The sequence below is a fragment of the Brachymonas denitrificans genome, assembly GCF_907163135.1.
Classification (GTDB): Bacteria; Pseudomonadota; Gammaproteobacteria; order Burkholderiales; family Burkholderiaceae_C; genus Brachymonas; species Brachymonas denitrificans_A.
In genome coordinates, this window is the sequence record NZ_CAJQUA010000001.1 from 298400 (window position 1) to 354677 (window position 56278).

Here is a 56278-nt window from a genome sequence, read left to right on the forward strand (position 1 = left end):
CTTCCACAAGCTGCTGGTGGGCGGCGTGCCGGTGCAATACCAGCGCGATGGCGAAACCGTGGGCGATTTTGTGCGCCTGATGGACTGGACCGATCCCTCCCGCAACGAGTTCTGGGCCGTCAACCAGTTTTCGCTGCGCGGGCCGCACCATGTGCGCCGGCCCGATATCGTGCTGTTCATCAACGGCCTGCCGCTGGTGCTGCTGGAGTTGAAGAATCCCGCCGACGAGGTCGCCGATATCTGGCGTGCCTGGCAGCAGTTGCAGACCTACAAGGAGCAGATTCCGGACATCTTCCAGTACAACGAGGTGCTGGTGATTTCCGATGGCAGCGATGCACGGCTGGGGTCACTTTCGGCCGATACCGAGCGTTTCATGCAGTGGCGCACCATTGACGGCAGTTGTATGGACCCGCTGGGAGCATTCAACGAACTGGAAACGCTGGTGCGCGGGGTGCTGGCGCCGGAGTATCTTCTGGATTACCTGCGCTTCTTTGTGCTATTTGAGGATGACGGCCAGCTGGTCAAGAAGATTGCCGGCTACCACCAGTTTCATGCCGTGCGTGCGGCGGTGGAACAGGTCGTGGCGGCGTCGCGGCCGGACAGCGCTGCGGGCGTGCGCGGCAAGGGTGGCGTGGTGTGGCATACGCAGGGCAGCGGCAAGAGCATCACCATGACTTGCTTTGCCGCCCGCGTGATGCAGGAGCCGGCCATGGCCAACCCCACGCTGGTGGTGATTACCGACCGCAATGATCTGGACGGGCAATTGTTCGGCGTATTCAGCCTGGCGCAAGACCTGCTGCGCGAAACCCCCGTACAAGCCCATACGCGGCAGCAATTGCGGCAATTGCTGGGCAACCGGCCTTCCGGCGGCATCATTTTTGCCACCATCCAGAAATTCATGCCTGGAGAAGATGAGGACGTGTTTCCGCTGCTGTCCGACCGGCGCAATATCGTGGTGGTGGCGGACGAGGCGCACCGCACGCAGTATGGTTTCGAGGCTAGGCTCAAGGCACCGAAGGCGAGTACCGCCAGCTACGGTGCGATCACGACCGGTGATGGGGAGAGCAGGTTAGAGGCAGGCACGACCGAGTTTGCGCCCCCGCCTTACGGCGCCAGCAGCTACCAGGTGGGCTACGCGCAGCACTTGCGTGATGCCTTGCCCAATGCCACGTTCGTGGCCTTTACCGGCACGCCAGTCAGCAGCACCGACCGCGACACCCGGGCCGTATTCGGAGATTACATCCACATCTACGACATGCAGCAGGCCAAGGAAGATGGCGCTACGGTGGCCATTTATTACGAGTCGCGTCTGGCCAAGCTGCGTTTGAGGGAGGAAGACCTGTCGCAGATTGACGATGAAGTCGATGAACTGGCCGAGGGCGAGGAAGAGGGGACCCAGGCCCGCCTCAAGAGCCGCTGGGCTGCGCTGGAAAAAATCGTGGGTGCCCAGCCGCGCGTGGCCAGAGTGGCTGCCGATCTGGTGGCGCACTTCGAGGAGCGCAACAAGGCACAGCAAGGCAAGGCCATGGTGGTGACCATGAGCCGCGACATCTGCGTGCACCTCTACGACGAAATCATCAAGCTGCGTCCCGAGTGGCACAGCGCTGATCCCGAGCAGGGAGCCATCAAGATCGTGATGACGGGCAGTGCGAGTGACAAGGAATTGCTGCGCCCGCACATCTACAGCAGCCAGGTGAAGAAACGGCTGGAAAAGCGTTTCAAGGATCCGGCTGACCCCTTGCGCATGGTGATTGTGCGCGACATGTGGCTGACCGGGTTTGATGCGCCTTGCGTGCACACCATGTATGTGGACAAGCCCATGAAGGGCCACAACCTGATGCAGGCCATTGCGCGCGTGAACCGGGTGTTCCGCGACAAGCAGGGCGGATTGGTGGTGGATTACATCGGCATTGGCAACGAATTGAAGGCTGCCATGCGCGAGTACACCGCCAGCCAGGGCCGTGGCCGGCCGACGGTGGACGCCCATGAAGCCCTTTCCGTGCTGCTGGAAAAGCTGGATGTGCTGCGTGCCATGCTGCACGGCTTTGACTACAGTGCATTCCGCACAGGTGGTCATCGCCTGCTGGCCGGTGCTGCCAACCATGTGCTGGGGCTCAAGCCCGAGCAGGGTGATGGCAAGCGCGATGGCAAGAAGCGCTTTGCCGACGCGGCGCTGGCCATGAGCAAGGCCTTCAGTCTGTGCTGTACGCTGGACGAGGCCAAGGCGGTCCGCGATGAGGTCGCCTTTTTGCAGGCCGTGAAGGTGATCCTCACCAAACGCGACACCAGCCAGCAACGAAGAACCGATGAGCAGCGTGAACTGGCTGTTCGGCAGATCATCAACCAGGCGGTGGTGAGCGAAGATGTTGTGGACATTTTCAACGCCGTGGGGCTGGAAAAGCCCAACATCGGCCTGCTGGATGAAGATTTCCTCGCGCAGGTGCGCAACCTGCCTGAAAAGAATCTCGCGGTGGAGTTGCTGGAGCGCCTGCTGGAAGGCGAGATCAGGAGCAAATTCGCCACCAATGTGGTGCAACAGAAGAAGTTTTCCGATTTGCTCGGCAACGTGATTACCCGCTACCAGAACCGCAGCATCGAAACCGCGCAGGTGATGGAGGAACTGGTGGAGATGGCCCGCCGCTTCCGCGAGGCGGCGCGACGCGGGGAGGAACTGGGCCTGAGTGAAGACGAAGTGAAGTTCTACGATGCGCTGGTCAACAACGAATCAGCCGTGCGCGAGTTGAGTGACGAAACACTGAAGAAGATCGCTCACGAGCTGACTGAGAACCTGCGCAAGAACATTACGGTGGATTGGGCCAGGCGTGAGAGCGTGCGCGCCACACTGCGGCTGATGGTCAAGCGCATCCTGCGCAAGTACAAGTACCCTCCGGATCAGGCAGAAGAAGCGGTGGAACTGGTGCTGCAGCAGGTGGAGACGCTGGGGGAAAGCTGGGCGTGACGTGCGGGGTCGTCCCTCCATTTGGGCCGCTTGGCAAAAGGGGTTTGCCAAACAGATTTACCATCGCGAAAGTCCCCCCCGTCTTCGCTGAAAGAGAGTCCATCGCATGACTTCGTCTACTACATTCCTGGCGCGCCTAGGCATCCGGTATCCCATCATCCAGGCTCCCATGACGGGTACCTCCACGCCCAGGCTCGCGGCGGCTGTTTCGAATGCAGGCGGGCTGGGCTCGCTCGGCATCGGCGCCAACACCCTCGAACAGGCACGGCAGATGATCGCGGAAACGCGCGCTCTGACGGACAAGCCTTTCAATGTCAACGTCTTTTGCCACGCGCCAGCGCAGCGTGATGCCGCGCGCGAGGCCGCGTGGGTGCAGCATCTGGCACCGCTGTTTGCCGAGGTGGGCGCGACCCCGCCGGATGCACTCAACGAGATCTACCGTACCTTTGTGAACGACGATGCCGCCTTGCAGATGTTGCTTGAGCTGCGCCCGACGGTGGTGAGTTTCCATTTCGGATTGCCGTCGCCACAGGCCCTGACCGCGCTGCGCGAGGCGGGCATCCTGACGATGGCGACGGCCACCAGTTTGCAGGAGGCACGCTGGATCGAGCAAGCGGGTATCGATGCCATCGTGGCTCAGGGCATCGAGGCAGGCGGCCATCGCGGCATGTTCGATCCGCAGGCGCCGGACGAGTGCTGGAGCACGGCGGTGCTGGTGCGCATGCTGGTGCAACAGACCAGGCTGCCGATCGTGGGTGCCGGCGGCATCATGGATGGTGCCGGCATCCGTGCCATGCTGGATCTGGGGGCGGCGGCTGCACAGCTGGGCACCGCGTTCGTGCTGTGTCCCGAATCGGCTGCCAACGTCGCCTATCGCCAGAATCTCAAGAGCGAGCGCGCAGCCCGTACGCGCCTGACCGAAGTGATTTCCGGACGTCCGGCGCGCGGCATGGTGAACCGGTTGATCACGTTTGGCGAAGCCGCAGGCAGTCCGCCGACCGCGGGTTATCCCATGACCTACGACGTGGCCAAACAGCTGAACGCAGTCGCCAGCCAGCAGGGCAATCATGAATTTGCCGCGCAGTGGGCCGGGCAGGGCGCGCCATTGGCTCGGGAAATGTCGGCGGCCGAGCTGATGCAGGTACTGGTCAGGGAGTGGAAGGGCGACTGAGTCCTGCAACAGGGGGGCCACGGACCCGAATCACTTTCCATGCGGCAGGCGCGGGCATGCATGGTTGCCGCCAAGCGCCACAAACAAGAAAGCCGGCTGCACCGGAAAAGGCACAGCCGGCTTTGGAGCCTGCAGCTTCGGATCAGCCTTGCGGCGGCTCGGTTCCCTGAGGCTTGCTGGCCGCATCCGGCAGCACCAGCGTGCTGTCCTTCTTGCAGGCGCCCTTGAGGCAGCAATCCACCCACTGGTTCGCCAGGCGTGCCGCGGCTTCACGGCCACCCAGGCCAAACGCGAGCGCCACGGCCACGGCCACGGCACCCAGCGTCAGCCCGAAGGCCAGATAGACGATCTCGTTGGCCACGCCCATGGCGCGCAGGCCCATGGCAATCACCAGACCCAGGATGGCAAAACGCGCGATGTTGGCGATCAGGCCGGAGGAGTGTTCGGCACGGCTCAGCGCCTGATAGGCCAGGTTGGCCAGCCAGAAGCCGATGATCATGATCACGCTGCCCAGCAGGATGTCGCCACCAAAGGCAGTGAAGGTGGTCAGCAGATCGCTCACCTGGGTGAAACCGAGCTGGTTGGCGGCTTCCACCACGGCAAACAGCATGGCGAAGAACATCAGCAGGCTGCCGGCCAGGTTGGAGGGCAGCAGGCTGCCGCTGAACATGCGCTGCATGCCGAGCTTGGCGGGCAGGGCGTCGGCGCCCACATTCTGCAACAGCGAGCGCAGCAGCATGGCGGCAAAGCGCGCCACGTACCAGGTCAGCAGCACGATGACGACGGCGGCGATGATATGCGGCACGGCCGTCAGGAACTGCTGCAGCATGTCGGTGGCGGGGCGGCTGATGGCCTCGATCTTCAGGGCATCGAGTGCGGCGATCAGTGCGGGCACCAGCACCATGATGTAGACGATGGTGCCGCCCAGGCTGGACAGGCGCAGGCCGTTGGCGGGCGCTTCGGTGGCGGCTACCTGGGCCGCGGTGTGGCCCAGCTTGTTGCCCAGATTGTCGGCACCGACTGCCGCCAGCAGATTGGTCACCAGGCCGCGCAGGATGCGTGCCACGATCCAGCCGACCACGCCGATCATCAGCGCCGCCAGAATGTTCGGCGCCATGGCCAGCGTCTTGTCGAGCATGGCCTGCATGGGCTGCAGCAGGCCGGTCATTTCCAGCGCGCCCAGGATGGCGGGCAGGAACAGCAGGATTACCAGCCAGAAGGCCACGTTGCCTGCATTGGTGCTGACCGGAGCCATGCCGGCTTCGGCGCTCAGGCGTTCATCGAGGCGCGTGGCGTTCAGGGCCTTGCCCACGCCGATCTTGATCAGCGTGGCCACGACCCAGGCCACCAGACCGATCACGCCCGCAGCAAAAATGCGCGGCAGGTAGCGCAGCACGTCCGTCAGCATCACGGCCAGCGGCGCGGACACCGTCGACAGGTTCAGTGCACTGAGCGCAGCCACGACGGCAGCCAGCAGGATCAGCCAGAACACCGCAATAGCGATTGGCGATTCGGCATCGACCTGGCGGCCGGTGCTGGTGTTGATGCGCTGGTTGAGCTTGCTCATGCCCAGCAGGCGGCGCACGCCGGCGCGTGCAAGGATGGCGATGATCCAGCCGACGGCAAAAATCGCCAGTGCGCCCAGGATCTGGGGCAACTGCGAGCCGACCGTATTCTGCATGGCCGTGGTGAAGGCGGTGGTATCCATGAATGACTCCCTCCTCTGTGGCTTGACGGAGCGCGCAAGTGCGCAGCGAAGTTGAAACCACCGCGGGATGGGTCAGCGTCCGTCCCGGGCAGCTTCGCGTTCACCATAGCACAGCAATATGACGTATTGCCCCTGATTTCCCCGCGCAAAATCCTGCGGCAGCGGCTGCACGCCGCTTGACGGGGGGGAAAACCTCGCGGAAAAGGGCGTCAATGGCAGGCCGTTTGGGGCCCGGCAGTGCCGCTTCTCAGCCCAGCACTTCCAGCAGGCGATCGAGCCCGCCTTCATTGATGGCCACCATGGCCTGATTGCGCACGGCAGGCTTGGCGTGGTAGGCCACCGACAGGCCGGCCACGCCCATCATTTTCAGGTCGTTGGCACCGTCGCCCATGGCAATCGTCTGCTCGGGCGGGATGCCCATCAGCGTGGCCACTTCCAGCAGCGTGCGGGCCTTTTCGGCACCATCGCAGATGTCGCCCCAGGCCTGGTCGACCATGCGGCCGGTGAGCTTGCCATCGGTGATCTCCAGCAGGTTGGCGCGCGTGAAGTCGATCCCCAGACGCTGGCGGATGCGTTCGGTGAAGAAGGTGAAACCGCCAGAAACCAGCAGGATCTTCAGGCCGGCCTGCTTGCAGGCCTGGATCAGCGTTTCCACGCCGGGATTGAGGCGCAGGCGCTCGTCGTAGATCTGCTGCAGCGCGCTCTCCGGCACGCCTTCGAGCAGGGCCACGCGCTGGCGCAGACTTTCCTTGTAGTCGGCGATCAGACCCTGCATTGCGGCCTCGGTAATGGCAGCCACTTCCTCCTTCTTGCCCACTGCGGCGGCAATCTCGTCCACGCATTCGATATTGATCAGCGTCGAATCCATGTCGAACGCGATCAGCTTGTAATCGGAGAGTCGGGGAAGGGCGGGTTGCTCGCGGATGACCAGGGAATCTTGGCGCATGGTGGACACAGGACAGATGGGAATGCCCTCCATTGTAGAAGCCTGCGGGGGAAACCCGGGAAGGCGCAGGAAAACGCATTCGGATGCCGATGCGCACGCGTAAGGGGCGTGGCGCAACGGCACGGCATGCTCCGTGCGTGCCTGCAGGCCGACGCGGCCCGACTTAGCTGAAACGGGCCGGCGAAAGCAGCGCTGCCGAGAGTTGCTCGTCCTGCAAGGCCTGCGGCAAGGATTGCCCCTGCACCAGGGCCGCCGCCGCCATGCCCATGGCCGCGCTGGTCTGGATGCCGTAGCCGCCCTGACCGGCGAGCCAGAAGAAGCCCGGAACTGCCGGGTCAAAACCGTTGATCAGTTCGCCGTCCGGCGCAAAGGTGCGCAGCCCGGCCCAGGTGTGGCTGGGGCGGCGGATTTCCAGCGTGGTCATGCGCTGGATCTGGTCGATACCGATGGCTACGTCCAGTTCCTCGGCCTGCACGTCGTGCGGCTCGACCGGGTCGGCGTTGGCAGGCGAGCCCAGGAGCTGTCCGGCGTCGGGCTTGAGATACCAGTCTTCCTCGGCGCCGATCGCCATTGGCCAGGCATGGATATCGACGCCGGCCGGCGGCGCAAAGGTAAAGGCGGAGCGGCGGCGCGGCTGCAGTCCGAGCGGCGCCACGCCGGCCCGTTGCGCCACCACGTCCGCCCAGGCTCCGGCTGCATTGACCACGATCGGTGCCTCGCAGGCACCGGCGCTGGTTTGCAGGCGCCACACATCGCCCTGGCGCGCCAGGGCCGTTACGTCGGCTGTGTTCAGCAGCGTGCCGCCCGCTTGCCGCAGCGTGCGCAGATAGCCCTGATGCAGGGTGTGCACATCGATATCGGCGGGGTCCGGATCGTGGAGGGCGCCAGCGATCTGCTCCGGGCGCAGAACCGGCAACAGCTGCAGCGCTTCAGCCGGCGTTATGCGTCGCAGACGCGGGCACTGGGCATGCAGGGTGTCCCATTCGGCCTGCAGCGCGGTCTCCTGGCCAGGTGCTGCCACGGTCAGCGTGCCGCGTGGTGTCAGCAGCGGGTGGGCCGCAAAGCCGGGCGGAGGACTCTCGAAAAAGGCGCGGCTGGCGCGCGTGAGGGCGCGCACCTGCGGCGGGCCATAGCTTTCCATGAACAGCGCGGCCGAGCGGCCCGTGGCGTGGTAACCCGGCTGCGATTCGCGTTCCAGCATCAGAATGCGGGCGTGCGGAGCCAGCCAGTGGGCGGCAGCAGCGCCGGCAATGCCGGCGCCGATGATGATGATGTCGGCCGTTTGCGTCATGGTGAACACCTCCTGATGCACGTGCACCATAGCACTGGTCAGCGGCGTCTGCCAGCTTGCGGCATGAGGGCCTGCACGGTGCAGGGGAACGGCGGTAGCACTGGCGGATTGATCGTGGACAAGAAAGCGTTTTCAGGCGCGGTAATCGCTATGACACTTTCAATACTTGTGTTTAGAATGCTTTCGTGGTGCAAGGTTTCCGGTATTCCCCTCTCTGCCGAAAGAACAAGGCCCATCGTCTGGCTCTCTGGATGATGGCCTTGGCCATGTTCGTGCAAGTGATGTCGAGCGTGTTCAGCGCCGGCTTCATGGCACGGCAGGCGGGGGTGGCCCTGAATCCCGCCGACATCGTCATCTGTACCGTCGAGGGCATGTATTCCGTGCCCTTCAACGCACAGAATTCCCCGGACGACGACGGCGCGCCAGCATCCGGCATGATGGGCTCCTGCCCCTATTGCGTGCTGGCCAGCGCTCCTCCACTGCCAGGTGAGCCAGTCTCCCAGGGTATGCTCCTGCCCCGGGTTGCGGTCAGCCAGAGCTGGATTGCGCAGGATACGCCACCCATAGGCACTTCCGCCTACCGCAAGCATGCGCCAACACGAGCGCCCCCCGCACAGGCCCTGCTGGCCTGATCTGCGCTTGACTCCCCTCTTTCTACTGTGACGCCCGGTTTGGGCTAGCAGACCTGCCGCGCATATCAGGCCCCCTCATTGACGGGGCCTTGGGCCATCGTCGCCTGTCTTTCTCCTTTTTTGCCCTCTGCGCAGAGCTGTGCTCGGCTGCGGGTTGTTTGGGGGTGCGATGTTTGCGCGTACCGATTTTTCCCGTCGCAGTTTTTTGCTCGCCGTGCCCGGTTTGACGGCACTGGCCGCCGGCTGCGGCGAAGGGCAGACCGATGCGGCCGAGAGTGGCAAGCTGCTCTGGCAGGCCGATCCCGCTGCCAAACTGTATGGCAGCCAGGGCGAATTGCCCCTTGACACGCTGAAGGGCAAGCCGCTGCTGGTGTTCTTTGGCTACGTGCGCTGCCCCGATATCTGCCCCACGACCCTGTCCGTGGTGGCGCAGGTCCTGACTGGCCTGTCTCCCGAAGAGCGCGCGAAAATGCGCGCCGTGTTCGTCACGCTTGATCCCAACCGCGATCAGCCCGAAGTGCTGCGCAACTACGTCAAGCTGTTTCACCCCGATGTGCTGGCGTTGCGCAGCACCGAACCCAAACTCAAGGAAATTGCCAAGGCCTTCCGCGTGTACTACGTGCTGCAGAAGCCGGCTGATGGTGCCGCCAGCGACGTGTATGCGGTCGATCACACGGCGCATACGGGCCTGGTCAACGCGCAAGGCAAGCTGGTCAAGCTGATTCCCTATGGCACCCAGGCCGAGCCCATGCGCAAGGCGCTGCGCGAGGTGCTGTGATGGCGCGCCCGTCCACTTGGGCGCTGGGCGCACTCGCGGTGGGCCTGCTGGGGCTGGCCGGCAGTCTGCTGGAAGCCGTTCTGGCGGACCAGAATCGCGCCCTCGGCCTGCTGCAGACGCAAACCCTGACGCGCCAGCTCGGCCTGACCGACCCCGCCCTGATGACCGAGGCGCGCTACGGCCGCCACCTCTCGCAGGCCGACCGCCACACCCCGTTCCAGGACCACCCCCTGGCCTTTGACCATTTCCCCACCGGCTCCATGCTGCCGCCACCCCGCCCATGACTGCCTGGCTCGCCCGACAACGCTATCTGATCGACTATGTGCTCGCCGCCATGGCGCGCCAGAAGGGACGCGCCATCGGCCTGTGGGTGGTGTACACGCTGCTCGTGTTCGTGCTGGCTTCGGTGATGCTGTTCACCCACGCGCTGCGCCAGGAAAGCGCGCGCGTGCTGCAGCATGCGCCTGAAGTGGTGGTGCAGAAGCTCGTAGCCGGCCGCACCGACCTGATTCCGCCGGACTATCTGGAAAAGATGGGCCGCATCCGCGGCGTGCGCGAGAAGCAGCTGCGCCTGTGGGGCTACTACTACGACAACGTGGTCAAGGCCAACTACACCTTCATGGTGCCGCCGGTGGCCGCTCCCGAGCCGGGCACCATCATCGTCGGCCCGGCCATGGCACGTACGCGCGGCATCAAGGCCGGCGATCCGATCGCCTTCCGCAACTACGCCGGCACCATCATCAGCTACCAGGTGGCGCAGGTGCTGCCGCAGCCGACCGAGCTGATGAGTGCCGATCTGGTGCTGCTGTCCGAGCAGGATTTCCGCAGCCTGTTCAACTTTCCGGAAGGGCATTACACCGATATTGCCCTGACCGTGGCCAACCCCAGGGAAGTGCGCAACGTCGCCACCAAGGTGACCGAGGCGCTGCCGGATGCTCGCCCGATCCTGCGTGAGGAGATCCTGCGCACCTACGCCTCGGTGTTCGACTGGCGCGAGGGCATGGTGCTGGCGGTGCTGTCGGGTGCGCTGCTGGCGTTTGCCATTCTGGCCTGGGACAAGGCCTCCGGCCTGTCCGCGCAGGAGCGGCGCGAGATCGGCATCCTGAAAGCCGTCGGCTGGGAAACCGGCGACGTGCTGCGCATGAAGCTGTGGGAAGGGCTGCTGGTGTCCTTCACCGCCTTCCTGGCCGGCTATCTGCTGGCTTACTGGCATGTGTTCCACGCAGGCGGGGCGCTGTTCCGGCCTGTGCTGCAGGGCTGGGCGGTGCTCTATCCGGAGTTTGCGCTGCGCCCCGAGGTGGATGGTCTGCAGCTGTTCACGCTGCTGTTCTTTACCGTGGTGCCGTTCACTGCGGCGGTGCTGGTGCCCAGTTGGCGTGCCGCCATCACCGACCCCGACGCCGTGATGCGGGCCTGAGGACATTGCCATGCTTGAACTCGTCGACATCACCAAGTCCTTCCACGAAGGCCAGCCCAATGCCTACACGGCGCTGAAGAATGTGTCGCTCACGCTGGAGCGCGGCAAGGTGATCGCGCTGCACGGACCGAGCGGCTCCGGCAAGACCACGCTGCTGACGCTGATCGGCTGCCTGGCGCGCCCCACCAGCGGCCGCGTGCGGCTGGACGGGCAGGACATTTCCTCGCTGCCCGAGCGCTTCCTGACGGCGCTGCGGCGCGAGCGTTTCGGCTTCGTGTTCCAGCAATTCAACCTGATCGCCGGCATGAGCGCGCGCGACAACGTGATGGTGCCGGCCTATCCGACCGGGCTGCCATTCAGGCAGTTGCTTGACCGTGCCGAAGAATTGCTGGCGCAGCTCAACCTGTCGCACCGCAGTGGCGCGCTGGTGCAGACGCTCTCGGGCGGCGAGCAGCAGCGCGTGGCCATTGCCCGTGCGTTGATCAATCAGCCGGACATCCTGATTGCCGACGAACCCACCGCCAACCTCGACAGTGCGCTGGCGAAGGAATGCCTGGACATCCTGGGCGAGCTCAACGCCCGGGGCACCACGGTGATCCTCTCCAGCCACGATCCGCTGGTGCTGGACAGCCCGCTGGTGCAGCAGCGCGTGGGCCTGCGCGACGGCCAGGTGCAGGAGGTGCGCTGAATGTTCTTCCAGCCGGCCATCCTTGCCTTGTTGCTGGCTTCCGGCCTGGGGCTGGCTGCGCTGCTGGTGGCATCGCCCTGGGTGCTGCAACTGGTGCGGCACTGGGATCTCCAAAGCGGCAGCCGGCTGCAACTGGTGCTGGAACGGCGCACCTATCTGCTTTCCACGCTGGTCGGCTTCGTGCTGGTGGTGCAGATGGCGGCGTTGCTGCTGTTTGTGTTCAATGCCGATCGCATGGCGGTGCAGTTTGTCGGCGCCATGTGCGCAGTAGGCACGCTGCAGGCCAACAGCTACGGCTTTCCGGCACTGTATGCGCAGCTGGCGGTGTTCTTTCTGGCCAGTGGCTGGCTGGTGCTGCATGCGGCCGATGCACGTGCGCCGGACTATCCGCTCACACGCATCAAGTTCGTGCTGCTGGTGGCGGTGCTGCTGCCGGCGGTGGCGCTGAGTTTCGGGCTGCAGTGGCTGTATTTCGGCAACCTCAGCGCGGACGTGATCACCTCGTGCTGCGGCAGCCTGTTCTCGGTGGAGGCGACCGATCTGGGCGGCGATCTGGCCGGCCTGCCGCCGGGGCCGGCACTGTGGGCGTTTACCGGCACCTTGCTGGCCGCTACGGTGGCGGCAGCCGTGCAGGTGTGGCGGGGCAGGGCGTCCGCTCTCGTGGGCGTATTGAGCGCGGCGGCCTTCGTGGTGGCCATTGCCGGGATCATCTCCTTCCTCTCGCTCTACATCTACGAGCACCCGCATCACCACTGCCCGTTCTGCATTCTCAAGCCCGAGTATGGCTATCGCGGCTATCTGCTTTACCTCCCGCTGTTTGCCGCCTCGGCGGCCGGCATCGGCGTCGGCATTCTCGGCCGTGTGGCGCACGTTCCGAGCCTGCAGACCGTGGCACCGGACCTGGCGCGCCGGCTGGCTTGGGTGGCGCTGCTGGGCTTTGGCATCTTCCTGCTGCTGTCGCTGGGGCTGGTCTGGCACTCGGGGCTGATGTTGCTGGAGGGGGCGTAAGGCATTGCATTTCCGGGGCCGCCGGTTCCCGTTCAAGAAACCGGCAGACAACTCGTACCTTCAAGGAGAACACCATGAAACGTCGCAGCTTTGTTGAATTGTCCATGCTGGGGAGTGCCGGCGTCATGGCCACGGCCTATGCCCAGACGCCTGCCGTTGCCCAGAAGACCGCTTGCCCGACCGATGGCACGCCCAACCAGTTCATTCCGAAGAAAACGGCGGATGCGAATCCGCTGCAGAACGAGCTGGCCAAGTATCCCAAGTGTCCCTACTGCGGCATGGACCGTACCCAGTACAGCCACAGCCGCATGCTGATCCAGTACGGTGACGATCTGGTGGACGGTACCTGCTCCATCCACTGCTCGGCGCTGAGTCTGGGCCTGAACATCGACCGCCAGCCCAAGATGATCTGGGTCGGCGACAACGCTTCCAACGCCGAAGTGAAGCCGCTGGTGGAAGTGGACAAGGCCTCCTTCCTGGTGGGCAGCAGCATCAAGGGCGTGATGACCAAGCGCAGCAAGGTGGCGTACGGAACTCGCTCCGCTGCCGAGGCATCCAAAAAGGCCAACGGTGGCGAGATCACCGGTTTCGATCAGGCACTTGCCGCTGCCTATGCCGACCTGTCGGCTGACGTCAGCATGATCCGCAAGAACCGCGAAGAGCGCCGCAAGCGCATGGCTGAACAGAAGAAAGGGTAAGTACCATGTCCTACGTCCGACTGAACCGCCGCGCCACGCTGGGTCTGCTGGCTGCCATGGCCCTTGCTCCCGTGCATGCGGCGGGGCAGCCGGGCGTGGCTGCTCCCGTGGTGAAGGTGCCCAAACCGGCACCGATGGACTTGTGCCCGGTGTGCGGCATGGTGGTGTCCAAGTACCCGAACTGGGTCGCGACCGTGCTGTGGAAAAACGGCCAGACGCACCATTTCGATGGTGCCAAGGACATGTTCAAGTTCCTGCACAACCTGGCCAAGTACGCCCCGCGCCAGCAGGCACAGGACATCGTCACCATCGCCGTGACCGAATACTACAACCTGGACAAGGTCGATGCACGCAAGGCCTGGTTCGTAATCGGCTCGGATGTGCTGGGCCCGATGGGGCACGAGTTTGTGCCGCTTGCAACCGAAGCTGATGCGCGAGACTTCCTGAAGGACCACAAGGGCAAGAAGATGCTGCGCTTTGCCGACATCACCGCGCCGTGGCCGGTGCAACTGGACAAGGGCCAGTTCACCTGATCTCAGGCAGCGCCGGCCTCTTCGGTCAGCGGCTGCCCCAGACTGCGCAGAATATCCCGCACCAGCATCGCCCGATCCAGCGGTTTCTCCAGCGCACGCTCGATGCGCAGCTTTTCGTTGCCGGCCAGTTTCACGTGCTTGTTCTTCTGGATCAGCTGGATGATGGCCATCGGATCGATCGGCGGATTCGGCTTGAAGGTGATGGTGATCACCGTCGGCGCCGCCTCCACCTTGAGCACGCCATAGGGCTGTGACAGCACGCGCAGGCGGTGCACGTTCACCAGCGTTTCGGCCTGCGGCGGCAGCTTGCCGAAGCGGTCCACCAGCTCTTCCAGCAGGCGGTCCACCTGCTCGCTGGTCTTGGCCGTGGCCAGCTTCTTGTAGAAGCTCAGGCGCAGATGCACGTCGCCACAATAATCGTCCGGAAGCAGGGCCGGGGCGTGCAGGTTGATCTCGGTCACGGCCTGCAGCGGCGACAGCAGATCCGGCTCCTTGCCGGCCTTGAGCTGCTTGACCGCCTCGGCCAGCATCTCGTTGTAGAGCTGGAAGCCGATTTCCATCATATTGCCGCTCTGGTTCTCGCCCAGCACCTCGCCGGCGCCGCGGATTTCCAGGTCGTGCATGGCCAGATAGAAGCCGCTGCCCAGTTCCTCCATCTGCTGGATGGCATCGAGCCGCTGCGCCGCCTGCTTGGTCAGCCCTTCGATATCGGGCACCATCAGGTAGGCATAGGCCTGGTGGTGGCTGCGGCCGACGCGGCCGCGCAACTGATGCAACTGCGCCAGGCCGAACTTGTCGGCGCGGCTGATCAGAATGGTGTTGGCGCTGGGCACGTCGATGCCGGTCTCGATGATGGTCGAGCACAGCAGGATGTTGTGGCGCTGCGCCACGAACTCGCGCATCACGCGCTCCAGCTCGCGCTCGGGCATCTGGCCATGCGCCACCGCAATGCGCGCCTCGGGCAGGATCTCCTGCAGCTTCTGGCGACGGTTCTCGATGGTCTCGACCTCGTTGTGCAGGAAGTACACCTGCCCGCCACGCTTCAACTCGCGCAACACGGCTTCGCGGATCACGCCGCTGTTTTCGCTGCGCACAAAGGTCTTGATGGCCAGGCGGCGCTGCGGTGCGGTGGCGATCACGCTCAGGTCGCGCAGGCCTTCCAGCGCCATGCCCATGGTGCGCGGGATCGGCGTGGCGGTCAGCGTCAGCACGTCCACCTCGGCGCGCAGCTGCTTCATCTGTTCCTTGTGGCGCACGCCGAAACGGTGCTCCTCGTCGATGATCAGCAGGCCCAGATTCTTGAACTGCACCTCGCTGGACAACAGCTTGTGCGTGCCCACGACGATATCCACCGTGCCTTCCGCGATGCCTTTCACCGCCGCCGTCACCTCCTTGCCGGAGCGGAAGCGCGAAATCTCCGCCACCTTGATCGGCCATTTGGCAAAGCGGTCCTTGAGCGTCTGGTAATGCTGTTCGGCCAGCAGCGTGGTGGGCGCCAGAAAGGCCACCTGCTTGCCGCCGGTCACGGCGACGAATGCGGCGCGCAAGGCCACCTCGGTCTTGCCGAAGCCCACATCGCCGCACACCAGCCGGTCCATGGGGCGCGGCGATACCATGTCCTGGATCACGGCGTGGATCGCCGCCAGTTGATCGGCGGTTTCGTCAAAGCCGAAGTCGTTGGCAAACACCTCGTAATCGGCCATGGAGAAGCGGAACGGATGCCCTTCGCGCGCGGCACGGCGTGCGTAAATGTTGAGCAGTTCGGCCGCGCTGTCGCGCACTTGTTCGGCGGCCTTGCGCTTGGCCTTTTCCCATTGCGAGCCGCCCAGCTTGTGCAATGGCGCCTCGTCCGGGCTCACGCCGGTATAGCGGCTGATCAGGTGCAGCTGGCTCACCGGCACGTACAGTGTCGCGTCAGACGCGTATTCCAGATGCAGAAACTCCTGCAGCGCCGCCGTGCCATCCGGATTCTTCTGGCCCACGTCCATGTTGACCAGGCCCTGGTAGCGACCAATGCCGTGTGCGCTGTGCACCACCGGATCGCCCACCTTCAGCTCGCTCAAGTCCTTGATCAGCGCTTCGACGTCGCTCGCATGCTCCTGACGCCGGCGGCGCCTGTGCTGCACGCCACCACTGCCGGCAAACAGCTCGGCTTCGGTGATCAGGTCGATGGCGGACTCGTTCCAGGCAAAGCCCTGCACCAGACTGGACGTGGCCAGACCGACTTTTTCGTCGCTCTGCTGGAACTCCGCCAGTGTATCCATCGCCACCGGCTGCACGCCGCTGGCGCGCAGGAAATCCAGCAGGCTTTCGCGCCGGCCGGCACTCTCCGCCAGCAGCAGCACGCGGTGTGGCGTGCTGCGGATATGCGCCTGCAGGCGCAGCAGCGGGTCGTCCGTGCCACGCATGGCAGCGACGTCGGGCAGCAGCGAGAATTCGGCGTAATGACTGACTGCCTCTCCAGCTGCTTCTGCGCCATTGCCGCCATCGGAGGCAGAAGTCTTTGCGCGGGCGGCCTCGGCTGTTTCCGATGGCAGGCTGATGGCACGTGCCGGTCGCAACGCCAGCTGCGCAAAGCGCTTGCCCTCGTTGTAAAACTGCTCGACGCTCAGAAACAGCGTTTCGGGCGGCAGCGCCGGCCGCTCGGGATCGCCCTGCAGCAGCCGGTAGCGCTCGCGCGTATCCTCCCAGAAGCGCTGGAACGGCGTTTCCAGATCATCATGCAACACCACCGTGCTGTGTGCCGGCAGATAGTCGAACACCGTGGCCGTGTCATCGAAGAACAGCGGCAGGTAATACTCGATGCCTGCCGTGGCAATTCCTGCCCCCATGTCCTTGTAGATGCGGCTGCGCGTCGGGTCACCTTCCAGCAACTCGCGCCAGTGCTGCCGAAAGCGCGAGCGTGCCGCATCGTCCATCGGAAACTCGCGCCCCGGCAGCAGGCGCACCTCCGGCACCGGCTGCAGGCTGCGCTGCGAGTCCGGATCGAAGGTGCGGATGCTGTCGATCTCGTCATCGAACAGGTCGATGCGGAAGGGCTGCGGCGAGCCCATCGGGAACAGGTCGATCAGGCCGCCGCGCACGGCGTATTCGCCAGGGCTCACCACCTGGCTCACATGCGCATAGCCGGCCATGGTGAGCTGGCTCTTCAGCGCAGCCTCGTCCAGCATCTGGCCGGTACGGAAATGGAAAGTGTAGCCCGCCAGGAAGGAGGGCGGCCCCAGCCGGTACAGCGCCGTGGTGGCCGGAATCAGCACCACATCCGCGCCATCTTCCGCGCTGTGCTGGCTGATGCGCCACAGTGTTGCCAGCCGCTCGCTGATCAGGTCCTGATGCGGCGAGAAGCTGTCGTAGGGCAGGGTTTCCCAATCGGGAAACAGCACGCAGCGCAAGCCCGGTTCGAAGAAGGGGAGTTCGTCCAGCAGCCGTTGCGCATCGCTGGCATCGGAGGTGACGATGGCAGTACACCGTCCCCCGGCCTTGTCCCGTGCCGCCAGCTGCGCCAGCAGGGCGGCATCGGCGGAGGCGATGGGGCGGGGCAGCGTGTAGCGCTGGCCGGGGGCGAGCTTGGGCAATTGCATGGGAGGCGGGGGAACAAAACACCAATACCCGCGGCCTGTACAGGGCGCGGGGTGAATGGCGTTCATTGTAAAACGCGGGGGCTGCCCGCAGGGCTTGTACGACTGCCGCAGGCTTTCTTTCGGGGTAAGAAAATGCAAAGAACGGGCAGCCCGCCATCCCGCCGCCCGGGCTCTGGCACACTGTCATGCAGAACAGAATGAGAGAGCCTGTCCATGCCCGATATCTATGCCGTGATCCCCTGCGCCGGCACCGGCAGCCGCGCCGGCACGGCCATCCCCAAGCAATATCAGCCGATCGCCGGCAAGGCCATGCTCTGGCACACGCTGGCTGCCTTTGCGGCCTGCCCGGCCATCACCGAAACGCTGCTGGTGCTTGCTCCTGATGACAACTGGTTTGCCAGACACCAGGCGCCGCCTGAAGTGCCGGCCCGCCGCTTCATGACCACGCCCGCAGGCGGCGCCAGCCGCGCCGAAAGCGTGCGCAACGGCCTGCAGGCCCTGCGCGCGCAGGGCGCCCAGCCCGAAGACTGGGTGCTGGTGCATGACGCTGCCCGTTGCCTGATTACCCGGGAGCAGATCGAGCACCTGATCGCCGCCTGCAAACCGGACGAAACCGGCGGCCTGCTGGCCGTGCCGCTGCCGGACACGCTCAAGTGCGAGTTGCCGCGCAACGGCCTGCCGGACGACGTGCCCGCGCGCGTCGCAGCGACTGTGCCGCGCAGCGACAAATGGCTGGCGCAGACGCCGCAGATGTTCCGCCTTGGCGTGCTGTTGCAGGCGCTGGAGGCTGGCCTGCAGCACGCGCCCGAGCACATCACCGACGAAGCCAGCGCCATCGAGCGCCTTGGCCTGCAGCCGCTGCTGGTGCAGGGCAGTGGCTGGAACTTCAAGGTCACCTATCCGGAAGACTTCACCCTGGCCGAGGCCGTGCTGCTGGCACGGCAACAGCACCAGAAGGTAGACTGAGGCCGGTCGGAGAGGCAGCCGGAGCGGTTTGCGGCCCCCGTTCTTGCAGGCAATGCGACAATCCGGTGCATGACTACCTCGACACCGCTTTTCCCCCCATTCCGCATCGGCGAAGGCTGGGACACGCACCAGCTGGTTGAAGGCCGACCGCTCTGGCTGGGCGGCGTGCAGATCCCGCATCCCATGGGCCTGCTGGGCCACTCCGATGCCGATGTGCTGCTGCATGCCATCACCGACGCCATCCTGGGCGCTGCCGGCATGGGCGATATCGGCACGCTCTTCCCCGACACCGACCCTGCCTTCAAGGGCGCCGACTCGCGCGTGCTGCTGCGCGAGGCGATGCAGCGTGTGCGCGCCAGCGGCTGGCAGGTCGGCAATGTGGACTGCACCATCATCGCGCAAAAGCCCAAGCTGGCGCCCTACAAGGCCGCCATGGCGCAGTCGGTGGCGGACTGCCTGGGTGTGACGGCCGCGCAGGTCAACGTCAAGGCCAAGACGGCGGAGAAGCTCGGCCCAGTGGGTGAGGAGCGCAGCATGGAAGCACGCGCGGTGGTGCTGCTGTTTCCTGCCTGAAACGCGGGGCACGCCTGCAGGCAGGGCTGCGGGTTACAGTGCAATCACTCTTGGTGGACCAGATGTCTATTTGACCCGCGGCAGCCGCAGGTCCGCCTGCAGACCGCCTTCCTTGCGGTTGCTCAGCATCAGCGTGCCGCCCATGTACTGCACCACCTTCTTCACGATGGAAAGGCCCAGGCCGCTGCCCGCCGCCGAGGTGCGCGCCTCATCGGCCCGGTAGAAGGGCTGCGTCAGCCGGTGCAGCATGGCTTCGGGCACTCCCGCGCCACGGTCGGAAATCTGCAGGTGCACATAGCCGGCTTCGGCGCGCGCAATCACATCCACTTCCGTGTAGTCCGCATTCGGGGTCTTGCCGTAGCGCCGTGCATTCTCCAGCAGGTTGGAGACGACCCGCGCCAGCTCGATCTCGTCCGCCTTCACGCGCAGGTTGTTCGGTACCTGGATGTTCAGGCGCATGTCATCGGCATTCAGGTAGGGATAGGCACTGGTCTGCACCACCTCCTTCAGCTGCACCGTGGTCAGTTGCATGGAGTCCGGGCGAGCGTAGTCCATGAACTTGTTGATGATCGAGTCGACCTGCTCAATGTCGGCAGCCATGTACTTCTGGGCTTCTTCGTCGGATACGCTCATTTCCACTTCCAGCCGCAGGCGCGCCAGCGGGGTGCGCAAATCGTGCGAGATGCCGGCCAGCATCACGGCGCGCTCCTGCTCCACCTTGGCCATCTGCTCGGCCATGCGGTTGAAGCCGATGTTCACCTCGCGCAGCTCCTTGGTCGATACTGCCTCGTCCAGGTGGCCGGCATTGAAGTCGCCCTGGCGGATCTTGCCGATGGCGATGGACAGCTGCTTGAGCGGCCGGTTGACCAGGCCCGCCATCAGCGCAGCGCCCGCCAGCGACAGGCCGGCTGCCATCAGCATCCACACCAGCCAGGTGGTGCCGCCCACCGGCGTCACGCGTGACTGGTCGGTCAGCAGCCAGTAGGCATCGCCGTCGATGTCGAAGCCGATCCACAGGCCTTCTTCGCCGTTGACGGAGCTTGCTACCACCGTTCGGGGGCCCAGGCGCAGCTCCAGCTCTTCCGTCACGCGTTCATCCAGCTGGTCGCGGTTGATGATCTCGATTCTGTCTTCCTGCTCGCGTGGCAGGATGCGCACGCCTTCTTCTTCGGCCAGCGTCTTCATCAGCGCCAGCCGCGTGATCGAATCGGAATACACCAGCGCGGCCCGGCTCAGGTTGACCAGCGAGGCAATCTGCTGGGCCGTCTGCGTGGCGCGCGGCTCGAAGTCGAGCGAGCGGATCGTCATCAGCCAGCCGATGGTGCTCATGGTGAGCAGCAGGCCGATCATGATGAAGGTGCGCCAGAACAGGTTCAGGCCCCAGCGCGGCACGACGTAGGGCACGGCTCCCGGCTCGCCTGCGACAACAGGTGCCGGCGTCTGGACGGATGGCTCTTCCTGGCCGTCTGCAGCAGCTTCGTGCTGGGCCGACCAGCGCGGCGCCAGCAGACGGGTCAGGGAAGAGAACGTGTCTTTGCTCATGAACAGCGAACAGGCGCTGCGGGCCGCAGCGGGAATGGAGGGCGGTACAGGCGTGCCGCAGGGGTTGGCGTCATGCGATGTGCGGGGCGACTATCCGGCAGGGACAGGCATGCCCGCGTCATCGTGATGGCGTCTCAGGTGTTGCCGCCGCCATCCGGTACGAACACGTAACCCACGCCCCACACAGTCTGGATGTAGCGTGGCGAGGCCGGATCCGTTTCGATCAGCTTGCGCAGGCGCGAGACCTGCACGTCCAGACTGCGGTCGAAGGGCTCGAACTCGCGGCCGCGTGCCAGCTGGGCCAGCTTTTCGCGCGACAGCGGCTGGCGCGGGTGGCGCACCAGAGCCTTGAGCATGGCGAATTCGCCCGTGGTCAGCGGCAGGTCTTCGCCATCCTTTTTCAGGGTGCGCGCGCTCAGGTCGAACACGTAGTTGCCGAAGCTCACGACCTCGGTCTCGGTGGAAGGAGCGCCGGGCGCCTCGACGGCCGGGCGGCGGCGCAGCACGGCGTGCACGCGGGCCAGCAGCTCGCGCGGGTTGAAGGGCTTGCCCAGATAGTCGTCGGCGCCGATTTCGAGGCCGACGATGCGGTCCACGTCCTCGCCCTTGGCAGTGAGCATGATGATGGGCGTCTTGTCGTTGGCGGCGCGCAGACGGCGGCAGATGGACAGGCCGTCTTCGCCGGGAAGCATCAGGTCGAGCACGATCAGGTCGACCGCTTCGCGCAGCAGGATGCGGTTGAGGTTCTTGCCATCTTCGGCCACCATCACTTCAAAGCCTTCCTGGCTCAGGTAGCGGCGCAGCAGATCGCGGATGCGGGCATCGTCATCCACTACCACGATCTTGTCGGCACGGGTGTTGGCCTGAGTCATCTTGTCCTCCGTGAATTTGTAACACAGACGGATGTTAGGCCGCATTCGCCAAAAAACCACCCATTTTTCATTGCCTTTTCACACTGTTACACATCTTGCGGGGGGATTGCCTTTCTGACCGGATGGTGCCTAGTATCCTCGCGGCAGACCGTTAAGCTTGGGGAATTGACAAGGCGTTCTGGTCTGCCCTGCAAGCATGTCGCAAGGATTTGCTGGCATGGCGGAAGCTGGCGTCCAGAATGCAGGAACAAGGCAGTAAGCAATGAAATCAGACAAGGCAGACATCACGTTCAACCCGGCCATGCTTGCGGGAGGCGAGAGTGTCCCGGGCAAGCGCGCCTGGGGGGGCAAATGGATTGCCTTGCCGGCGCTGCTGGCGGCAGGGCTGTTCAGCCCGGCTGCGTGGGCGGATTGTCCGTCTCCCAATGAGGTTGGCAAGCAGTTTCCGGGCCCGCCGGTGCGGGACGACTTGCGCCAGACGCTCACCACGTCCAGGGATTGCATGAATACCATCCAGCCCAAGCGCATGAGCCCGCGCGAATTGCAGGAGCTGCGCAAGGCCATCCGTGACCATGCCACTGCCAACGGGCGCAAGCTGCGCTCGCGCTGACAGGATTTTTCCGGCCCGCGTCTGCGGGCCTTGTTACTTTGAGGAAGGACGTTTTTCATGGCCAATATTTCCACTGGCTCCCTGGGCAGAATGACGCGGCAGCGCAAGCAGCTGCTTGTGGCGGCGGCACTCGCCGCCTTGCCGCTGGCGGCAGCAGCCCAGGGCGTGGGCAGCAATTACGTTCCCAGCAATGTGGCGCAACTGTCTGCCGAAGGCAGCGTCGAGGTGCAGCAGGACGTGCTGCGCATGGTGCTGAGCACCACGCGCCAGGGCAGCGACGCGCAGGCGGTGCAGAGCCAGCTCAAGCAGGCCGTCGACGCCGCGCTGCAGGTCGCCAAGGCGCAGGCGCGCCCGGACGCCATGGAAGTGCACACCGGCAATTTCAGCCTCTATCCCAGCCATGACCGCAACGGCAAGATCAGCCAGTGGCAGGGCCGTGCCGAGGTGGTGCTCAGCGGCAAGGACATGGGGCGCATCAGCAGCACCGCCGGCAGGATCGGCAGCATGACGGTGTCGGATGTCGGCTTCGACATCAGCAAGGAGCTACGTCGCAGCAGCGAGACCAGGGCGCAGGAACTGGCCATCCAGGCTTTCCGCGAGAAGGCGCAGTCCATCACGCGCAGTTTCGGCTTCGGCAGCTACACGCTGCGCGAAGTATCGGTCAATGCCGAAGGCGGCTACGGCGGCCCGCGCATGATGGCGATGAAGGCCGGGCGTGCGGATATGGAAAGCGCACCGGTGCCGGTGGAGCCGGGCAAGTCCACCGTGCGGATGGTGGTGAACGGGTCAGTGCAGATGCGCTGAGGCATCTTCGGATATGCACGATTCAGGGGCTGCAGTTGCAGCCCCTTTGCCTTGTGTGGATGTCTGCAGCGACAGCTTCAGGACGTTATGGCATTGCAGCCTGGGCTGTGGCGATGCAGGGGCAGGCATGCATGCATGTGGCTGCGCTCAGAGCTCCTCGATCCGGCGCGGCGGGTAGCTGTCCCAGCTCTGGCAGCCGGGGCAATGCCAGTAATGGTGCTGTGCCTCGAAGCCGCAGGCGGCGCAGCGATAGCGCGCAAGCGGCCGGATGGCATGCTGCAGCGCACGATCCACGCAGGGTTTGGCGGCATCTCCCTTGAGCTTTTCCTGATCCAGCCAGCGCGTGGCTGCAATCAGGGACGGGTGCTCCTGCAGGTGCGTCAGGTAGCGCGGGGACGAATCGGATTCAGAGTTGGCAGCCTGGTCCAGCTGAACCAGTGCTTCCACCAGATCGATGGAGGGAGTCTGCTTCTGCGAGGCTTCCAGCTGGGCGCGGGCGGCGTCGATTTGCCCGGTTTCGATTGCCAGCCGCGCCAGGCCGCCGGCCATCAGCGGCGCGAAGGCGGGCAGCTGCTGCATGGTGGCCTGCAGGGTGGCATAGGCCTGTTCGGCCTGGCCTTGCTGCAACTCGAGTTCGGCCTGCAGCAGGCGCGGGCGGGCGGCGTCGGGCGCGGTTTGCAGGGCCTGCTGCAGCAGCGCGCGCGCGCCCTCCACATCTCCCTGCTTGCGGGCGGAATCGGCACGTTCGCACAGGAAGTGCGAGCGGCGCTTGCTGAAATCGTTTTCGCCGTCCTGCTCCAGCGCCTCGGCGGCCTTGCCGGCCTGTTCCCAGTCACGCGAACGCTCGTAGATGCCCAGCAGCGCCATCTGCGCCTGGTTGCGGCGCGTGGGACTGTTTTCCAGTACGCGCAGGGCAGTTTCCGCATGGTCGAGCAGACCGGCCTTCAGGAAGTCCATGGCGAGTGCGTACTGGGCGCGGTCGCGGTCGACCGTGCTCAGGTCGGCACGGCCCAGCAGGTGCTGGTGCACGCGCACGGCGCGTTCGTATTCGCCGCGGCGGCGAAACAGGTTGCCGAGCGCAAAGTGCAGTTCCGAGGTGTCGGGATCCTTCTGCACGGCCTCGATAAAGGCATCGATAGCCTGGTCCTGCTGCTCGTTGAGCAGATAGTTCAGGCCCTTGAAGTAGGCCTGGGGGGCGCTGCGGTTTTCGGCGCGCAACTGGCGCAGGTCCAGGCGCGAGGCCAGCCAGCCCAAGCCGAAGGCGACGGGCAGGGCCAGCAGCAGCCAGACGGGAAATTCCTGTTCCATGCGTCAGGGTCCGTAGTGGATCGGCAGGGAAGGATCGGTCTTGTGCCGCTCCAGATCGGGGGCTGGAACCTCGGCCGGGGCATCGTTGCGCGGCGTGCCGGAGGCCAGCGCCTGTTCCACGTCACGCACCTGCTTCTGTGCCACCTGGGCATCGCGGCGGCGACGCCACCAGCGCGGCACCATCACCAGCACGCCCAGCAGGGCGCCCAGGGCGAAGCTCGCCAGGATCACCAGTACCAGCGGCAGGGTGAGGGCGTAGCCAAACAGGAAGTTGACGGTTGCGTTCTGCTGGTTGTTCAGCGCAAAGGCGAACAGAGCAAAGAAGATGGCCGCCTTGAGCAGCCAGAGCAGGTATTTCATGCCGGGGTCCTGGTCAGCGCGCCGTTGCAGCTCCGCAGTGGAGGTGCAAGGGCAATGTCTGCATTGTATGCGCTGCCTGCCGGGGAGACGGAGGTCGTGTGTTGGCGGACTTGCCTTGCCGGCCGGTGTGGCTGCAGTTGTGCGCCAGCGCCGGATCAGGCCTCGGGCGTGCTGCCGCCGGCCGCTTCGCGGAACGGCTGGTCCACCGCCTCGCGCAGCGCCTTGCCCGGCTTGAAGTGGGGCACGCGCTTTTCCGGGATCTCGACGCTCTCGCCGCTGCGCGGATTGCGGCCGACGCGGGCCGGACGATGGTTGATCGAGAAGCTGCCGAAACCGCGGATCTCGATGCGGTGGCCACGCGCCAGCGCATCGGCCATGGTGTCGAGCACCGTCTTCACCGCCATTTCGGCATCGCGGTGGGGGAGCTGGTGAAAGCGGGCAGCCAGTTCGTCGACGAGGTCAGAGCGGGTCATGAGGTCCGGTGGAAAATCAAAGGTTTGCAGAACCGGGCGGGAGCCGTCAGGTTGTGCAAGCCCTCGGGTCAAGGAAAACGGGAGGGTTGCAGGAAACAGCAGTCCGCGCCGCCCGCAGGCGGTACGGACTCCCGCCGGGCGCACGATGGCGCCTGGCGGGGATCACGCGGATCAGTTGTTGCTGTTGTCCAGCTTGGCGCGCAGCAGGGCGCCCAGGCTGGTGGTGCCGGCGTGGGTGGCAGAAGCACCCTGGTTCAGCTCGGCCATGGCCTGTTGCTGGTCGGCAGCGTCCTTGGCCTTGATGGACAGGGACACGTTGCGGCTCTTGCGGTCGATGTTGGTGATCACGGCGGTCACTTCGTCGCCCACTTTCAGCACCTGGCTGGCGTCTTCCACGCGGTCCTGGCTGATTTCGCTGGCGCGCAGGTAGCCCACCACGTCTTCGCCCAGGTCGATTTCGGCGCCGCGGGCGTCCACGCTCTTGACCTTGCCAGTCACGGACTGGCCCTTGTCATTCACGGACACGAAGGTCGTGAACGGGTCGGAATCCAGCTGCTTGATGCCCAGGGAGATGCGCTCGCGCTCGACGTCCACACCCAGCACCACGGCCTCGACTTCCTGGCCCTTCTTGTAGTTGCGCACGGCAGCTTCGCCGGTCTCGTTCCAGGACAGGTCGGACAGGTGCACCAGACCGTCGATACCGGAGGGCAGGCCCACGAAGATACCGAAATCGGTGATGGACTTAATCGGGCCGGTAACCTTGTCGCCGCGCTTGACGTTCTGCGCGAACTCCTGCCACGGGTTGGCCTTGCACTGCTTCATGCCCAGGCTGATGCGGCGCTTGTCCTCGTCGATTTCCAGGACCATCACTTCGACTTCGTCGCCCATGGAGACGATCTTGTTCGGAGCGGCGTTCTTGTTGGTCCAGTCCATCTCGGACACGTGCACCAGGCCTTCGATGCCCGGCTCCAGCTCGACGAACGCGCCGTAGTCGGCAATGTTCGTGACCTTTCCGAACAGGCGGGTGCCTTGCGGGTAGCGGCGGGACACGCCCAGCCACGGGTCTTCGCCCAGCTGCTTCAGGCCCAGGGAGACGCGGTTCTTCTCGGCGTCGAACTTCAGGACCTTGGCGGTCAGTTCCTGGCCAGCCTGAACGACTTCGCTCGGGTGGCGGACACGGCGCCATGCCATGTCGGTGATGTGCAGCAGGCCGTCGATGCCGCCCAGGTCAACGAAGGCACCGTATTCGGTGATGTTCTTGACCACGCCATTGACGATGGCGCCTTCCTTCAGGGTGGCCAGCAGCTTCTCGCGCTCTTCGCCCATGGAAGCTTCCAGCACGGCGCGGCGGCTCAGCACCACGTTGTTGCGCTTGCGGTCCAGCTTGATGACCTTGAACTCCAGGGTCTTGTTCTCGTAGGGAGTCAGGTCCTTGGTGGGACGGGTGTCAACCAGGGAGCCGGGCAGGAAGGCGCGGATGCCGTTGACCAGCACGGTCAGGCCGCCCTTGACCTTGCCGCTGGTGGTGCCGGTGACGAAGTCGCCGGATTCCAGCGCTTTTTCCAGGGCCAGCCAGGAGGCCAGGCGCTTGGCGGTGTCGCGGGACAGGATGGTTTCGCCAAAGCCGTTCTCGGCGCTGCTGATGGCCACGGACACGAAGTCGCCAGCTTGCACTTCGACTTCGCCCTGGTCGTTCTTGAACTCTTCGATCGGCACGTAGGCTTCGGACTTGAGGCCGGCGTTGACCACGACGTGGTTGTGCTCGACGCGCACGACTTCGGCGGTGATCACTTCACCGGTACGCATTTCGGCGCGCTTCAACGATTCTTCAAAGAGTTCAGCAAAAGATTCAGACATGTAGGTTCCTGATCTGCGGGCGGGAATGCGGGCTGCACCATTGCAGGCCGACTGTCGCTCGCAGGGGTTGCGTTGCGATGCGGAAAACATCGCGGGGGTTGGGTACTGACACAATCCGCCGGCTGGCGCTGCAGCCGCACCGGCGGTACGAAAAAGACAGCCTTTGAATGGCAACAGGGCTGCCGGGTAAGCGGCAGCCCTGCGGCCCGGGAGCAGCGCGGTTTAGCCGTGCGCCTCGGGAGCCGGAAAAGGCTGTCTGTCCTGCCACCAGTCCAGCACCAGTTGGACGGAGGTTTTCACGTCCATGTCGGAGTTGTCGAGGGGCAGGGCATCCTGCGCGGGCTGCAAGGGAGCGACTGCGCGCGAACTGTCACGCGCATCGCGCGCCTGCAGGTCCGCGCGAAGGTCATCCATTCTAGCGGCGAATCCTTTGGAAATCAATTGGTTATAGCGGCGCTGGGCACGTTTTTCGGCGCTGGCCGTCAAAAACACCTTGAGTGTTGCTTCCGGGAAAATCACCGTGCCCATGTCGCGGCCGTCGGCGACCAGGCCGGGCGCCTTGCGGAAGCTGTGCTGCAGCTGCACCAGCGCGCTGCGCACCGGCGGCATGGCCGAGACGGTAGAAGCGTCCATGCCGCCCTGTTCGGTGCGGATGGCGTCACTGATGTCTTCGCCATCGAGCCAGACGCAGCCGTCGCCAAAGCGGATCGGCAGGCTGGCGGCCAGGCGCGCGATGGCCTCGGCATCCGGCTCTGCCTCGTCCTGCAGCAAGCCGGTGCGGCGCGCCGCCAGGCCGACGATGCGGTACAGGGCCCCCGAATCGAGCAGGTGATAGCCCAGCTGCTTGGCCAGGTGCGTGGACAGGGTGCCCTTGCCGCTGGCGCTGGGGCCGTCGACGCACAGCACGGGGATGTGCGTGGCATCGGCCTGGCAGACGCCGAAGTAGGCGTCGAAATAGTGCGGGAAGGTCTTGCCCACGCAGGCCGGATCCTCGATGCGCACCGGCAGCGCAGCAGGGTTGAAGGCGGCCAGCGAGAGGCACATGGCCATGCGGTGGTCGTCGTAGGTATGGATGCTGGCGTGGCGCCAGTCGGTTGCGCTGGCTGGCGGCGTGACGCGGATGAAGTCGTTGCCTTCCTCCACGCTGGCGCCGAGCTTGCGCAACTCGCGCGCCATGGCGGCGATGCGGTCGGTTTCCTTCACGCGCCAGCTGGCGATGTTGCGCAGCGTGGTGGTGCCGTCGGCATACAGCGCCATCACGGCCAGCGTCATGGCGGCATCGGGAATGTGGTTGCAGTCCAGGTCGATGGCGCGCAGCGGCCACTGGCCGCGCTGGATGGTGATGCTGTCGGGCGTGCTGCTGACCTTGGCGCCCATGGCTTCGGCCGCCTCGATGAAGCGGATATCGCCCTGGATGGAGTCGGCACCCACGCCCTGCACCGTGATGCTGTGGCCCTGTGCAGGATCGGCGGCGATGGCGCCGAGCGCGATGAAGTAGCTGGCCGAGGACGCATCGGCCTCGATATGCAGTTCGCCGGGCGACTGGTAGGCGGCGCCGGCAGCGATGGTGAACTGCTTCCAGCCGGTGTCGCCGTCGCGCTGCACCGTCACGCCGAAACGCTGCAGCAGGTTGAGCGTGATGGCGATGTAGGGTTTGGAGATCAGCTCGCCCTCGATCTCGAAGGTGATGGTGTGGCCGGCCAGCGGCGCAGCCATCAGCAGGGCGGTGAGGAACTGGCTGGAGACATCGCCGCGTACGCGGACCAGGCTGGCCTGCGCGTCTGCTGCGGGGTTGGAGTTGCTGTTGTTGCCGCCATCTTTGCGGCCGTCCGCGGGCGTGGCGCGCGGGCCGATGCGTAGCGGCGGATAACCTTCCGTGCCGGCATATTCCACATCGCAGCCGAGCTGGCGCAGGCCGTCCACCAGGTCGCCGATGGGGCGCTCGTACATGCGCGGCACGCCGGTCATCAGGAAGCGGCCCTGCAGCATGGCCAGGGCGGCGGTGAGCGGGCGCATGGCGGTGCCGGCATTGCCCAGGAACAGCTCGATCGGCTCCTCCTGCTCGGCCTGCGCCGGCAGGGCGCCGCCAATGCCGGTGATGCGGGCCGTGGTGCCCTGGCGCGAGACGCTGCAGCCGATGCGCTCCAGCGCCGCCAGCATCACGCGGGTGTCGTCGGAGTCGAGCACGCCGTGCAGCGTGGTGCTGCCGCTGCACAGGCCGGCCAGCAGCAGCACGCGGTTGCTGATGCTCTTGGAGCCCGGCAGGTGCACCGTGCCATTGGCGGCCACGAGCGGCGGAATGTCGAGGAAGGGAGACTTGCTCATGGGGATGTTCTCAGAGCCGCGCGTTCTCGTCGCGCGTGATCATGCGCCACTGGCTGCGTGCCTCGCTGGCTTCGCTGATCAGGGCATGCAGGGCTGCGCCGTCGCCGGCGGAGATGGCGTCGGTGAAGGTATGCAGCGAGGCTATCAGCTGCTCGGTCTGGCGCAGCATTTCCTCGCGGTTGCACAGGAAGATGTCGCGCCACATGGCCGGATCGCCCGCGGCAATGCGGGTGAAGTCGCGGAAGCCGGAGCCGCCCAGGGCCAGCGTGTCGGCGGAATCGTCCTGGTGCAGGATGCTGTGCATCAGCGCAAAGGCCGTCATGTGCGGCAGGTGGCTGACGGCGGCGAAGGCGGCGTCATGCTCCTGCGGCGTCATGGTCTGCACCTTGCAGCCGAGCGCTTCCCACAGCTGGGTAATGTGCTGCAAGGGGCCGATGCGGGTATGGCGCGCCGGCGTGAGGATCACCAGCCGGTCACGGTACAGATCGGGATCGGCGTGGGTGATGCCGGCCACTTCCTTGCCGGCAATCGGATGCGCCGGCACGAACTGGCCGACACGGCCGCCGAGGGCCTGTTCGGCATCGGCGATCACGTTCTGCTTGGTCGAGCCCACGTCGGTGACGATGGCATCGGGGCGCAGGTGGCCGGCAATCTGCTGCAGCACGCTGCCGGTGGCGGCCACCGGCACGGCCAGCACCACCAGGTCGGCATGGGCCACGGCCTGGCCGGCAGTGCCGGCGGTTTCCGTCAGCACGCCGCGGCGCAGCGCTTCCTGCACGGTGGCGGGATTGGGGCTGTAGCCGATCACATGCTGTACCAGGCCGGCGCGCTGCATGGCCAGCGACAGCGATCCGCCCATGAGTCCGCAACCGATCAGGGCCAGTCGGTGAAACATTGCACTGCTCCGTATCTGTGGCGTCAGCCGTTGATGGCGTAGGACCCGAGCACCTTGTAGTAGGCGCAGATCGGGCGCAGGTCGGCCAGCGCGGCGGCCACATGCGGCTCGCTGATGTGACCGACCAGGTCGATGTAGAAGAAGTATTCCCACTGCTGGCCGCTGCGCGCCGGACGCGATTCGAAGCGCGTCATGGACACGTTGTGGCGCTTGAGCGGCTCCAGCAGTTCGTACACGGCGCCGGGGCGGTTGACGACCGACAGCACCAGGCTGGTGCAGTCATTGCCGGAGGCTTCGGGCATGGCCAGCGTTTGCGGCAGGCACATCACGGCAAAGCGGGTGCGGTTATAGGCTTCATCCTGGATTGCAGGGGCCACCACGTGCAGGCCGAATTGCGAGGCGGCGCGCAGGCTGGCGATAGCGGCCCACTTCGGATTGCTGGCAGCGATCCGGGCGCCCTCAGCGTTGCTGGATGCTGCATGCCGTTCGGCTTGGGGAGCATGCACGCTCAGCCAGTTCTGGCACTGCGCCAAGGCCTGAGGATGGGCATAGACGGCTTCGATCTGGTCCAGCGGCGTCTGCTGGCTGCACAGCAGGTTGTGGCGCACCAGCAGACTGGTTTCGCCGATCATGTGCAGCGGCGAGGTCAGGAACAGGTCGAGCGAGCGCGTGACGGCGCCTTCAGTGGAGTTTTCCATCGGCACCACGCCGAAGTCGGCACGGCCGGAAGTGGTGGCATCGAACACTTCATCGAAGCTGGCGCAGGGCACATGGTCGATGCTGACGCCGAAGAAGGCTTCGGCGGCCTGCTCGCTGAAGGTGCCGGCCGGGCCCAGGTAGGCCACGCGCTGCGGCGCCTCGAGCGCACGGCAGGCCGACATGATCTCGCGCCAGATGTTGGCGATGTTGTTGCCCTTGAGCGGCCCGGGATTGCCCTGCTGCAGGGTGTGGATCACCTGCGCCTCGCGCTCGGGGCGAAACACCTGCGAGCCTTCCTTGCGCTTGATGTCGCCAACCTCGTTGGCCAGCGCCGCGCGGTCGTTCAGCAGTTGCAGCAGTTGTTGGTCAACAGCGTCGATGGCGACGCGCAGGTCGGCGATGGAGCGGGTCATGAAAGGTACGGCTAAAGGAGTGGAACAGGGGGATCAGGCGTGGCGGGCTTCGAACTCGCGCAGGTAGTCGACCAGCGCCTGCACGCCGGCCATCGGCATGGCGTTGTAGATGCTGGCGCGCATGCCACCGACGGATTTGTGGCCCTTGAGCTGCAGCAGGCCGCGCTCCTGCGCGCCGGCGAGGAAATCGGCATTGCGGCTTTCGTCCGCCAGGAAGAAGGGCACGTTCATGCGCGAGCGGCAGGACTTGTCGACCGTGTTGCGGAAGAAGCTGGAGTTGTCGAGGAAGTCGTACAGCAGCTGCGCCTTGGCGATGTTCTGCGCCTCCAGCGCCGCCACGCCGCCTTGCGCCTTGATCCACTGAAAGGTCAGGCCGGCGATGTAGATGCCGTAGGTGGGCGGCGTGTTGTACATCGAGTTGTTCCTGGCCACCAGGCTGTAGTCGAAGGCGCTCGGGCAGTGCTGCATGGCATGGCCGAGCAGGTCATCTCGTACCACTACCAGCGTCAGGCCGGCCGGGCCGAGGTTCTTCTGCGCGCCGCCGAAGGCCAGGCCGACCTTGCTCCAGTCCATGGCGCGGGAGGCCACGTTGGATGAGAAATCGACCACCAGCGGGGCATCACAGCCGAGCGCCGCCAGATCGGGCAACTGCTGGAACTCCACGCCGTGGATGGTTTCATTGCTGCAGATATGCACATAGCGGCTGCCACTGTCGAGTTGCCAGCTTGCGGGCGCGGGAATGTGCGTGTAAGAAAGACCGCCCGAGGGGTGCTGCACTGCGGCATTGGCGGCGAGGAGCGCCTCGCAGAACTTGGCCGCTTCGGCATGACTTTTCTGGCTCCAGCCGCCAGTCACCACAAAGCTGGCCGCTTCGCCGCGGCTCAGGTTGAGCGGCACGATGGCGTTTTCGGCCAGACCGCCACCCTGCATGAACAGGATGCGGAAATGGTCCGGAATCGCCAGCAATTCGCGCAGCGTGTCCTGCGCCTGCTGCAGGATGATGCCGAAGGCTTCGCCGCGGTGGCTCATCTCCATCACGCCCATGCCGCTGTGGCGGCCATCGGGGAAGGGCCAGTCCAGCATTTCGGCAGCGGCGCGCTGCAGCACCGGCTCGGGGATGGCGGCCGGGCCGGCGGAGAAGTTGTAGGGACGAAGCGCGGAATCAGTCATGGAGCGGGAGCAGGGCGGGAATTACTTCTTGGAGGCGTTGCCGATGATCTGCGCGGCACGCGTGTCAAAGGCCTTGATGCGGGCTTCCACATCGGCGCGCGTGGCGTCCACCAGCTTCTGCGCCAGCATGTTGGCCAGCTGCGGGTTGGCCGCGTAGTATTTCTTGATCACGGGCGACTCCATGAAGGCGACCAGCTGGCGCAACTCGTCGGCGGTGAAGCGCTCGGCGTAGGCCGGCACCAGCACGTCGAGACTGACGCGCTCGTTCCTGGCCTTGATGGTGCGTACGTTGTCGTCGTTGAACTTCTTCAGCTCGGCGTCGAGCAGGTCGGCTGCGGCCTTCTGGCGTGCCTGCGGCACCTGGTCGAGCTTGGGCAGCCAGGTGGAGACCACGGTCTGCGTGGCCGAGCTGGCCAGTTGCGCGATCAGCGCATCCATGTCGTGCGCCTTTTGCAGGTTGACGATGCGCGTGGCCAGTTCCTTGCGCGTGGCGTCCTGCGCCTGGACGGGCGCGCTGACGGCCAGCGCAGCCAGGGCCAGGGCACAGCCGGCGGCAGTGGAACGGAGGGACAGGAAACGGGCTTGTTTCATGAAATCGGGCTTTCGTTCAAAAGTACTCTGGCAGGGCTGCCGGCTGACAACCCTCTTTGGCTCTCAGCATAGCATTGTCATGCGTCCGGCGTAGTGCTGTCGTCCGCTGTGGTATCGGGGCTGTCGCTGGCGGTGGAATCCTCCGCGTCGGAGCCGTTCTGCTCCTCGCCGGCGTCGTTCTCGACGATGCGCTGCAGGCCGATCAGTTCGGCACCGTCATCCAGCGCGATCAGCGTCACGCCCTGCGTGGCACGGCCCATCTCGCGGATCTCGGCCACGCGCGTGCGCACCAGCACGCCCCGGTCGGTGATCAGCATGATCTCGTCGTCGGCGTGCACCAGCGTGGCGGCCACGACCTTGCCGTTGCGCTCGCTCTGCTGGATGGCGATCATGCCCTTGGTGCCGCGACCGTGGCGGGTGTATTCGACGATGCTGGTGCGCTTGCCGTAGCCGTTCTCGGTGGCGGTGAGCACGCTTTGCGACTCATCCTCGGCCACCAGCATGGCGATCACGTTCTGGCCTTCTTCCAGCATCATGCCGCGCACGCCGCGTGCCTGGCGGCCCATGGGGCGCACGTCGTTCTCGTCGAAGCGCACGGCCTTGCCGCCGTCGCTGAACAGCATCACGTCGTGCTCGCCGTCGGTGAGGGCGGCGCCGATCAGGTAGTCGCCGTCATCCAGGCCCACCGCGATGATGCCGGCCTTGCGCGGGTTGCTGAACTCGTCCAGCGCGGTCTTCTTGACCGTGCCCTGGGCGGTGGCCATGAACACATAGCGGTCGGCCGGGAAGGTGCGCATCTCGCCGGTAAGCGGAAGCACCACGGTGATCTTCTCGCCGTCTTCCAGCGGGAACATGTTGACGATGGGGCGACCGCGCGAGCCGCGGCTGCCGGTAGGCACTTCCCACACCTTGAGCCAGTACAGGCGGCCACGGTTGCTGAAGCACAGGATGTAGTCGTGCGTGTTGGCGATGAACAGCTGGTCGATCCAGTCGTTGTCCTTGGTGGTGGTGGCCTGCTTGCCGCGGCCGCCACGCTTCTGGGAGCGGTACTCGGACAGCGGCTGGCTCTTGATATAGCCGGTGTGCGAAAGCGTCACCACCATGTCGGTCGGGGTGATCAGGTCTTCGGTGCCCAGTTCCTGCGCGTTGTGCTCGATCTGGCTGCGGCGCGCGCCGACCTTGGTCTGGCCGAACTCGTTCTTCAGCGCGGTCAGTTCGTCGCTGATGATCGTGCTGACGCGCTCGGGCTTGGCCAGGATGTCGAGCAGGTCCTCGATCTCGGCCATCACGTCCTTGTATTCGGCCACGATCTTGTCCTGCTCCAGGCCGGTCAGGCGCTGCAGGCGCATCTGCAGAATCTCTTGCGCCTGCACTTCGCTCAGGCGGTACAGGCCATCGCCCTGCAGACCGTACTGGCGGCCCAGGCCTTCGGGGCGGTAGTCATCGGCGCTGACAACGGTGCCATCTTCGCGGGCGCGGGTGAGCATCTCGCGTACCAGCGAGCTGTCCCAGCTGCGCGCCATCAGTTCGGCCTTGGCCACCGGCGGGGTGGGGGATTCGCGAATGATGCGGATGAACTCGTCGATATTGGCCAGCGCAACGGCCAGGCCTTCCAGCACGTGGCCGCGGTCGCGCGCCTTGCGCAGGTTGAAGATCGTCCTGCGCGTGACCACCTCGCGGCGGTGCTGCAGGAAGATGCTGACCAGGTCGCGGATGTTGCACAGCTTGGGCTGGCCGTCGACCAGCGCCACCATGTTGATGCCGAAGGTGTCCTGCAGCTGCGTCTGCTTGTACAGGTTGTTCAGCACCACTTCGGGCAGCTCGCCGCGTTTGAGCTCGATCACCAGGCGCATGCCCGACTTGTCGGATTCGTCCTGGATGTGGCTGATGCCTTCGATCTTCTTCTCGTGCACCAGCTCGGCAATGCGTTCCTGCAGTGTCTTCTTGTTGACCTGGTAGGGCAGCTCGTCGACGATGATGGCCTGGCGCTGACCCTTGTCGATATCCTCGAAATGGCACTTGGCGCGCATCACCACGCGGCCGCGGCCGGTACGGTAGCCTTCGCGTACGCCCTGGATGCCGTAGATGATGCCGGCGGTGGGGAAGTCAGGGGCCGGGATGATTTCGATCAGGTCGTCGATGCTGGCATCCGGGTGCGCCAGCATGTGCAGGCAGGCATCCACCACCTCGTTGAGGTTGTGCGGCGGAATGTTGGTGGCCATGCCCACCGCGATACCGGCCGAGCCGTTGATCAGCAGGTTGGGCAGCTTGCTCGGCAGAACCAGCGGTTCCTGCTCGCTGCCGTCGTAGTTGGGGCCGAAATCGACCGTTTCCTTCTCGATGTCGGCCAGCATTTCGTGCGCGATCTTGGCCAGGCGGATCTCGGTGTAGCGCATGGCCGCGGCGCTGTCGCCGTCGACCGAACCGAAGTTGCCCTGGCCGTCGACCAGCATGTGGCGCAGCGAGAAGTCCTGCGCCATGCGCACGATGGTGTCGTACACCGCGCTGTCGCCGTGCGGGTGGTATTTACCGATGACGTCACCGACGATACGGGCCGACTTCTTGTAGGGCCGGTTCCAGTCGTTGTTGAGTTCGTGCATCGCGAACAGGACGCGGCGGTGCACCGGTTTGAGACCATCGCGTGCGTCGGGTAGGGCACGCCCCACGATCACGCTCATGGCGTAATCCAGGTAGCTGCGGCGCATCTCCTCTTCGAGGCTGATGGGCAGCGTTTCTTTGGCGAATTCAGTCATGCGTAGAAGGGCCGATTATTCGTGGGAATATGACATTTTAGCTTCACCGCAGATGCTGTATATTTGGGGGCATTGCTGCGGCCCATGTGGCAATGATGCAACAAAGAACGTGATTTCCGGAAGGGCCCCGTGCCGAGCGCGTGGAGTGCGGTTACAGTGAATGCGTGCTGTGGCACAATCGGCTCGACGGGTTACGCTCAAACGCATCCGAAACTCGCATAATCGTGCAGCTCCTGCTGTGGTATTTATCAAGAGGATAAACATGAAGAAACTGAATAAAGTAGCTGTGTTGTTCGCAACTGTCGCCATGGCAGGTGCTGCTGTGGCTTCCCCCTCCACCGTGACCGGTGACAACTGGCGCAACAACCACGGCAACCTGATCTGGATGAACGGCACGAACGAACTGTGCTGGCAAGACAACTACTGGACTCCCGCTACCGCTGCCTCCCCGGCTTGCGGCGCTCCGGTTGCCCAGGCTCCCAAGGCTCCCGAGGCAGTTGCTGCCAAGGTGACCTACGCTGCTGACGCTTTCTTCGACTTCGACAAGTCCGTGCTGAAGCCGGCTGGCAAGGCCACGCTGGATGACCTGGTTTCCAAGATCCAGGGCCTGAACATCGAAGCCATCATCTCTACCGGCCACACCGACTCCATCGGTTCCGACGCCTACAACCAGGCTCTGTCCATCCGTCGTGCCAACGCCGTGAAGAACTACCTGGTGTCCAAGGGCATCGCCGCCGAGCGCGTGTACGTGGAAGGCAAGGGCGAGAAGCAGCCTGTTGCCACCAACAAGACTGCCGAAGGCCGCGCCAAGAACCGTCGCGTGGAAATCGAAGTGGTTGGCACCCGCTAATCCTTCTGCTTCCGCAGACGCAAAAAGCCCCGCTTGCGGGGCTTTTTTATTGCCTGTACCGGACACGGGCGCGCCAGCTTTTGAGGCACAATCGGCCTCATGGAAAACACGGACATCACTTCTTCTGCCGCGCCTGCCGCCAACGTGGACCAGGCCGAGATCTCCAAATTCGGCGAGCTCGCCCATCAATGGTGGGATCGTGACGGGGTGCTGCGTACCCTGCACGCCATCAACCCGCTGCGGCTGGGCTGGGTGCAGGAATTCCAGCGTCTGAAGGATCTGCGCGTGCTCGACGTGGGTTGTGGTGGCGGCATCCTGTCCGAATCCATGGCGCAGGTCGGGGCGCAGGTGACGGGCATCGACCTGGCGGAAGAATCCTTGCGCGTGGCGCAACTGCATGCGCTGGAAGCCGGCGTGAACAACGTGAACTACCGCCAGATCAGCGCCGAGGATCTGGCGCGCGAGCAGCCGGGACAGTTCGATGTGGTGACCTGCATGGAACTGCTGGAGCATGTGCCCGATCCAGGCTCTGTCGTGCGCGCCTGTGCCGAGGCCGTGAAACCGGGTGGCTGGGTGTTCTTTTCCACCATCCACCGTAATCCGAAAGCATTCCTGCTGGCGATCGTGGCGGCGGAGTACCTGCTCAACCTGGTGCCGCGTGGCACGCACGAGTATGCGCGCATGATCCAGCCGAGCGAGTTGATGCGCGAGTGCCGTCTGGCCGGGCTGGTGCCCGAGGCCACGCGTGGCCTTCACTACAACCCGCTCACGCAGCGCTACTGGCTGAGCGACAACATCGATGTGAACTACATGCTGGCCTGCCGCAAGCCGGCCTGAATCAGCGGCCCCCGTCATGATTTTCATGAGGGTGTGGCAAATTACCGTTTTGGGCAGGGAATATCCTGATTCACTCTGGTTTTGATATTCGATAGTTAATCCATGGATAAATCCGGCACTGCGTTTTTTCCCGGTATTCGGGCCGTTCTTTTCGACCTGGATGGCACGCTCGTCGACAGTGCCCCTGACCTCGGCGGAGCCGTGGATCGCATGCGCACGGCGCGTGGATTGCCCTCGCTGCCGCTGGATGACTACCGGCCCATGGCGGGCGCCGGCGCACGTGGAATGCTGGGTGTGGCCTTTGGCATGACGCCCGAGGACCCGCTGTTTCCCGAGATGCGCGAGGAGTTTTTTCGCAACTACGAGACGCATTTGCTGGACAGGACGTACGCCTTTCATGGGATCGAAGCGCTGCTGGGGCAATTGCAGCAACAGGGGCTGGCGTGGGGCGTGGTGACCAACAAGACCGAACGCTTCGGCCTGCCGCTATGCCGGCAGATGCCGGTGTTGCAATCGGCAGCGGTGGTGATCTGTGGCGATACCACGCCACATGCCAAGCCGCATCCGGAGCCGCTGCTGGAAGCTGCGCGGCGTCTGGCGCTGGAGCCGGCGCAGTGCCTGTATGTGGGGGATGACCTGCGGGACATGGTGGCGGCACATGCGGCCGGCATGCCCTGCGTGGCTGCGGCCTGGGGCTATCTGGGCGAGCATGATATTTCCAGCTGGGGCGCCAGTGCCGAAGCAGCGCAGCCGCTGGATGTGCTGGGCATGGTATGCGCCGGGCAGGCGGCATGAATGGCATGGACCGCATCCATGGCATGGGTGACCGGCGCAGTGCGGCTGACACAAAGGGCGCCGGGAGTGCACGAGACGCCTGGGGCGCAGGTGGTGCACCTGGTGCAAAGAGGGCATTGGGGACAGGGAGGCCAACGGGGGCAAAGCGGGCAATGGGCCGGGCGCTTCGCCTGTGGCGCATGCTTGCCGCAAGTGCTCTGCTGGTATTGAGTGCGCCTGCCGCGTGGGCTGCAGCCTGCCTTGACGAGGCGCAATGGCAGACGTTGCAGCAGCAATCCGAAGTGCAGCCCGCCTTGCTGTATGTGTGGTCGCCGCGCATGGTGCTGTCGGCCGTGCATGCGGACCAGGTGCAGACCGTGGCGCGTCAGGAAGGGCTGCGCATGGTGCCGGTGCATGACCATCGCGTGCCGGCGGAAGAGGTTTCGCAGGCGTTGCAGCGTTTGCGGCAGCAGAATGCGGCGGCAGCCGATGCGCTGGCCGGCAGCGTGCCGCTGTGCAACGAAGACCTGGTGCAGCAGGATGCCTATCGCCACTTTCCCACGGCGTGGGTGGTGCGCAAGGGCAGTGCCCATCCCCGGCCGCTGGTGGCGGCCATGCCGATGCCGTACTGGCGACAGGGCATCCGCCTGCGCATGGTACAGGCCGGAAAACCGAAAGCGGATTGATCCATGCGCATGCATCTTGTTGCCGGACTGTTTCAAGGGACTTTGCGTGACGCTGCGGGCAGCAGCATGGAGCGCTGCCTTGCGCGCTGTGCCGGCGCCATAGGGCTGGTACTGGGGGCTGGCTCGCCCGGACTGGCGCTGGCTGTGGCGGCGGACTCGCCCCAGGCCTGCATTGCGCCCAGTACCTTTGTCGAACTGACGGGCCAGGTGGCCGGTACGTCGCGCGATGCGGCTGGCAGGACGGTGGCGGCGCTGGGCAGCTACGAGCGCATCAGTCCGGACGGGCGCTTTGTGCTGCGCTCCTATTCCGGCGCGCAGCTGGGCAATGTGAGCTTGATGGAATTGCCGGCGTTTGCCGGCACCGTGGTGCGGGGCTATCGCACGCCGTTGTCCAACGAGGCGTTTCCGGTGCAGGGCAGTTGGCGCTATCTGGTGGACATGACGGGCGAGCATTACCGGCTGGCCGATATCCTGCAGCTGCAAGGCAAGGCACGCCCGCTGTTCCGGGGTGGCATGACGGGCTTTTATGCGGCGGCGGCCGAGCTGCCGGGCAACCGTCCGGACGAGATCCGCATCCGCTCCTTCAGCTGGCCCAATGCGGGCGGCGATGACGAGACGCAGGGTCAGGGGGCGCTGTCGGTGCGTACGCTGACAGTGGACACGCAGCAGCAGCGGGTGAGTGGCGATACGGGCATCGAATATTTGTGTCGTGACCGGGTGCGCGTGGATGGCAACATGTACGCGTTGCCCATGATTTCGGTGGACGGCACCGAATACGCGGCCATGCCGCAGATGCCGGTGCAGGGCAAGCCGACCATGCGCGTGTTCGGCTTTGGCGAAAGCGGCAAGGGGTGCGAGCTGCGCGATGCGTTTGCGCATGCGAGCGGCAAGACGGTGTTCGGTTTTCCGAATCCGGGCGGGCAGGGTGCGGATCTGGCCTACGAATATCGCGGGCAGATCTGGTGGTACAGCCGGGCACTGAAGCAGGCCTTCAATCTGGCGCCACCGCCGGCGCGCGCGGGCGAGCGGCTGATGGCCAGCGCCTTTCCGGGCATCACGCGCGACGGGCGGGTGATCTATGCCAGCACGCTGCGCCAGTGCGATGCGGCGGGGGGCAACTGCACGGACCGGGTGGGCTACACGATTGCCGACCCCTACCAGAGTGCCGGGGTGCGGGCCTGGCGCCAGCAGCATCCGGGGCAGGCGGCTGCCTTGCCGCGTTGTGTGCAGCGGCAGGATGTGCTGCGCGAGCGTGCGGGCTTTGGCGGGCTGCATGGACTCACGCCTTGAGCGCAGGTGTTGCGCCGATTGATGACAGGAGGCAAGCCTTGCAAGCAACTGTCAGGGCGGGGGTGACAGCTGCGACAGTGTCACGTACAATTGACGCTCTTGGGGCTGCATTGGTTTCGACATGGGTTCGGAAGCGTTGCGGAGCATGTCGAGCTTGGGTCACGCTCGTTAATCTCGATTCAAAAAAGTAACTGCAAACGACGAACGTTTCGCACTCGCTGCTTAATCCAGCGGGCCTTGCAACAGTCGGTCAATGGGCTGGGCAAGGGTTGGTTGGCGCAAGCTGACCGATCCCGGCTGCAAGGTTAATTCACATTGACTGGCCATGCGTCGTGTTCCTTGACGTGTGGCGAGACCTAAGGGGACTGGCCTGTTGTGCAGCGTGCCTCTGCGCGGCATGACGGGCGAGATCAAATCAGCTGGCTACGCATGTAGAACCGGACGAAGAAGGCTTGTGGACGCGGGTTCAAATCCCGCCAGCTCCACCATCTACAAGGGCTCGGATAGTCTCCGGGCCCTTTTTCTTGCCTGAAATCCCCGCGCCACGTGGGGTTCCGGCCGAAGGGCTTGCGGAAGCCATCCTGCCGCTCGGCTCCAAAATCGGCGTTTTTCGGGCACTTTTCCCGCCCAGAGTCGTCTCTGTCTCTGTTTGGCTTGCGGGTAATCGCAGCCTGAAGCCCAAAAAATCAACCACTTACGCGCCCTGGTTCGCTGTCAACCGCGCCCGCCGGTTAAACATCGAACCGCGCCACGACCTCCCACTGGGTGGCCCATTCGGTCGGCTGCGAGCAAGCAGGATCCTGGCGGCGAAAATGTCGACGATGACAAGCAAAAAGAAAATCGCTGCTGATCTGCAGTCAGCCCTATCTGGGCAGAGCCCACTGAGCATCGATCTGTACGTGGAAGTTTTGGCCGACTACGAGGACGAACTCAAGGCCTCGCTCGACAAGGACGCTGATGACGCCCTGCTGTGCATGCTGGCGGACGACGGTGACGTGGCGATGATGGTCATCGACTGGGACGGCAGCATCTACCGGAACGAAAACGCATTGAAGAAGCTGCAAGCCATGTGGCGGCAGAGCTTTGATACCAACGTGCAGACCCTCGTGCCCATCCTCAGTGATCACATCAGCCAGAAAAACCTGGGTGTGGCAGGCATCAAGTGGCTGCCCGCATCCAGCGATTGAAGCGAACGACGATCCTGGTTACGAATCGAACCCCGCCACCACCTCCCGCTGCGCCACCCAGTCGGTCGGCAACGGGTTGCGTTGGAACCACAGCAGGCTCATGCACCGGGGCTGCTGCCCGGCATAGATCGCCTTCACGATGTCCGGCTCCAGTAGCGTCAGCCGCAGCAGTTCGTTGACCGTGGAATGGTGCAAGCCTTCGCGCTTGGCGATCTCACTGCCGGTTTCGACCACGCCGTCGTCGAGCAATTGCTGCCAGTAGAACGCCCGTGACAGCGCCGTCAGCAAGGGCTGGTCGTGGACGGCGGCCGTCTTGGCCTGCACCTGCGCCACCGCAGGCCGCACCACCACGGCCCGGCCGCCACGCTTCCTGATCTTGATCGGGATGAAGGTCGTCAGCCGGATTTCATCGCCGTCGCGCCGCTCGCGTCTTACCGCCAACCCGGTGGCCTCGATCTCGGGTTTGTTCTTCACTCCGCCTCCGCTTCCAGTTCCTGCAACTCCGCGCCGACGGTGCCGGGCAGCAGATCCATCGCCAGATCCTGCCAACCAAGGTCACGCCAGACGATTTCCAGCCCGGCATCACCCAGCACCACCCGCTCGATCAGCAACTGCGCCAGCCTCCGCTGCTCGGCTGGATAGAGCGTGTGCCACATCGCCGCGAGGTTGCGCATCGGCAGCACCACCTGGGGCTCGTCCAGGTCAGGTCGAATGACGTGCATCTGATCCACAACCCGCTGCACGATGTGCGGGGCCTGCAGCGCCATCACGATCTGCTCGATAACTAGTGCTTCGATGGGTTCGGCGGGCAACGGCCCGTGCCGACTGGCCCAAGCACCCATGCGCCGGTGCAGCACCGGCGTGTAGTAGCAATACCGCTTGCCCTTCTTGTTGGTGTAGGTCGGCATCAGTTTCTCGCCGTCGTCGGTGAACAGCAGCCCCGACAGCAAGGGTTCGGCCTCGCCGCGCGCCACGCGCTTGCGTTGCCGCGCATCCGTTTCGATCAGCGCGTGGACGGCATCCCACTGTTCCTGCGTGATCAGGGCCTGATGCTCGCCAGGGTAGCTCTGGCCCCGGTGATTGATCTCGCCCAGGTACATCCGGTTGTGCAGCAGCTTGTACATCGTCTGCTTGGTAAGCGGCTTGCCCACCTTGCTCAACAGCCCCTCGGCGGCGTAGGTTTTGGCCATCGTCGTGGTGGAGCCGACGTTCACGAAGTCGTCGAAGATGCGCCGCACCAGCGCCGCTTCCTTCTCGTTGACGACGAGCTTGCGCTCGACCGGCTGCAGGCTATGATGCGTGTTCGATTTTTCACGCATCGCTCTGACAGCCCCCCATGGATCCACGCAAACCGATTGATACCCAGGCCGCCGGCCTGATGCTGCTGCTCTGCTCGATCTGGGCCTTGCAGCAGGTGCTGCTCAAGGCGGCAGCGGTGGATATCACGCCGATGATGCAGGTGGCGCTGCGCTCGGGCATGTCGGCAGTGCTGGTCTGGCTGCTGATGCGCTGGCGCGGCGAACGGCTGGATCTTGGCGGACGTGACCTGAAGCCCGGCCTGCTGGTCGGGCTGCTGTTTGCGGTCGAGTTTCTGTTCGTAGCCGAGGGGATCCGGCACACCACGGCTTCCCATGCGGCGGTGTTTCTCTACACCGCGCCCATTTTCGTGGCCCTGGCCCTGCATTGGCGTTTGCCGTCGGAGCGGCTCAATCGGGTGCAGTGGGTGGGCATCCTGCTGGCGTTCGCCGGAGTGGCGCTGGCGTTTCTCTGGCGCGGTGCCAACGCGGCGGGAAATGGCGCGAGCCTGCTGGGCGACTTTCTGGTGGTGCTGGGCGCCATGGGCTGGGCGGGCACGACCGTGGCGGTGCGCCTGACCAGCCTGGCCAATGCGCCGGCCACGCGCACGCTGCAGTATCAGCTGGTGGGCGCCTTCGTCGTGCTGTTGCCGGCCAGCCTGCTGATGGGGCTGGGCACCATTCACCATACGCCGCTGGCCTGGGGCAGTGTACTGTTCCAGGGAATTCTGGTGTCGTTTGCCAGCTACCTGGTGTGGTTCTGGCTGCTGCGCAAGTACCTGGCTTCGCGCCTCGGGGTGTTCTCGTTCATGACGCCGCTGTTTGGCGTCGCGCTGGGCGTATGGCTGCTGAATGACCCGCTCGAGCCGGGCTTTGTGCTCGGCGCTGTGCTGGTGCTGCTGGGCATCCTGCTGGTCAACGGGCAGGCCTGGCTGCCGCGCGCCTTCACCAGGGGCTGAGCCACGCACTGGCTGCAAGCGCACTCACAACTGTATCGATTCCTGCAGCATCTGTCGGTAATCCTGCGCGCTGGCTTCGCGCGGATTGGTCTTGTGGCAATGGTCGGCCAGAGCGTGGGTGATGATGGCATCGAACTGGCTTGGCGCCACGCCCAGTGCCGTCAGTCCGGCCGGCAGCTGGAGTGTATGCACCATGGCGGCAAGCGCCGGCGCGACGGCATCGCCGTCGGCCAGGCCCATCGCCTGAGCCAGCCGATCCAGACGATTTTCTTTGCGCACGGACTCCGCCGTGCTGTTGAATCGCACCACTGCGGGCAGGAAGATCGCATTGAGCGTGCCATGATGCAGCCCCGGATTGATACCGCCTAGACTGTGACTGAGCGAATGCACGCAGCCCAGCCCCTTCTGGAATGCCAGCGCGCCGTGGATCGAGGCCGTCATCATGTTCAGGCGCGCATCCTGATCCAGCCCGTCGCTGGTGGCGCGCACGATGTGTGACCAGCCCCGACGCAAGCCTTCCAGCGCAATGCCGTCGGCCGCCGGATTGAAGGCGGGAGCAAGAAAAGTCTCGATGCAGTGGGCGATCGCATCCATGCCGGTCGCCGCCGTCAGTGCTGGCGGCAGGCCGAGCGTGAGGGCGGGATCGCAAATGGCCGAACGCGGCACCAGATGCCAGGAATGAAAGCCCAGCTTGCGCCCGTCCTGGACGATGAGGATGGCGCCGCGCGCCACTTCGCTGCCAGTACCGCTGGTGGTGGGGATGGCAATGAGCGGCAGCACCGCGTCGGTAATGCGGGGCGAGCCGCCTTCGATGGTGGCGTAATGCGTAAGCGGGCCGGTGTGCGTGGCCGCAATGGCAATGCCCTTGGCACAGTCGATGGCCGAGCCGCCGCCGACGGCGATCAGGCTGTCGCAGCCCTGGATGCGTGCCATCTCGGTGCCGGCAAGCACCGAAGCCTCGGTCGGGTTGGAACTGACTTGGTCGAACACGGCAAATGGCTGCCCCTGCAGAACGGCTTCTACCCTGTCGAGCAGGCCTGCGGCCCGCACGCCGGGATCGGTCACGATCAGCGGCTTGCGCATGCCGATGCGGGTGATTTCGGCGGGGAGTTCGGACAGGGCGCCATGCGCCAAATGGATGTGAGTGATGTACTGGATCAGGGCCATGGGGGAGCAGCAATAAACGGATGGGCGTTCGTAAAGGCCACTGTAAGCCGCGCCCGCCATGATCCCCCTCCGCAACTTCCCTATGTGGCAATCTACGTTACATCGGGAGATTCTCCGACAAACGCGCTTGCCGCGCCGGGATACACTGCGTTGCAAATCCCTTCAGCCCCTCGCCATGTGGAAAAAACGCAAAGTGTTCTGGGTCGTCATCGTCACCATTGTCCTGACCCTGCTTGCCGGGGTACTGGCGCTGAACTTTGCCACGCCCGAAAAGAAGCTGGAACGCAAGCTGGCACATCGCTACGTCATCGCCGATCCACAGTTCCGCCGCGAGATGGGAGTATTGCTGGGCCCCGCCATCGTGCCCGGCAACCAGGTGCGTGATCTGCAGAACGGTGCCGAAATCTTCCCCGCCATGCTGGCGGCGATCGGCGCTGCCCGGCACACCATCAATTTCGAAACCTATATCTACTGGTCCGGCGATATCGGCCGCAAGATGGCGGAACTGCTGGCCGAACGCGCCAGGGCCGGCGTGCGCGTGAACGTGCTGCTGGACTGGGTCGGCAGCCTGAAAATGGAACAGGATCTGCTCGACCTGATGCAGCAGGCGGGCGTCAAGGTGCACCGCTACCGCCCGCTGCACTGGTACAACCTTGCACGCATGAACAACCGCACGCACCGCAAGCTGCTGATTGTGGACGGGCAGGTAGCCTTCACGGGTGGCGTCGGCATTGCCGACCAGTGGGAAGGGCAGGCGCAGGATCCGGAGCACTGGCGCGACATGCACTTCGAGTTGCGCGGGCCGGCAGTGACGCAATTCCAGGCGGCCTTCAATGACAACTGGATCAAGGCCACTGGCGAGGTGCTGAACGGCGAGGCCTATTTTCCGGCGACGGCGGTGGCGGGCGAGATGGATGCCCACATGTTCATCAGCTCGCCCTCCGGCGGCAGCGAGAGCATGCACCTGATGTATCTGATGGCGATTGCAGCAGCCGATCGCAGTATCGACCTGGAGGCTGCGTACTTTGTTCCCGATGAGCTCATCATCAAATCATTGCAGGAGGCGCGCAAGCGCGGGGTACGCGTGCGCGTGCTGGTGCCGGGCGAGCATATCGATTCGGACACGGTGCGGCTGGCGTCCAAGGCGTCGTGGGGGCCACTGCTGGAGCAGGGCGTGGAAATCCACGAATACCTGCCGACGATGATGCACAACAAGCTGCTGATCGTGGACCGGGAACTGGTGTCGGTGGGATCGACCAACTTCGACTCGCGCTCTTTCCGCCTGAACGATGAAGCTAGCCTGAATGTGTACGACAAAGGATTTGCGGCGAAGATGACGGGCGTGTTCGAGGAGGACCTGAAGCACTCGCGCCCCTACACCCACCAGGACTGGTTGAACCGGCCGCTGAAGGAAAAGCTGATTGAACGCTTCGTGTTGCCGATCAAGTCGCAGCTGTAAGGCCTGGTAGAGGGCTGTTGCTCATGCGCGCAGCCACACTGCACGTACCGCACGCAGGGGTGGCGCCGGTGCACGGTGCCGATGACGGAGAGCAGCGTGGTCTTGCGGGCTACCGAAGGACCGATAAACGCGATACCAAGACCGCGTTGCGCATTATAGAAGCTGGCTCGGGTTCGTGCACCTGTTACGGCGGCCGGCCGACGCCGTCCGGATGCTTGCGCATGCCCGCGCAAGCGACAAGGATCGCGTCAGATTCCGGCGCCCGCCTCGACAAACTCCGTGATGCGTGTCGGCCGCAGCCACACCGGCGTGCCGGCGTCGAAGGCCATGCGGCGCGCCAGCTGTTCATGCTCGCTGCGCGTGAGTTGCACGTCGATCAGCTGGGCGCTGTCGCTGCGTTCGAACTCCATATAGGTGTAGGGACCGACCACCTGCGTCTGTTTCCAGACCGCGGCAATGCCATCCTGTGGGGCGAGGGAACCGGGCTGAGCCGGCAGCACCTCGATCTGGTGCGGGCGCACGTAGGTGGGCGTGGCGCTGCCCTGCGGGTGCAGCGGGTTCACATCACCGAGGAACTCCATCACGAACGGCGTGGCCGGGTGCTCGTACACCTCGTTCGGCGTGCCGACTTGCTCGATGCGGCCGGCGTTCATTACCACCACGCGGTCGGCCACTTCTAGCGCCTCTTCCTGGTCGTGCGTGACGAAGATGCTGGTCACCCCCATGTCGTGGTGGATCTGGCGCAGCCAGCGGCGCAGTTCCTTGCGCACCTTGGCATCGAGTGCGCCGAAGGGTTCGTCCAGCAGCAGCACCTTGGGCTGGGTGGCGAGGGCCCGCGCCAGGGCCACGCGCTGGCGCTGGCCACCGGAGAGCTGGTGCGGATAGCGCTTGGCCAGCGGGGCCAACTGCACTTTCTCCAGCAGATGGGCCACGCGCTCGGCGATCTCCTTTTTCGAAGGGCGCTGCGAAGCAGGCAGCACCGTCAGGCCGAAGGCAACGTTGTCCGCCACCGTCATGTGGGCGAACAGCGCATAGTGCTGGAACACGAAGCCGATGTTGCGGCTGCGCACGTCGGCCCAGGTCACGTCGCGCTCATCGAAATGCACGCTGCCGCTGTCGGGCAGTTCCAGCCCGGCCAGCACGCGCAGCAGCGAGGTCTTGCCGGAGCCGGAGGGGCCGAGCAGGGCAAGCAGTTCGCCGCTGGCAATCTGCAGGTTGACCTTGTCGCACACCACGGTGCGGCCGAAGGACTTGTTCAGGTTCTGGATGCGGATCTGCATGGAGAGCTTTCGTCAGGATCAGGCGTGGCTGCGGCGTTCGACCAGGTATTTCAGTACCAGCGTGACCAGGGCCAGCAGGGCCAGTAGCGAGGACACGGCAAAGGCGGCGGCGAACTGGTATTCGTTGTAGACCACCTCGATGTGCAGCGGCATGGTGTTGGTCTGGCCGCGGATATGGCCGGACACGATGGACACGGCGCCGAATTCGCCCATGGCGCGGGCGTTGCTCAGGATCAGGCCGTAGAGCAGTGCCCACTTGATGTTGGGCAGCGTCACGCGGCGGAAAATCTGCCAGCCGCTGGCGCCGAGGATGCGCGCCGCTTCTTCCTGCGCGCTGCCCTGGGCCTGCATCAGCGGAATCAGCTCGCGCGCCACGAAGGGAAAGGTGACGAAGACGGTGGCCAGCACGATGCCCGGCACAGCGAAGATCACCTGCAGGCCATGCGCCTCCAGCCAGCCACCCAGCGCCGCATTGACGCCGAATACCAACACCAGCGCCAGACCGGCAATCACCGGCGACACGGAAAACGGCAGGTCGATCAGCGTGAGCAGCAGGCTCTTGCCACGGAAATCGAATTTGGTCACGGCCCAGGCCACGGCGATGCCGAAGATGGCATTGAGCGGCAGGGCGATGGCGGCGGCCAGCAGCGTGAGCTTGATGGCAGAGAGCGCATCCGGCTCGGTGATGGCAGCCCAGTACACCTGCAGACCCTGGCGGAAGGCCTCGATGAAGATGCTGAGCAGCGGCACCAGTAGGAACAGCGTCATGAACAGCAGCGCGGTGCCGATCAGCGTGCGGCGCAGCCAGGGAGACTCGGTGGTGGGAGAGGGCGCGTAGGAGGGCATGGTGTTTCCCGTGGCTCAGGCCGGCAGGCGGCGGCGTTGCCAGGCCTGCAGCAGGTTGAGGATCAGCAGCAGCACGAAGGCAGTGACCAGCATGACCACGGCAATTGCGGCGGCGCCAGCGGTGTCCTGCTGCTCGACCTTGCCGATAATCAGCAGGGAGGTGATCTCGGTCTGGAACGGGATGTTGCCGGCGATGAAAATGACCGAGCCGTACTCGCCCAGTGCACGGGCAAAGGCCAGGGCAAAGCCGGTGAGCAGGGCAGGCAGCAGCGTGGGCAGCAGCACGTGGCGGAAGGTCTGCCAGCGGCTGGCGCCGAGCAGGGCGGCGGCTTCTTCCTGTTCGCGCGGCAGGTCCTGCAGCACCGGCTGCACCGTGCGCACCACGAAGGGCAGACCGATGAAAGTGAGTGCCACCCACACGCCCAGCGGGGTGTAGCTCACCTTGAAGGGCAGCAGGCTGCCGATCCAGCCGTTGGGGGCGTACAGCGTGGTCAGCGCAATGCCGGCCACGGCGGTGGGCAGGGCGAACGGCAGGTCGACCATGGCATCGAGCAGGCGGCGGCCGGGAAACTCATAGCGCACCAGCACCCAGGCCACCAGCAGGCCGGCGGCGGCATTGGCCAGCGCCGCCAGGAACGACGCGCCGAAGGTCAGCTTGTAAGAGGCCACCACCTGCGCGTCGGTGGCAACACTCCAGAACGCTTCCCAGCCCAGCTGCGCACTGCTGAAGAACACCGCCGCCAGCGGAATCAGCACGATCAGGCCCAGGTACAACACGGCAATGCCCAGCGACAGGTTGAAGCCGGGCAGCACGCTGTGGCTGCGCAGCAGCGGGTTGCGCCAGGGGCGCGATGTCCGTCGTCCGGTTGGGGTTGTATTGGCCACGGCAGGGGAGGAAAGCGTCAGGCTGGAATTCATGGAAGGTGGAGGGCGCGGTGTTGCAAAGAAGAAGGGCGTGTCAGGTGGGGTCACCGTGTGGATTGGCTGTCCCGAAGGTCACGCCGTGCGGCACGCGGTGCCGCTGTCGGGTTTACTTCTTGCGCTGCGCCATCGCCTTGTCATAAGTGCCGCCATCGCTGAAGTGCACCTGCAGCGCCTTGCTCCAGCCGCCGAACAACTCGTCCACGGTGAAGGTTTGCTGTTGCGGGAAGTCCTTGGCATGTCTGGCCAGCACTTCGGCGTTGCGCGGACGCAGGTGGTGCTTCGCAGCAATCTCCTGCGCTTCGGGCGACCACAGCCAGTTCAGGTAGGCGGTGGCCGCCTCGCGGGTGCCTTTCTTGTCGACGACGCTGTTGACGATGGCGACTGGGTTCTCTGCCAGCACCGTCCATTTGGGGTAGACCACCTGGAAGTTGTCACCGAACTCGCGCTGGATTAGAGGCACTTCGCTCTCGAAGGTGACCAGCGCATCGCCGATATTGCGTTGCGCAAAGGTGGTGGTGGCGGCGCGGCCCCCGCCGTCCAGCACCGGCACCTGCGCGAACACCTTGCCGGTCAACTCGGCGGCCTGCGCTTCGTTCTGGCCGGACTTGAGCGCTGCGCCCCAGATCGCCACCCAGGTATAGCGGCCATTGCCGGTTACCTTGGGGTTGGGGATGATGGGCTGCACGCCCGGCTTGCCCAGGTCGGCCCAGTCGGCGATCTGCTTGGGGTTGCCCTTGCGTACCAGAATCACGGACAGCGAGGTATTGGGTACGGCGTTGTCGGGGAATTTTTTCGCCCAGTCCTTGTCCACCAGGCCTTTGCCGGCCAGGAAGTCGATATCGCTGGCCTGGTTCATGGTGACCACATCGGCCTGCAGGCCCTCGGCCACGCTACGCACCTGCTTGCTGCTGCCGCCGTGCGATTGCTGAATCTCCAGCTTGCCGCCGTTCTTGTTGGCAATGGGCAGGTAAGCGGCGTTGATGTCCTTGTAGAACTCGCGCGACACGTCGTAGCTGACGTTGAGCAGCTTGTTCGGGTTGCTGGTGTCGGCACTGCCGGAAGCGGCGGCCGCAGCAGCGCTGGCGCCGGGGGCTGGAGTGCCCTTGCCGCAGCCGGCCAGCGTGCCTGCGGTCAGCAGGACGAAGGAGCTTGCCAGGAAGGTGATCACCGGACGGCGTTGAAAAGTGGTGTGCATGGTAAGGGAGTCCTTGAAAGCAGCAGGCTGGTAGCAAAGTCGGCCTCGGTGCATGCCGAGGGAATGTCAGCATGGTAGGGACTTGCTACATACTTGGAAACGAATATGTTGTTGTTTGTTTATTTCCGAAATGGAATAAAGATCATTTCCGTGCCTTGCCGAAAATCTGGTCGTACACGCCACCGTCGGCAAAGTGTGTCTTTTGTGCCTGGCCCCAGCCACCGAACAGCTCATTGATGGTGAACAGCTGCACCTTGGAGAATTGGTGGGCATAGCTGCGGGCGACGCTGCTATCGGCTGGGCGGTAGTAGTGCTTGCCGATCAGATGCTGCGCTGCCGGGGTGTAGAGAAACTGCAGATAGGCTTGGGCTACCTGGCGTGTGCCACGGGCGTCCACGTTGCGATCGACCACGGCAACCGGCGGCTCGGCCAGGATGCTGACGGAGGGCGTCACGATGTCGTACTGACCCTTGCCAAGTTCCTTCTGGGCCAGATAAGCCTCGTTTTCCCAGGACAGCAGCACGTCGCCGATGCCGCGCTGGGTAAACGTGATGAGCGAACCCCGCGCCCCTGTATCGAGCACCGGCACCTGTTTGTACAGCTGGCTGACGAAGGCACGCGCCTGTTCCTGCGAGCCGGTTTTCTTGAGGGCATAGCCCCACGCGGCCAGATAGTTCCAGCGGGCGCCGCCGGAGGTCTTGGGATTGGGCGTAATGACCGAAATGCCGGGCTTGACCAGGTCACCCCAGTCGCGGATGCCTTTCGGATTGCCCTTGCGCACCAGGAACACGATGGTGCTGCGGTAGGGCGTGCTGTTCTGCGGCAGCCGCTTTTGCCAGTTGGCTGGCAACAGGCCGGCCTGGGCAACTTGGTCGATGTCGCCTGCCAGCGCCAGTGTGACGACGTCGGCCTTCAGGCCATGGATGACCGATAAAGCCTGTTTGCCCGAGCCGCCATGGGACTGGCGAATCTGGACGTTGGCTCCGGTGGCTTTTCGGTAACTGTCGGCAAAGGCGCGGTTGATATCCTGATACAGCTCGCGCGTGGGGTCATAGCTGACATTGAGCAGCTGCACGGTGGCGGGCTGTGCCTGTGCAGGTAATGCTGCAACGCCAAGGGCGATTGTTGCCAGGGAGGCGAGCCAGTGGCGGCGTGCGGTGCGGGAAGCGGAGAAATCCATGACCATGTCCTTTCGGTTTCAATAAAACTGAAAGTCATGATATTTGGATTTTAAATAAGTAAAACAAATAAATTGTAGGTAGGATATCGCTTCGGGTCCTTAGGTGCTCAGGCTATTTGCTAAGCACTGCCGTATTTATGCAGCGGCACGTTCCAGCGTCAGCACCACTGGCGTATGGTCGCTCGGGCGCTCGTTCTTGCGCGGCAGCCGGTCTATCGCGCAGGCCGTCACCATCGGCTTGACGGCATCGCTGACCAGGATGTGGTCGATGCGCAGGCCGTTGTTGCGGCGGAAGGCGAAGTTGCGGTAGTCCCACCAGCTGTAGCTTTTCTCGGGTTGCGGGAACAGGCGGTGGCTGTCGGTCAGGCCCAGGCCGATCAGCTCCTGCAGGTGGCTGCGTTCTTCCGTGGTGCAGTGGATGGTTTCGTGCAGCGCCACCGGGTCGTACACGTCCAGATCATCGAAGGTGATGTTGAAATCACCCAGCAGCACCAGTTGCGGCGTCTTGACCAGCTCTGTGCGCAGCCACTCGCGCAGCGCGGTGAGCCAGCGCATCTTGTAGGCAAACTTGTCGGTGCCGGGTGCCTGTCCATTGGGAAAATAGCCGTTCACCACGCGCAGCGGCTGGCCATTGGGCGCCGTGTAGGTCGCGCTCAGCACGCGCGCCATGTCGCAATCCATGCCGGGAATGTTGCGCACCACGTCGGTGCCAGCCTGCGTGCGTGAGAGCAGGGCCACGCCGTTATAGGTTTTCTGGCCGAAGAAGTGCACCTGAAAGCCCGCCTCGTTCAGCGCCTGCAACGGGAACTTGTCATCGGTGAGCTTGGTTTCCTGCAGTGCCAGCACCTCCACATCGGGGTTGGCGGCGAGCCAGTCCAGCACCTGCGGCAGGCGGACGGAGAGGGAGTTGACGTTCCAGGTGGCGATTTGCATGGTGAGGGGATCCTGTGCCCTTGGGGTGGCGAACACGGCGCATTGACGCTGAAGCAGGGGATTCTAGGAGCAATACGGTTTCACCGTGTGGTGGAGGTGTGTGGGGTCGACGATTGGGGTGGAGTGCAGGTCAGCTTCTCCCATCCCTGTAGTGATCCGAGTGCACAACCATGGTGAAGAAGAAACGTCAGCCCACCCGCACGTAGGTCACAAACGCAAATGGCAGCCCCTGGCTGCTCACATGCGCCTCGCGCTCCACCGGCTGGAACTGTTCGCCCAGAATCGGCGCATAGGCATCGCCCTCGAAATCCGCATCGATTTCGGTCACCACCACCTGGTCGGCAAGCGGCAGGGCCTGCGCATACACATTGGCGCCGCCCATCACCCAGATCGTGTCCACCGCGCCGCATTGCACGATGGCATCACCCAGGCTGTGCGCCACGATGGCGCCGGGGGCCGTCCAGTCGCGCTGGCGCGTGATCACCACATTGGTGCGACCGGGCAGGGGGCGAAACTTCTGCGGCAGGCTGTCCCAGGTCTTGCGGCCCATGATGACGGGCGCGCCCAGCGTGGTGCGCTTGAAGTGCGCCAGATCTTCCGGCAGATGCCAGGGCATCTGGCCCTGATGGCCGATCACGCCATTGCGGGCGCGTGCGTAGATGAGGTGCAGGGCGGGTTTCATGCGGGCATTGTAGGCAGGTTACGTGCGTAACCTGACTATTGGAGCGTGACACATTATGTGTATAGTAGGCCGGTTTGCAAGGCAGGGGCTGAGGGGCGCAACAGGTGGCGCCGGCCAACCTGCCGGCCATGCAGGATCTGAACAATGAAGACGTTTGCTCGATGGGGCCGCGCCGCACTGGTGGCGGGCCTGGGTTTTGCCAGTCTGGGTGCTTCGGCCCAGTGGATGACCTTTCCCAAGGCCGAGGACGCCGTTGCCTACCGCAAGGGCGCTTTCGAGGTGATGGAACACCATTTCAGCCGCCTGAGTGCCATGGCGCTCAAGCGTATCCCTTACGATCAGGCCCAGGCCGTGGAAGACGCCAATGTGGTGATGGTGATGTCGCGCCTGCCGTTCCATGCCTTCGTGCCGGGCAGCGGTGCGCCGCTGGTCAACACGCGCGCCAACGAGTTTGTCTGGACGGCCACGCCGCGCTTCCAGGCCAGCGCCCAGCAGCTGCGCGAAAAGGTGGACAAGCTGCCCGCCGCGGCACGCGCCGGTGATCTGGACGTGCTGAAGAAACTGGTGGTGGATGCAGGCAGCACCTGCCGCAAGTGCCACGACCAGTTCCGCAATCGCTGATCAGGCGCCCCGTCGCGGCAGCAACACTGCCGCAATCGCCAGCATCACGCAGCCCACGGCGGCAAAGTCCTGCCAGTGCGGCCATTCGCCCACGATGACAGTGGCGCTCATGATGCCGATCAGCGGAATCGCCATCACGCTCATCGCGCTGGTGCTGGGCGGCAGCGCGCGCGCCAGGCTGAACCACAGCACCTGCGCCGCGCCGTAGTTGATCAGCACGCCATAAGCCAGGCTGAGCCAGACCGGGGTGCTGAAAGCGTAGCTCTGCGGCGGCTCCAGCAGGGCTGCGAGCACGCCCATGCTGGCCGCGCCGAAGGCCATCATCCACACGATCAGCGCCTCGGTCGGCAAGGTGGTGGGCAGGCGGCGTGTCCAGATGGTGCCGAGTGCCCAGCAGATGGCCGCGCCCTGCATCCACAGGATGCCCACGGGCCGGCCCGCCAGATTGCTCAGCTCGTTGGCCAGCAGCAGCCCGATGGCAGCCAGTACCGCGACCACCGCAACGATCAGCCGCCGGTTGAGTTGCTCGCGGTAGAACAGCACGCCCAGCAGCACCGTCCACACCGGCATGGTGAAGCCGAGAATGGCGGCGCGGCCGGATGACAGCTGCTGCAGCCCGTAGATCGACAGGCCATGCCAGCCCAGCATGTTGGGCAGCGCAAGGATCAGAATGGCACGCCATTCGCTCCAGCCCTGCGGCATCAACCGCACCCCGCGCGTACGGAAGTACAGCATCAATCCGAGCATGCCCAGGCTCATGGTGAGGGCTCGGAAATGCAGCGGCTGCAGCTCGCGCAAGGAGAGCTTCATCATCGGCCAGTTGATGCCCCACATCAGGGTGAGCACCAGCAGCGCAAGGAGTTGCTTGCGGGTCAGGGTTTGCATTGAAAATACGCTTTACACCATGATTGGCGCTTGATCGGGAATTTTTTCAACTACTGTAGGCTTTATAAAGTTAAATGAGCCATGATTCTCCCGAGGCCAACGCCCTCCGGCAGGGCGTTTCGCCTGAGCCGGCTGCAATCAGCTGGCTACGCTTCCAATCACACCGCCACCGGCGCCTTGATCGGCGCATGGTGCTGGTAGTCCACCACTTCAAAGTCCTCGAATGCGTAGCTGAAGATATCCGCCGGCTTGCGCTTGATTACCAGTTGCGGGTAGGGGAAGGGCTCGCGCGAGAGCTGCAGGTCCACCTGTTCGCTGTGGTTGCTGTAGATATGGCAGTCCCCACCCGTCCAGATGAACTCGCCCACCTCCAGCCCGCACTGCTGCGCCACCATGTGCGTGAGCAGCGCGTAGCTGGCGATGTTGAACGGAACGCCGAGGAAGATGTCCGCGCTGCGCTGGTAGAGCTGGCAGCTCAGCTTGCCGTTGGCCACATAGAACTGGAAGAAGGCATGACAGGGCATCAGCGCCATCTTGTCCAGCTCGGCCACGTTCCAGGCGCTCACGATCATGCGGCGCGAGTCGGGATTGCTTCTGAGCGTCTCCATCACCTGCGCGATCTGGTCGATATGACTGCCATCAGGCTTCGGCCAGCTGCGCCACTGCACGCCGTACACCGGCCCGAGGTCACCGGTTTCCGGGTCGGCCCATTCGTCCCAGATGGTCACGCCGTGCTGCTGCAGCCAGCGCGCATTGCCGTCGCCGCGCAGGAACCAGAGCAGTTCGTAGATGATGCTCTTGAGGTGCACCTTCTTGGTCGTCACCAGCGGAAAGCCCTGCTGCAGATCGAAGCGCATCTGGTAGCCGAACACGCTGGTGGTGCCGGTGCCCGTGCGGTCGGCCTTGGCCACGCCGGTGTCGCGCACGTGGCGCAGAAAGGTTTCGTACTGGTTGGAGGGGGTGGGATTCTGCATGGGGTGATTGTACGGAGCGACGCTGAAGCGAGGACCAGTAAGGATATCGAAGAATCTTCTCCTGGAACGATCCTTGCATCTGCTGGCAAGACAGAGGAGTCGTGCCGCGGTGCGTGGCGGGTGAGCGTGCCTGCCAGGCAAATCTGACAGTGGGACTTGGGCCGCGGAATCGCTGCGGCGGTGCTTTTGCTTAGAGCACCCGTCCCGGATTCATGATCCCCTGTGGGTCCAGCGCTTGTTTGATGGCCCGCATCAGCTGGAGTGCCACGGCGGACTTGTATCTGGGCAGCGTATCGCGCTTGAGCTGGCCGATGCCATGTTCGGCGCTGATGCTGCCGCCAAAGCGGTGCACGGCATCGAATACGATACGGTTGATATCCGGCTCCTGTTCGGCCAGAAAGCGCGAAGGATCGACGCCTTCGGGCGCCTGCACGTTGTAGTGCAGATTGCCGTCGCCCAGATGGCCGAAGTTCACGATGCGCACCGCGGGCACATGGGCGGCCAGCGCGGCATCGGTTTCCTGCACGAACTGCGGGATGGCCGAAATCGGCACGGAGATGTCCTGCTTGATGTTCAGCCCTTCCTCGGCCTGCGCCAGCGAAATGCTCTCGCGGATGTGCCACAGGGTGTGCG

The 56278-nt window shown here is 64.6% G+C and carries 51 protein-coding genes, 1 other RNA gene and 2 pseudogenes (2 of these 54 cut by a window edge); 25 read left to right on the plus strand and 29 right to left on the minus strand.

The window, feature by feature from the left end; genetic code table 11:
* The 3 genes and pseudogenes from KKQ75_RS01365 to KKQ75_RS01370 all read left to right on the plus strand — a co-directional run.
* Positions 1–1897, plus strand: a pseudogene (locus tag KKQ75_RS01365) (type I restriction endonuclease subunit R); its annotated part reaches 254 nt to the left of the window's first position; the annotation flags it as partial.
* Between the two features lie 66 nt (positions 1898–1963).
* Positions 1964–2959 (plus strand): annotated as a pseudogene (locus KKQ75_RS13165) (DUF3387 domain-containing protein); the annotation flags it as partial.
* 106 nt (positions 2960–3065) lie between these two features.
* Complete coding sequence (locus KKQ75_RS01370) at positions 3066–4130, plus strand: NAD(P)H-dependent flavin oxidoreductase (RefSeq protein WP_213359278.1); 1065 nt, start codon at positions 3066–3068, stop codon at positions 4128–4130.
* 142 nt (positions 4131–4272) lie between these two features.
* Here KKQ75_RS01370 and KKQ75_RS01375 read toward each other — a convergent pair whose 3' ends face one another.
* The 3 genes from KKQ75_RS01375 to KKQ75_RS01385 form a co-directional block, all read right to left on the minus strand.
* Positions 4273–5838 carry a mechanosensitive ion channel gene (locus KKQ75_RS01375; RefSeq protein WP_213359281.1) on the minus strand — a complete coding sequence of 522 codons (1566 nt, stop codon included), beginning with the start codon at positions 5836–5838 and terminating at the stop codon, positions 4273–4275.
* A 247-nt stretch (positions 5839–6085) separates the two neighbouring features.
* The gene (gene serB / locus KKQ75_RS01380; protein ID WP_213359284.1) at positions 6086–6784 is read right to left on the minus strand and encodes a phosphoserine phosphatase SerB; all 699 of its coding nucleotides are present in this window, start codon (positions 6782–6784) and stop codon (positions 6086–6088) included.
* Positions 6785–6947: 163 nt separating this feature from the next.
* The gene (locus KKQ75_RS01385) at positions 6948–8075 is read right to left on the minus strand and encodes an NAD(P)/FAD-dependent oxidoreductase (protein WP_213359288.1); all 1128 of its coding nucleotides are present in this window, start codon (positions 8073–8075) and stop codon (positions 6948–6950) included.
* 251 nt (positions 8076–8326) lie between these two features.
* Here KKQ75_RS01385 and KKQ75_RS01390 point away from each other — a divergent pair, with 251 nt between their 5' ends.
* The 8 genes from KKQ75_RS01390 (at position 8327) to KKQ75_RS01425 (ending at position 13829) form a co-directional block, all read left to right on the plus strand.
* Positions 8327–8707, plus strand: coding sequence for a DUF2946 family protein (locus KKQ75_RS01390; protein WP_213359290.1), 381 nt, complete (start codon positions 8327–8329; stop codon positions 8705–8707).
* Between the two features lie 214 nt (positions 8708–8921).
* A complete protein-coding gene (locus KKQ75_RS01395) occupies positions 8922–9485 on the plus strand; it encodes an SCO family protein (protein WP_213359293.1) in 564 nt (187 codons plus the stop codon).
* A complete protein-coding gene (locus KKQ75_RS01400; RefSeq protein WP_213359295.1) occupies positions 9485–9769 on the plus strand; it encodes a hypothetical protein in 285 nt (94 codons plus the stop codon). Before KKQ75_RS01395 ends, KKQ75_RS01400 begins: the two co-directional genes overlap by 1 nt.
* Complete coding sequence (locus KKQ75_RS01405; RefSeq protein ID WP_213359297.1) at positions 9766–10902, plus strand: ABC transporter permease; 1137 nt, start codon at positions 9766–9768, stop codon at positions 10900–10902. Before KKQ75_RS01400 ends, KKQ75_RS01405 begins: the two co-directional genes overlap by 4 nt.
* A 10-nt stretch (positions 10903–10912) precedes the next feature.
* Positions 10913–11590, plus strand: a complete 678-nt coding sequence (locus KKQ75_RS01410) for an ABC transporter ATP-binding protein (protein WP_213359300.1) — start codon at positions 10913–10915, stop codon at positions 11588–11590.
* On the plus strand, positions 11591–12598 hold the full coding sequence (locus KKQ75_RS01415; RefSeq protein ID WP_213359306.1) for a hypothetical protein: 1008 nt from the start codon (positions 11591–11593) through the stop codon (positions 12596–12598).
* A 74-nt stretch (positions 12599–12672) separates the two neighbouring features.
* Positions 12673–13296, plus strand: a complete 624-nt coding sequence (locus KKQ75_RS01420) for a nitrous oxide reductase accessory protein NosL (protein ID WP_213359309.1) — start codon at positions 12673–12675, stop codon at positions 13294–13296.
* A 5-nt stretch (positions 13297–13301) separates the two neighbouring features.
* The gene (locus KKQ75_RS01425) at positions 13302–13829 is read left to right on the plus strand and encodes a nitrous oxide reductase accessory protein NosL (RefSeq protein WP_213359318.1); all 528 of its coding nucleotides are present in this window, start codon (positions 13302–13304) and stop codon (positions 13827–13829) included.
* 2 nt (positions 13830–13831) lie between these two features.
* On the opposite strand, the gene mfd is transcribed toward KKQ75_RS01425, so the two are convergent.
* Positions 13832–17410 carry a transcription-repair coupling factor gene (gene mfd, locus KKQ75_RS01430; protein ID WP_213359320.1) on the minus strand — a complete coding sequence of 1193 codons (3579 nt, stop codon included), beginning with the start codon at positions 17408–17410 and terminating at the stop codon, positions 13832–13834.
* A gap of 213 nt (positions 17411–17623) precedes the next feature.
* Here mfd and ispD point away from each other — a divergent pair, with 213 nt between their 5' ends.
* Positions 17624–18376, plus strand: coding sequence for a 2-C-methyl-D-erythritol 4-phosphate cytidylyltransferase (gene ispD, locus KKQ75_RS01435; protein ID WP_213359323.1), 753 nt, complete (start codon positions 17624–17626; stop codon positions 18374–18376).
* 69 nt (positions 18377–18445) lie between these two features.
* On the plus strand, positions 18446–18949 hold the full coding sequence (gene ispF / locus KKQ75_RS01440) for a 2-C-methyl-D-erythritol 2,4-cyclodiphosphate synthase (protein ID WP_213359333.1): 504 nt from the start codon (positions 18446–18448) through the stop codon (positions 18947–18949).
* Between the two features lie 66 nt (positions 18950–19015).
* Here the strand turns inward: ispF and KKQ75_RS01445 are convergent, their stop codons facing one another.
* Complete coding sequence (locus KKQ75_RS01445; RefSeq protein WP_213359340.1) at positions 19016–20491, minus strand: sensor histidine kinase; 1476 nt, start codon at positions 20489–20491, stop codon at positions 19016–19018.
* 134 nt (positions 20492–20625) lie between these two features.
* Positions 20626–21363 carry an osmolarity response regulator transcription factor OmpR gene (gene ompR, locus KKQ75_RS01450; RefSeq protein WP_213359349.1) on the minus strand — a complete coding sequence of 246 codons (738 nt, stop codon included), beginning with the start codon at positions 21361–21363 and terminating at the stop codon, positions 20626–20628.
* 262 nt (positions 21364–21625) lie between these two features.
* Here ompR and KKQ75_RS01455 point away from each other — a divergent pair, with 262 nt between their 5' ends.
* Positions 21626–21973 (plus strand): hypothetical protein, encoded by a 348-nt coding sequence (locus KKQ75_RS01455; RefSeq protein ID WP_213359352.1) that lies wholly within the window; start codon positions 21626–21628, stop codon positions 21971–21973.
* A 57-nt stretch (positions 21974–22030) separates the two neighbouring features.
* Positions 22031–22777, plus strand: a complete 747-nt coding sequence (locus KKQ75_RS01460) for an SIMPL domain-containing protein (RefSeq protein ID WP_250130962.1) — start codon at positions 22031–22033, stop codon at positions 22775–22777.
* A gap of 147 nt (positions 22778–22924) precedes the next feature.
* On the opposite strand, the gene lapB is transcribed toward KKQ75_RS01460, so the two are convergent.
* The 10 genes from lapB to gyrA all read right to left on the minus strand — a co-directional run bounded on the left by lapB (position 22925) and on the right by gyrA (position 35621).
* Positions 22925–24085 carry a lipopolysaccharide assembly protein LapB gene (gene lapB, locus KKQ75_RS01465; protein ID WP_213359356.1) on the minus strand — a complete coding sequence of 387 codons (1161 nt, stop codon included), beginning with the start codon at positions 24083–24085 and terminating at the stop codon, positions 22925–22927.
* A 3-nt stretch (positions 24086–24088) separates the two neighbouring features.
* Positions 24089–24445, minus strand: a complete 357-nt coding sequence (locus KKQ75_RS01470) for a LapA family protein (RefSeq protein WP_213359359.1) — start codon at positions 24443–24445, stop codon at positions 24089–24091.
* 155 nt (positions 24446–24600) lie between these two features.
* Positions 24601–24918: an integration host factor subunit beta gene (locus tag KKQ75_RS01475; RefSeq protein ID WP_213359371.1), complete on the minus strand. Its 318-nt coding sequence runs from the start codon at positions 24916–24918 to the stop codon at positions 24601–24603.
* A gap of 171 nt (positions 24919–25089) precedes the next feature.
* Positions 25090–26775 (minus strand): 30S ribosomal protein S1, encoded by a 1686-nt coding sequence (gene rpsA / locus KKQ75_RS01480; RefSeq protein ID WP_091816122.1) that lies wholly within the window; start codon positions 26773–26775, stop codon positions 25090–25092.
* 222 nt (positions 26776–26997) lie between these two features.
* Positions 26998–29100 carry a bifunctional 3-phosphoshikimate 1-carboxyvinyltransferase/cytidylate kinase gene (locus KKQ75_RS01485; RefSeq protein ID WP_213359375.1) on the minus strand — a complete coding sequence of 701 codons (2103 nt, stop codon included), beginning with the start codon at positions 29098–29100 and terminating at the stop codon, positions 26998–27000.
* A gap of 10 nt (positions 29101–29110) precedes the next feature.
* A complete protein-coding gene (locus KKQ75_RS01490; RefSeq protein ID WP_213359382.1) occupies positions 29111–29995 on the minus strand; it encodes a prephenate dehydrogenase in 885 nt (294 codons plus the stop codon).
* Positions 29996–30018: 23 nt separating this feature from the next.
* Positions 30019–31107 (minus strand): prephenate dehydratase, encoded by a 1089-nt coding sequence (gene pheA / locus KKQ75_RS01495; RefSeq protein ID WP_213359390.1) that lies wholly within the window; start codon positions 31105–31107, stop codon positions 30019–30021.
* Between the two features lie 33 nt (positions 31108–31140).
* The gene (gene serC, locus KKQ75_RS01500) at positions 31141–32277 is read right to left on the minus strand and encodes a 3-phosphoserine/phosphohydroxythreonine transaminase (protein WP_213359392.1); all 1137 of its coding nucleotides are present in this window, start codon (positions 32275–32277) and stop codon (positions 31141–31143) included.
* A gap of 21 nt (positions 32278–32298) precedes the next feature.
* Positions 32299–32868: a DUF2059 domain-containing protein gene (locus tag KKQ75_RS01505; protein WP_213359394.1), complete on the minus strand. Its 570-nt coding sequence runs from the start codon at positions 32866–32868 to the stop codon at positions 32299–32301.
* A 77-nt stretch (positions 32869–32945) separates the two neighbouring features.
* Entirely contained in the window at positions 32946–35621 is a 2676-nt protein-coding gene (gyrA, locus tag KKQ75_RS01510) for a DNA gyrase subunit A (RefSeq protein WP_213359398.1), read from the minus strand.
* Between the two features lie 262 nt (positions 35622–35883).
* Between gyrA and ompA the strand changes: the two genes are divergently transcribed.
* From ompA to KKQ75_RS01545, 7 genes are all read left to right on the plus strand, one after another.
* Positions 35884–36471, plus strand: a complete 588-nt coding sequence (gene ompA / locus KKQ75_RS01515) for an outer membrane protein OmpA (RefSeq protein ID WP_213359400.1) — start codon at positions 35884–35886, stop codon at positions 36469–36471.
* A gap of 99 nt (positions 36472–36570) precedes the next feature.
* Positions 36571–37308, plus strand: a complete 738-nt coding sequence (gene ubiG, locus KKQ75_RS01520) for a bifunctional 2-polyprenyl-6-hydroxyphenol methylase/3-demethylubiquinol 3-O-methyltransferase UbiG (protein ID WP_213359403.1) — start codon at positions 36571–36573, stop codon at positions 37306–37308.
* Between the two features lie 102 nt (positions 37309–37410).
* The gene (locus KKQ75_RS01525; RefSeq protein WP_213359406.1) at positions 37411–38103 is read left to right on the plus strand and encodes an HAD family hydrolase; all 693 of its coding nucleotides are present in this window, start codon (positions 37411–37413) and stop codon (positions 38101–38103) included.
* A gap of 179 nt (positions 38104–38282) precedes the next feature.
* Positions 38283–38768 carry a hypothetical protein gene (locus tag KKQ75_RS01530; protein WP_213359408.1) on the plus strand — a complete coding sequence of 162 codons (486 nt, stop codon included), beginning with the start codon at positions 38283–38285 and terminating at the stop codon, positions 38766–38768.
* A 3-nt stretch (positions 38769–38771) separates the two neighbouring features.
* The gene (locus KKQ75_RS01535) at positions 38772–40058 is read left to right on the plus strand and encodes a hypothetical protein (protein WP_213359410.1); all 1287 of its coding nucleotides are present in this window, start codon (positions 38772–38774) and stop codon (positions 40056–40058) included.
* Positions 40059–40159: 101 nt separating this feature from the next.
* Positions 40160–40546: a transfer-messenger RNA gene (gene ssrA / locus KKQ75_RS01540) on the plus strand.
* 36 nt (positions 40547–40582) lie between these two features.
* Positions 40583–41245: a hypothetical protein gene (locus KKQ75_RS01545; protein ID WP_213359413.1), complete on the plus strand. Its 663-nt coding sequence runs from the start codon at positions 40583–40585 to the stop codon at positions 41243–41245.
* Positions 41246–41263: 18 nt separating this feature from the next.
* On the opposite strand, the gene KKQ75_RS01550 is transcribed toward KKQ75_RS01545, so the two are convergent.
* Positions 41264–41686 (minus strand): hypothetical protein, encoded by a 423-nt coding sequence (locus KKQ75_RS01550; protein ID WP_213362626.1) that lies wholly within the window; start codon positions 41684–41686, stop codon positions 41264–41266.
* Between the two features lie 29 nt (positions 41687–41715).
* The gene (locus tag KKQ75_RS01555; RefSeq protein ID WP_213359421.1) at positions 41716–42564 is read right to left on the minus strand and encodes a recombinase family protein; all 849 of its coding nucleotides are present in this window, start codon (positions 42562–42564) and stop codon (positions 41716–41718) included.
* Between the two features lie 17 nt (positions 42565–42581).
* Here KKQ75_RS01555 and KKQ75_RS01560 point away from each other — a divergent pair, with 17 nt between their 5' ends.
* Complete coding sequence (locus KKQ75_RS01560) at positions 42582–43499, plus strand: DMT family transporter (protein WP_213359423.1); 918 nt, start codon at positions 42582–42584, stop codon at positions 43497–43499.
* 24 nt (positions 43500–43523) lie between these two features.
* On the opposite strand, the gene KKQ75_RS01565 is transcribed toward KKQ75_RS01560, so the two are convergent.
* Positions 43524–44666: an iron-containing alcohol dehydrogenase gene (locus KKQ75_RS01565; protein WP_213359432.1), complete on the minus strand. Its 1143-nt coding sequence runs from the start codon at positions 44664–44666 to the stop codon at positions 43524–43526.
* A gap of 175 nt (positions 44667–44841) precedes the next feature.
* Between KKQ75_RS01565 and KKQ75_RS01570 the strand changes: the two genes are divergently transcribed.
* Positions 44842–46125 (plus strand): phospholipase D-like domain-containing protein, encoded by a 1284-nt coding sequence (locus KKQ75_RS01570; RefSeq protein ID WP_213359434.1) that lies wholly within the window; start codon positions 44842–44844, stop codon positions 46123–46125.
* 248 nt (positions 46126–46373) lie between these two features.
* Here the strand turns inward: KKQ75_RS01570 and KKQ75_RS01575 are convergent, their stop codons facing one another.
* From KKQ75_RS01575 to KKQ75_RS01605, 7 genes are all read right to left on the minus strand, one after another.
* Positions 46374–47405 carry a sulfate/molybdate ABC transporter ATP-binding protein gene (locus tag KKQ75_RS01575; protein WP_213359437.1) on the minus strand — a complete coding sequence of 344 codons (1032 nt, stop codon included), beginning with the start codon at positions 47403–47405 and terminating at the stop codon, positions 46374–46376.
* A gap of 18 nt (positions 47406–47423) precedes the next feature.
* The gene (gene cysW / locus KKQ75_RS01580) at positions 47424–48251 is read right to left on the minus strand and encodes a sulfate ABC transporter permease subunit CysW (RefSeq protein WP_213359440.1); all 828 of its coding nucleotides are present in this window, start codon (positions 48249–48251) and stop codon (positions 47424–47426) included.
* Between the two features lie 15 nt (positions 48252–48266).
* Positions 48267–49169, minus strand: a complete 903-nt coding sequence (cysT, locus tag KKQ75_RS01585; protein ID WP_213359443.1) for a sulfate ABC transporter permease subunit CysT — start codon at positions 49167–49169, stop codon at positions 48267–48269.
* A 112-nt stretch (positions 49170–49281) separates the two neighbouring features.
* Positions 49282–50370 (minus strand): sulfate ABC transporter substrate-binding protein, encoded by a 1089-nt coding sequence (locus KKQ75_RS01590; protein WP_213359445.1) that lies wholly within the window; start codon positions 50368–50370, stop codon positions 49282–49284.
* A 142-nt stretch (positions 50371–50512) separates the two neighbouring features.
* The gene (locus KKQ75_RS01595; protein WP_213359447.1) at positions 50513–51550 is read right to left on the minus strand and encodes a sulfate ABC transporter substrate-binding protein; all 1038 of its coding nucleotides are present in this window, start codon (positions 51548–51550) and stop codon (positions 50513–50515) included.
* 135 nt (positions 51551–51685) lie between these two features.
* Entirely contained in the window at positions 51686–52483 is a 798-nt protein-coding gene (xth, locus tag KKQ75_RS01600; protein WP_213359449.1) for an exodeoxyribonuclease III, read from the minus strand.
* Between the two features lie 187 nt (positions 52484–52670).
* Positions 52671–53165 carry a dihydrofolate reductase gene (locus tag KKQ75_RS01605; protein ID WP_213359452.1) on the minus strand — a complete coding sequence of 165 codons (495 nt, stop codon included), beginning with the start codon at positions 53163–53165 and terminating at the stop codon, positions 52671–52673.
* Between the two features lie 144 nt (positions 53166–53309).
* On the opposite strand from KKQ75_RS01605, the gene KKQ75_RS01610 reads away from it, so the two are divergent.
* On the plus strand, positions 53310–53786 hold the full coding sequence (locus KKQ75_RS01610; RefSeq protein ID WP_213359459.1) for a c-type cytochrome: 477 nt from the start codon (positions 53310–53312) through the stop codon (positions 53784–53786).
* Here KKQ75_RS01610 and KKQ75_RS01615 read toward each other — a convergent pair whose 3' ends face one another.
* The 3 genes from KKQ75_RS01615 to KKQ75_RS01625 all read right to left on the minus strand — a co-directional run.
* On the minus strand, positions 53787–54671 hold the full coding sequence (locus KKQ75_RS01615; RefSeq protein WP_213359462.1) for a DMT family transporter: 885 nt from the start codon (positions 54669–54671) through the stop codon (positions 53787–53789).
* 158 nt (positions 54672–54829) lie between these two features.
* The gene (locus KKQ75_RS01620; protein ID WP_213359471.1) at positions 54830–55645 is read right to left on the minus strand and encodes a thymidylate synthase; all 816 of its coding nucleotides are present in this window, start codon (positions 55643–55645) and stop codon (positions 54830–54832) included.
* Positions 55646–55835: 190 nt separating this feature from the next.
* Positions 55836–56278, minus strand: partial view of an FAD-binding oxidoreductase gene (locus KKQ75_RS01625; protein ID WP_213359473.1) — the 3' end only. Its footprint extends 967 nt past the window's final position; 443 of the gene's 1410 nt are visible here — the last part of the coding sequence; its start codon lies beyond the right edge, outside the window — the gene reads right to left on this strand; it ends in the stop codon at positions 55836–55838.

Excerpts from the sequence above, each read along its gene's own strand:
- KKQ75_RS01610 (WP_213359459.1), top strand. The coding sequence starts at position 53,310 with ATGAAGACGTTTGCTCGATGGGGCCGCGCCGCACTGGTGGCGGGCCTG.
- rpsA (WP_091816122.1), bottom strand. The coding sequence starts at position 26,775 with ATGTCTGAATCTTTTGCTGAACTCTTTGAAGAATCGTTGAAGCGCGCC.
- KKQ75_RS01455 (WP_213359352.1), top strand. The coding sequence starts at position 21,626 with ATGAAATCAGACAAGGCAGACATCACGTTCAACCCGGCCATGCTTGCG.
- KKQ75_RS01420 (WP_213359309.1), top strand. The coding sequence starts at position 12,673 with ATGAAACGTCGCAGCTTTGTTGAATTGTCCATGCTGGGGAGTGCCGGC.
- KKQ75_RS01525 (WP_213359406.1), top strand. The coding sequence starts at position 37,411 with ATGGATAAATCCGGCACTGCGTTTTTTCCCGGTATTCGGGCCGTTCTT.
- KKQ75_RS01415 (WP_213359306.1), top strand. The coding sequence starts at position 11,591 with ATGTTCTTCCAGCCGGCCATCCTTGCCTTGTTGCTGGCTTCCGGCCTG.
- KKQ75_RS01410 (WP_213359300.1), top strand. The coding sequence starts at position 10,913 with ATGCTTGAACTCGTCGACATCACCAAGTCCTTCCACGAAGGCCAGCCC.
- xth (WP_213359449.1), bottom strand. The coding sequence starts at position 52,483 with ATGCAAATCGCCACCTGGAACGTCAACTCCCTCTCCGTCCGCCTGCCG.
- ompA (WP_213359400.1), top strand. The coding sequence starts at position 35,884 with ATGAAGAAACTGAATAAAGTAGCTGTGTTGTTCGCAACTGTCGCCATG.
- KKQ75_RS01475 (WP_213359371.1), bottom strand. The coding sequence starts at position 24,918 with ATGACCCGCTCTGACCTCGTCGACGAACTGGCTGCCCGCTTTCACCAG.
- gyrA (WP_213359398.1), bottom strand. The coding sequence starts at position 35,621 with ATGACTGAATTCGCCAAAGAAACGCTGCCCATCAGCCTCGAAGAGGAG.
- KKQ75_RS01605 (WP_213359452.1), bottom strand. The coding sequence starts at position 53,165 with ATGAAACCCGCCCTGCACCTCATCTACGCACGCGCCCGCAATGGCGTG.
- KKQ75_RS01445 (WP_213359340.1), bottom strand. The coding sequence starts at position 20,491 with ATGAGCAAAGACACGTTCTCTTCCCTGACCCGTCTGCTGGCGCCGCGC.
- lapB (WP_213359356.1), bottom strand. The coding sequence starts at position 24,085 with ATGGAACAGGAATTTCCCGTCTGGCTGCTGCTGGCCCTGCCCGTCGCC.
- KKQ75_RS01535 (WP_213359410.1), top strand. The coding sequence starts at position 38,772 with ATGCGCATGCATCTTGTTGCCGGACTGTTTCAAGGGACTTTGCGTGAC.
- KKQ75_RS01470 (WP_213359359.1), bottom strand. The coding sequence starts at position 24,445 with ATGAAATACCTGCTCTGGCTGCTCAAGGCGGCCATCTTCTTTGCTCTG.
- KKQ75_RS01555 (WP_213359421.1), bottom strand. The coding sequence starts at position 42,564 with ATGCGTGAAAAATCGAACACGCATCATAGCCTGCAGCCGGTCGAGCGC.
- KKQ75_RS01560 (WP_213359423.1), top strand. The coding sequence starts at position 42,582 with ATGGATCCACGCAAACCGATTGATACCCAGGCCGCCGGCCTGATGCTG.
- KKQ75_RS01375 (WP_213359281.1), bottom strand. The coding sequence starts at position 5,838 with ATGGATACCACCGCCTTCACCACGGCCATGCAGAATACGGTCGGCTCG.
- KKQ75_RS01505 (WP_213359394.1), bottom strand. The coding sequence starts at position 32,868 with ATGAAACAAGCCCGTTTCCTGTCCCTCCGTTCCACTGCCGCCGGCTGT.
- KKQ75_RS01385 (WP_213359288.1), bottom strand. The coding sequence starts at position 8,075 with ATGACGCAAACGGCCGACATCATCATCATCGGCGCCGGCATTGCCGGC.
- KKQ75_RS01485 (WP_213359375.1), bottom strand. The coding sequence starts at position 29,100 with ATGAGCAAGTCTCCCTTCCTCGACATTCCGCCGCTCGTGGCCGCCAAT.
- KKQ75_RS01590 (WP_213359445.1), bottom strand. The coding sequence starts at position 50,370 with ATGCACACCACTTTTCAACGCCGTCCGGTGATCACCTTCCTGGCAAGC.
- KKQ75_RS01460 (WP_250130962.1), top strand. The coding sequence starts at position 22,031 with ATGGCCAATATTTCCACTGGCTCCCTGGGCAGAATGACGCGGCAGCGC.
- cysT (WP_213359443.1), bottom strand. The coding sequence starts at position 49,169 with ATGAATTCCAGCCTGACGCTTTCCTCCCCTGCCGTGGCCAATACAACC.
- ompR (WP_213359349.1), bottom strand. The coding sequence starts at position 21,363 with ATGACTCAGGCCAACACCCGTGCCGACAAGATCGTGGTAGTGGATGAC.
- KKQ75_RS01425 (WP_213359318.1), top strand. The coding sequence starts at position 13,302 with ATGTCCTACGTCCGACTGAACCGCCGCGCCACGCTGGGTCTGCTGGCT.
- KKQ75_RS01490 (WP_213359382.1), bottom strand. The coding sequence starts at position 29,995 with ATGTTTCACCGACTGGCCCTGATCGGTTGCGGACTCATGGGCGGATCG.
- ispD (WP_213359323.1), top strand. The coding sequence starts at position 17,624 with ATGCCCGATATCTATGCCGTGATCCCCTGCGCCGGCACCGGCAGCCGC.
- KKQ75_RS01595 (WP_213359447.1), bottom strand. The coding sequence starts at position 51,550 with ATGGATTTCTCCGCTTCCCGCACCGCACGCCGCCACTGGCTCGCCTCC.
- ubiG (WP_213359403.1), top strand. The coding sequence starts at position 36,571 with ATGGAAAACACGGACATCACTTCTTCTGCCGCGCCTGCCGCCAACGTG.
- cysW (WP_213359440.1), bottom strand. The coding sequence starts at position 48,251 with ATGCCCTCCTACGCGCCCTCTCCCACCACCGAGTCTCCCTGGCTGCGC.
- KKQ75_RS01530 (WP_213359408.1), top strand. The coding sequence starts at position 38,283 with ATGCTTGCCGCAAGTGCTCTGCTGGTATTGAGTGCGCCTGCCGCGTGG.
- KKQ75_RS01575 (WP_213359437.1), bottom strand. The coding sequence starts at position 47,405 with ATGCAGATCCGCATCCAGAACCTGAACAAGTCCTTCGGCCGCACCGTG.
- KKQ75_RS01400 (WP_213359295.1), top strand. The coding sequence starts at position 9,485 with ATGGCGCGCCCGTCCACTTGGGCGCTGGGCGCACTCGCGGTGGGCCTG.
- serB (WP_213359284.1), bottom strand. The coding sequence starts at position 6,784 with ATGCGCCAAGATTCCCTGGTCATCCGCGAGCAACCCGCCCTTCCCCGA.
- KKQ75_RS01405 (WP_213359297.1), top strand. The coding sequence starts at position 9,766 with ATGACTGCCTGGCTCGCCCGACAACGCTATCTGATCGACTATGTGCTC.
- ispF (WP_213359333.1), top strand. The coding sequence starts at position 18,446 with ATGACTACCTCGACACCGCTTTTCCCCCCATTCCGCATCGGCGAAGGC.
- KKQ75_RS01620 (WP_213359471.1), bottom strand. The coding sequence starts at position 55,645 with ATGCAGAATCCCACCCCCTCCAACCAGTACGAAACCTTTCTGCGCCAC.
- serC (WP_213359392.1), bottom strand. The coding sequence starts at position 32,277 with ATGACTGATTCCGCGCTTCGTCCCTACAACTTCTCCGCCGGCCCGGCC.
- KKQ75_RS01615 (WP_213359462.1), bottom strand. The coding sequence starts at position 54,671 with ATGCAAACCCTGACCCGCAAGCAACTCCTTGCGCTGCTGGTGCTCACC.
- pheA (WP_213359390.1), bottom strand. The coding sequence starts at position 31,107 with ATGACCCGCTCCATCGCCGACCTGCGCGTCGCCATCGACGCTGTTGAC.
- KKQ75_RS01370 (WP_213359278.1), top strand. The coding sequence starts at position 3,066 with ATGACTTCGTCTACTACATTCCTGGCGCGCCTAGGCATCCGGTATCCC.
- KKQ75_RS01390 (WP_213359290.1), top strand. The coding sequence starts at position 8,327 with ATGATGGCCTTGGCCATGTTCGTGCAAGTGATGTCGAGCGTGTTCAGC.
- KKQ75_RS01570 (WP_213359434.1), top strand. The coding sequence starts at position 44,842 with ATGTGGAAAAAACGCAAAGTGTTCTGGGTCGTCATCGTCACCATTGTC.
- KKQ75_RS01565 (WP_213359432.1), bottom strand. The coding sequence starts at position 44,666 with ATGGCCCTGATCCAGTACATCACTCACATCCATTTGGCGCATGGCGCC.
- mfd (WP_213359320.1), bottom strand. The coding sequence starts at position 17,410 with ATGCAATTGCCCAAGCTCGCCCCCGGCCAGCGCTACACGCTGCCCCGC.